Here is a 55,111-nt window from a genome sequence, read left to right as displayed (position 1 = left end):
TGTCTCCTGTGGGATTTCCGGGGTCTGGCAAAAGGATAGCCACCCCCGTGGCCGGTGCAAGCAGTTCCCTGCGGATCAGGCTTTGACAGGTGGCAGTTTATGGCTCATCAGCTGGCCTCATGAGATTTGCCACGCCCCTGATCCCCGCGACACTGATCAAACGCTACAAACGCTTTCTGGCCGATTGCCGGCTGGAGGACGGGCGCGAGGTGACGGCCCATTGCGCCAATCCGGGCTCGATGATGGGGCTGGCGGAGCCTGGGATGCGGATCTGGCTGGAGCCCAATGACGACCCGAAGAAAAAGCTGAAGTTCGGCTGGCGCCTGGTGGAACATGACAGCGGCGATTTCACCGGCGTTGATACCTCTGTGCCGAACCGGGCGCTGAAGGCGGCGCTGGAGGCAGGTCAGATCGCCGCACTTGCGGACTATTCCACCGTGCGGGCAGAGGTGAAATACGGCCAGAACAGCCGCATCGATTTCCTGCTGACGGGCGAGGGCCTGCCTGATTGCTATGTCGAGGTCAAAAGCGTGACCCTGTCGCGCCAGCCCGGTCTGGCCGAGTTCCCCGACAGCGTCACCGCACGCGGCGCGAAACATCTGCGGGAACTGGGCGACATGGCGGCGGCGGGGCACCGGGCGGTGATGCTCTATCTCGTGCAGCGCACGGATTGCGACCGCTTCGCTCTGGCTGATGATATCGACCCGACCTATGCCGCCGCTTTTGAGGAGGCGCGCGGGCGCGGCGTCGAGCGGTTGGTGATCGGAACCCGCATCACACCCAAAGGCGTGGACGTCGGCCAGCCCTTCGCGGGCTGACCACCTCTCTCAGGCCGCATCCTGCTGCGGCTCCCGCTCCGGTGCCGTGGGCTGGATGAGGGTGCGGGTCGGGAAGGGGATATCCACACCTTCGGCATCCAGTGCTTCCTTCACCTTGCGGGTCATGTCGGCCTTGTACTGAAAATAGTCACCGGCATCGACCCAGACCCGCACCAGGAAATCCACCGAACTGTCATTGAGGGTGCTGACCTGAATGAACGGCTCCGGGTCGCTGTGCGAGCGCGCGTCCGCCTTGATGGTGTCGCGGATGGTGCGCTCGGCCACCGCGAGGTTCGCGCCATAGCCGACACCAAAGCTCCATTCGGCGCGCCGGGTGGGGTATTCGGAATAGTTGGAGATGGTATTGCCCCAGACCTCGGCATTGGGAATGATGACCTTCACGTTCGACAGGTCGGCGAGGACGGTGTTGTTGAGGGTAATTTCCCTGACCGTGCCCATGGTGCCGTTGACGTCAATGAAATCACCCAGTTTGAACGGGCGGAACAGGATGATCATCACCCCTGCCGCCACATTCGACAGCGCGCCCTGCATCGCCAGACCGATCGCCAGCCCCGCAGCACCGATCGCCGCAATGATCGAGGTGGTCTGCACGCCAAAGGTGTTCAGGACAATCAGAACCGCAAAGCCGAGAATGCAGTAGCGCACCACGTTTCCGAGGAAGTGGAACAGGGTCTTGTCCAACCGCGCATGGCTGTCGCTCAGGGCCACGATCCGGCGCTTGGCCCAGGATCCCAGGATGAACCCCACAAAGAGGATGAGCGCAGCGGCGACCACGCTGCCCAACACGCTGGCAAGAAACTCCAGCGTCACCAGATCGGCGAGCGTCCTGCCGCTGTAAATTTCGGTCTGCATTACACTGTCGAGGCTTTCCATGCGGTGCTCCTTGATCCCTGCTATTCACGTCTTTTCAGCGTGAAAACGCCGGTCAGACGGGAAAGTTCCCCAAAACCCACCCGCAGACAGAAGCGCCCCCTCTGGCCCTTTGGGTCAGAAACGCTTACATAGCGGCAGAGAGACCTGTGAACACGCGACGGAGCATGCCCCGATGAGATCCAAGAACGGCCGCACCACCAAAGATGGCATCCGCATCTACGAGCAGGCCGACTTTGCCGGCATGCACGCAGCCGGTGCCCTGGCGGCGCGGATTCTGGACGACATCGCCGCGCATGTGTTTCCCGGTCAGACCACCGGCGAAATCGACCGGATCATCACCCAGATGGTGGAGGACGCCGGTGCGACCTCCGCGACCATCGGCTATAAGGGCTATCAGCACGCCAGCTGCATTTCGATCAACCATGTGGTGTGCCATGGCATCCCCGGCGACAAGAAGCTGAAGGATGGCGATATTCTGAATATCGACGTCACCGTCATCGTCGATGGCTGGTTCGGTGACACCAGCCGCATGTATGTGGCCGGCAAGCTGCCCCGCAAGGCCGAGCGTCTGATCCAGATCACCCATGACGCCCTGATGAAGGGCATCGAAGTGGTCAAACCCGGCAACACCTTTGGCGACATTGGCCACGCGATCCAGTCCTATGCCGAAAGCCAGCGCGTGAGCGTGGTGCGTGATTTCTGCGGCCATGGTCTCGGGCAGGTCTTTCACGCCCCGCCCAACGTCCTGCACTATGGTCGCCCCGGCACGGGTCCGGTTCTGGAAGAAGGCATGTTCTTCACCATCGAACCGATGCTGAACCTCGGCCGCGCCGAAACCAAGGTGCTGGCAGACGACTGGACTGCCGTCACCCGTGACAAATCCCTGTCGGCACAGTTCGAGCACTCGGTGGGGGTCACCGCAGATGGGGTCGACATCTTTACCCTGTCGCCCAGCGGCCGGTTCCATCCGACATACGACACGGACTGATCCCTGCCCCGGCGGGGTCGTGCGCAGACGACCCGTGGGTCAATCCAGCCCAAGCCGCAGCGGCAGATCGGTCATGTCGTGAAAGACCTCGGCCCCTTCGGCCACAAGCAGATCACCGGCGTCGTGGGCCGCATAGCCGAAACACTGCATGCCCGCGCGATACGCGCCCCGTGCGCCAGTCGCGCTGTCCTCGATGACCACGCACTGCCGGGCTTCCACGTCGAAATGCGCCGCCGCTGCGAGGAAGATGCCGGGGTCCGGTTTTGCAACCTTCATCGTATGGGCGGAAAACAACGCGTTCGGATGAAACCGATCCCAAAGCCCATGTGGACCGAGGGTGATCCGCATCTTCTCCTCGCTGCCGTTTGACACCACACAGGTCGGAATGCCGGCAGCATCCAGACGGTGCAGGACCGTCATGACGCCCGGGATCAGCGGCACGCCCTGCCGCAGGGTCGCATAGGCGGTTTCGTAAACCTCCGCGATCCAGGTCTCCGGCAGGGTTGCCCCCATCTCGGTTGCCTTCTTTGCAACTTCCGGCATGGCCAGCCCCGCAAAGGTGGGCAGGCTGACCTCGGTGGTCATCGCCAGTCCGCGCGACGTGAGATCCTCGGCCAATACCGCGTTGAACACCCGCTCGCTGTCGACCAGGACCCCGTCACAGTCAAAGATCACGAGATCGGGGCGCGGATAGGTCTTGGGCATCGGCGGGCTCTTTCCGGGGGGCTGACTGGATCAGTGCGGTGACACGGGCGCGGCGGCCCAGAGGAGTGTAATATGGGTGTCGCCATATTTGCGACTGTCTTCAAGCTCATAACCTTCGGGAGGCTGCATCGGAGTGTTTTCCTCCCAGACGATCAATGCGTCCTCGGCCAGCCAGCCGCCGGCCCGCGCCACGTCGATCGCCGCCTCGCCCAGCGCCTTGCCGTAAGGCGGATCCAGAAAGATCAGACTGTAGGGGGCATCCGGGTTTTCGCCCAGTTTCAACGCGGAACGACGGATAAGCCGCGCGCGATCGCGGGCGCGGCAGAGGTCGATATTCTTGGTGATGAGCCCCTGCGCAACCCGCCCGTCATCGACGAAGGTGACGGACTCGGCGCCGCGCGACAGCGCCTCCAGCCCCAGCGCACCGGTGCCCGCAAAAAGGTCAAGCACCCGCGCGCCCGCGAAGTCGATCTTGTGCATGAGGACGTTGAACAGGCTTTCCCGCACCCGATCCGTCGTGGGCCGCAGATGCGCCCCCGCATCCCCCTTGCCGACGCTCGCCAGGGCCCTGCCGCGAAAGTCGCCCGCGATGATCCTCACGCCTTCAGGAGCGGCTTCAGATCCGCCTCCGGGTTGGACACCGTCGCCTTGTCCGCGGTCTTGCCCGCCTCGATCAAGCGTTTGGCCACCATATAGGCGCGCGGATCGTTCATCGCATCCACCGCCACCAGCTGGTCACCCTGATAATACCAGAACGAGACCTGGCGGCCCTCGCCCTGCCGCGTGACGACGGTGTCGTACCCTGAATTCAGCCCGGCGATTTGCAGTTTCACGTCATATTGGTCGGACCAGAACCACGGCGTCGCCACATAGGTTTTCTCCGCGCCAAGCATGTTCTGCGCCACCACTTCGGCCTGGTCGATCGCATTGGGCACGCTTTCCAGCCGAATGCGCTGACCCTTGTAAGGAAAGGAGGCGCAATCCCCCGCCGCCCAGACGGACGGATCAGAGGTGCGCCCGAATTCATCGGTGCGGATACCGTTCTCGATCTCGATCCCCGCAGCCTCCGCCAGCTCGGCGGCAGGCGCGATCCCAACCCCGACTACGACAAAATCCACATCCAACGTGCTGCCATCGCTCAGCACCGCGCGGGTGACCTTGCCCGCCTCGCCTTCCAGATGGTTGAGGCCGATACCTTCGCGGATTGCCACACCGTGATCGCCATGGAGCTGGCGGAAATATTCCGAGGTCTCCGGTGCGGCCACCCGCTGGAGAATTCGATCCGCCATCTCCACCAGCGTCACGGAGACCCCGCGCTTGGCGCAGACCGCCGCCGCTTCGAGGCCGATGTAGCCCCCGCCGACGATCAGCGCCCGCGCCCCTTCCCGGACATGCGGCGCCATGGCATCGACATCCTTGAGGTCGCGCACAACAAAAACACCGTCGAGATCCCCGCCGATCGAGGCTGGCAGACGACGCGGATGCGATCCGGTGGTCAGCGCCAGCTGATCATAGGCGATGACCTCGTCACCGATGTGGATTTCTTTGCTTGCCGTGTCGATCCCATCCACCCGCGTGCCCAGACGCAGGGTGATGTTCTGCTCGGCGTAGAAACTTTCGGGACGCAGAAACAGCCGTTCCAGCTCCATCTCACCCAGCAGATACGCCTTGGACAGAGGTGGGCGCTGATACGGCAGGGCCTCCTCGGCGCCAATCAGGGTGATGTCACCGTCAAACCCGCTATTGCGCAGCTTGGCCACCAAAGATGCGCCTGCCTGCCCTGCGCCAATCACTGCGATATGCGTCATCTGCCCTCTTGTCTCCTGATGCAGTTCCAGTACCGTCTGCGCAGGACCCTACATGCAGGGCCGGTTGCGACGCAATTGCGCAAAGACGTCGTGACGTATTTGAAATGAGCACAGAGGATGGACCTGATGATTGCCGTTGGAGACAAGCTGCCCGCCGCCACCCTGACCCGGTTGGGGGATAACGGTCCCGAACAGGTCGAGATCGCCGACCTCGCCAAAGGACGCACCCTGGCGATCTTTGCGGTCCCCGGCGCCTTTACCCCCACCTGTCACTCGGCCCATGTGCCGAGCTTCATCCGCACCAAGGATCAATTCGCCACCAAAGGCGTCGACGAGATCATCTGCGTCGCGGGCAACGATCCCTTCGTGATGCAGGCCTGGGGCGAGGCCACCGGCGCGACCGCTGCGGGAATCACCATGCTGGCCGATGCCGAGTGCAGCCTGACCGAAGCGCTTGGCATGCGGTTTGACGCGCCGCCCGCCGGGTTGATCGCCAGATCGAAGCGCTATGCCATGATCGTCACCGATGGTGAGGTAAAAATCCTGCACCTCGAAGAAAGTCCGGGCACTTGTGAAGTGTCTGCTGGCGAAGCACTGCTGGATGCGTTGTAATCACATCAGATCACGAATACGCCAGCAGACCTAAGGCCTTGAACGAAGACGAATGACCGACGCGCAAAAGCCTGCGATCCACCCCGCCACAATCATGGCGGAGGTTATGGATGAGATCGACGCCGCCCGCGCCTTCGTGGCGCACGATGATTCCTTTGACAGTGCGCAGGCGCTGCGGGTGGCGTTGCGACGCCTGCGCAGCGGGCTGACCCTGTTCCGTCCGCTGCTCCCGCCCGATCACAACAAGGCACTTCTGGAGGAGGCGAGATGGTTGGCGGCCGAGGTCACCCGGCTGCGGGACCTCTATCTGCTCTGGCAGGACACCCTGACCCCGGCGCGGGTTGCGTTGCCCGACAACAGCGCCCTGCAGGCTCTGGAAGAACGGGTGCTCGGCCGGATCGACGCGGAACGCACGGCCTTGCGCGCCTTGCTCGACGAGAGCCGCGTGCGTGACCTGATCGCCCGCGGCAGCGACATGCGCGATCCCGCCTTCTGGCGCCCGGCGGCGGAGAGCCGTGAGAAACTGGAGACCCTGTGCCTGGAAACGCTGGAGTTGCGGCTCAATCAGGCCATGAAGCACGGCGAAACGCTGAAACGTCTGGACAGCCAGGCCCGTGACAGCTTTCGCAAGAGCCTGCGCAAACTGCGCGCTACGGCAGAGTTTACCCAGGCGCTGTTTGCCTCGAAGAAAACAAAGGCGTTCCTGAAACAACTGAAGAAACTTCTGGACTCCATGGTGGCAGCCCGCGATGCCAGTGCAGTTCGGGATCGGCTTGAAGAACTGATGGACGATATGGACGAGGGCTCTGGCGAACGCCATATCGCACAGGAGCTGATCAAGGCGAAAGAAGCAGGTGTTGGTCTCGACCACAAACGCCTGCAAAAGATGTGGCGCGCAACGGTGGGGCTCCCGCTTCACTAGCACTGTCGGGGCTGTACGCGCCATGGCACGAGATCTGCTCGCGCATGCCGCTGCGGGTATAGGCCCTCCTGCGAGGCGCCACAAAAAGCAGCGAGGGGCGCGCTCCCGCCCCTTTCCTCATCAGCCGGAGGCTGCTGCAAAAGCGTTGGGCCCGGCGGGGGCCGCGCCAAAGGCGCGGCCCCCGCCCCCTCGCGATGCGCAAGGCGCAGCGCAATACCTCTTGCCGCGTCCTGACACCGCTGATTGGGATGCGGCCAGCGCCATTTGTCTCAGACCAGACCATCCATCTTGCGGGCAAGTTTCGCGTCCAGCGCGCTGAGCCCCTCGACGTCATGTGTCGTCAACACCACCGTGACGCGGTTGTAGACATTGCTCCATTCCGGGTGGTGGTTCCATTTCTCTGCCCAGATTGCAGCTTTTGTCATGAATGCAAATGCATCGACAAAATCGTCGAACTTGAAAGTCTTGCGGATCGCATCCCGTCCGTCTTCCAGTTGCCAGCCGGTATCAAACAGCGGCTTTAGCAAGGGGCCTCGGGTCTCCTCGGAGAGTTTCTCGGTCATTCCTGTTCCTCCACATATGTTCTTTTGAACGGACCATACCGGGTGAGGATCTCGATCTCCTCGTCCACTGCTGCCCGTTCCGCCTCGAGATATTGTTCGACCGCAGCCCGAAAGCCCGGATCCGCAACCCAGTGCAGGCTGTGCGTCTCTGCAGGAAGGTAGCCCCGCGCCAGTTTGTGTTCGCCCTGCGCGCCTGCTTCGACCCGCGCCAGCCCCATCTCGATGGCGAGATCGATGGCCTGATAGTAACACAGTTCGAAATGCAGACAGGGATGATGCTCGGCGCAGCCCCAGTAGCGGCCATACAGCACGTCCGACCCGATGAAGTTCAGCGCCCCCGCAACCGGCACCCCGTCCCGTTCGGCCAGCACCAGCGCCATATCATCCGCCATCGTCTCATGCACGATGTCGAAGAAGGCGCGCGTCAGATAAGGGCTGCCCCATTTGCGGCTGCCGGTATCCTGATAGAATTCCCAGAAGGCGTCCCAGTGCTCCGGTCGCAAATCAGCGCCCGTGTAGGTCTCGATGATACCGCCAAACCCTTGCGCCTGCCGCCGTTCCTTGCGGATGTTCTTGCGTTTGCGGGAGGACAATGCGGCAAGGAAATCGTCAAACGTCTCATACCCGTTGTTCAGCCAATGAAATTGCTGGGTGCTGCGACTCATCAGCCCGATATCGGATCCATTTTTGACTTCGCGCTCGGTGCAAAAGGTCACATGCAGCGACGACAGCTGATTGTCAGAGGCAAGCTGCACCGCCCCCTGCACCAGCGCGGAGGTTCCGATCTCCTCATACTCCGGACGCACGAGAAACCGCCGCCCCGTCGCGGGCGTGAACGGCACTGCAATCTGCAACTTCGGATAATATCGACCACCGGCCTGCTCGTAGGCATGTGCCCAATTGTGATCGAAGACATATTCGCCCTGACTATGCCCCTTGGCATAGAGCGGCGCGCAGGCGATCAGGTCACCTTCGAGATAACAGGCCAGATACTGCGGCTGCCACCCGGTTCCCCGACCGACAGAGCCACTCTGTTCCAGCGCACTCAGGAAACGGTGGGTTGTGAACGGATCATAAGGCCGGCCACCGCGCGCGGCTTCGGGGCAGGCGCAGGCGTCCCAGTCTGACGCATCGATCTGCGACAGGCTGCTCAATACCTGAATTTCGACGCGCGCCTGATCCATTCCGCCTCACACTGCCTCTCCCCTATTTGGGCGCAGGATCGAGCTGATCAAGCACCGAAAGCAGAAAGATAATTTTCAAACGTCACGTTGTCCACGTACCCTGATACCTCTGCCTCCTGCACGGGCGCGCCAATTGTCCAGCACAGCACCGGCACGCCCGACGCCCGCAGCTCCTGCACCCGGGGGCGGCGAACATCTTTGGCCTCATGGCTGACGAAGCATGCGCCCACGCGGTCAAAATCGGGAATGCCCCGCAACTCCAGACATCGGGCGGGCGCCAGGGGGGCCCAGTCCGTCGGATCAAAGGCGCTGGTGGTGAGACCGCGCGGCATATCCGGCGCCAGGCGCGCCACTTCAGCCATGCTGTGCGGGTTGAAGGACATCAGCGCCACGGGCCCGGGGTAGTCCCGGAGATCCGCGATCGCAGCCGCCTCGAGCTCTCCGACATCGGGTCCCGTCTCACCGCCGACGTCCTTCACCTCGACAAGCAGCGGCACCCGCCCCGAAACCAGCTGCAACACTTCGGCAAAGGTCGGAATGGTCTCGTCACGACTGTGGTTCAGCCTGATCCTGGACAGGGCTTGTGCGCTGCGGTCTCTCACCGGGCCATCCTCGGCGGTCAGGCGGTTGAGCATATGGTCGTGAAAGACCATTGCCCGCCCGTCCGATGACACTTGCAGGTCGATTTCAATTCCATATCCAGCCGCGATGGCCGCGCAGATTGCTGCGCGGCTGTTCTCGGGACAGTGGTCTTGCAGCCCATGCAAGGCGCGGTGGGCGATCGGCTGGCGCAAAAAGGCCGCAGGCAGGCATGGGGCAGACATGACCGGGGTCAGAGCTCGATTTCGAATACGCCGTCGATTTCGACCGCCACACCAAGGGGAAGCGACGGCGAGCTGACCGCAGAGCGCGCATGCCGCCCGGCGTCGCCGAGGATTTCGACCAGCAGGTCAGAGGCGCCATTCACGACCTGCGGCTGTTGGGTGAAATCGGCGGTGGAGTTCACAAAGGCCCCCAGCTTGACCACACGTTTCAGCTTTCCCAGATCGCCACCACACGCCGCTTTGACCTGCGCCAGCAGCGACAGCGCGCAGCGCTTGGCAGCCGCCTGCCCTGCGGCAACATCGAGGTCATCCCCGAGGGTACCGGTGATCAGCCCATTTTCGTCGGCAGAGATCTGGCCGGAAACATAGACCATGTTGCCGGACACCACGAAGGGCACATAGTTGGCCGCCGGCGCCGGGGCATCGGGCAGGGTCAGACCAAGAGATTGGATTTTGGCGTCAACGCTCATGGGGCGGGCTCCTTTATCAGAATTCAGCAGTCATTGGCGCGGACGCTACAGCGGAAGGCAGCACCGGGAAAGGGACAAATGCGACCCCTTCATTCAGCTTTCCGCGAACCGCTCAACTCTCGCGGAAGGCCTTCACAAAATAGTCTGCGAGGGGCTTCACCAGATAGGCCAATGGCGAGCGATCCGCCGTGCGAATAAAGCTCTCAACCGGCATGCCGGGGATGAGGACCGTGCCGTCTGGCAAACGATCCATCTCGCCGTCGTCCAGCTCGATCTCGGCGCGGTAGTAGGACATCCCGGTGGTGTCATCCTGAAACGCATCGGCCGAGAACAGCGTTACGGTCCCAAAGAGCTCTGGCGTCTGGCGTTGATCCAGGGCGGGCAGTCGAATCGACACCGCCTGCCCGACATGGATCTGGTCGATGTCGGTGGGCGCAACCCGTGCCGCAATCACCAGCGGGCGATCCTGTGGTACCAGGTAGAGCACCGGATCCGCCGGTCGGATCACCGAGCGGGGGGTACGCACGCTCATCCCATAGACAACGCCGGAGACGGGCGCCGTGATGTCCAGTCGTCCGAGCCGGTCAATCAACGACCGTCGCGTCTCGATCAGTTCCAGTTCCTGATACCGCAGGTCACGCAGACGGCTGATCGCCTGCTCCCGACGCTGCGTGCGCAGCTTCAGGGTTTCGATTTCCAGTTCGGTGATCCGGCCCCGGGCCTGGGCTTCGGAAGCGATCAATTCGCCCAGCGTGCCCTGGAGGTTGGCCTGATTGCGCCGCAGGTTCAGCACAACAGATGCCTGCGCAAGCCCGCGATCCAACAGCGACTGCTGGTTGCCCAACTCTTCCTCGATCAGGACAAGCTGCTCACGCGTGGCCGCCTGCTGGGCCAGCACCCCTGTGATCTGATCCTCGGTCTGGGCGGCACGCTTTTCCAGCTGCTCCACCTCACGGCGCACGGACTCGCGCCGGGCCCTGAACAGCCGGTCCTGACCTGCGACCAGCTCAGCCACCTCGGGGCGCTCCCTGGCCAATGCCAGCAGCTCCTCATCAAAGGAGATCTCTTCTGCCTCGTCCCGCTCCGCTTCCAGACGTGCGCGCCGGGCCATCATCTCGAACAGCTGGCCTTCGGTGATCGTGAGTTGCGAGCGCAGATCCGCGGCGTCCAGTCGCAACAGGGTCTGCCCTTCGGTGACCAGATCGCCTTCGTCCACCAGAATGTCGGCCACCACGCCCCCGTCAATATGCTGGACAACCTGCCGATTGCGGTCGACCTCGATCTGTCCGGAGGCAACGACGGCCCCCGCGATGTTGGAAAACACCGCCCAAGACCCGAAGCCCCCCAACAGGACAAGAACCCCAATCACACCGGCGATCAACGACCCGCGCACGGACCAGTCATGTGCCTCGCGCCCACTCATTGCGCTCCCCCCTTGCCGGCTGCGCTGCCGCGCGGTGGGCGTGCCTGTTGAATGTCTCGGTGGTTGGAGACCATCTTGCGCAGGACTTCCTCCTTGGGCCCAAAGGCCGACATCTGCCCCTGCTCGATGACCAGGAGTTTGTCGCATTCCTGGATCGCGGCCGGCCGATGCGCCATGATGAGAACCGATTTGCCCTGCGATTTCAGATTTTTGATGGCGTTGTTCAACGCGATGGACCCGTCATTGTCGAGGTTGGAATTGGGCTCATCAAGGATGACGATCACCGGGCTCCCGTAAAGCGCACGCGCCAGGCCGATACGCTGCATCTGGCCACCGGACAGACGCCCACCGCCGGCACGGACCGGCGTGTCATAGCCTTCGGGCAGTTTTACGATCATATCATGCGCCGCAGCCGCCTTTGCGGCGGCCACCACGGCCTCTGCATCCGGTTCAGACGCCAACCGCGCAATATTCTGGGCGATCGTGCCGTCAAATAGCTGCACGCGCTGCGGCAGATAGCCGATGTGCGCCCCCAGCACCGCCGGATCATATTGGGACAACGCCGCCCCATCGAGCCGCACCGTCCCCGCTGCCGCCCGCCAGGCTCCCGTCAACACACGGGCCAAAGTGGACTTGCCGGACCCGGACGGGCCGATGACGCCGATCGCCTCGCCGGGCTCCACCCGAAAGGTCACATTGCGCAGCAGGGGCCGGGTCTCTCCCGGTGCGGTCGCGGCGATCGCTTCCACATCCAGCAGAGCACGAGGCTGCGGCAATGCGGTGCGTGCAGGCTCGGGGGGCGTTTTGCCCAGCAGGGTTTCGAGGTTCTGCCACCCTTTGCGCGCGCGCTGGACCAACGGCCATTGCCCCAGGCCAAGCTCGATCGGCGACAGGGCGCGCCCCAGAAGAATGGACCCTGCGATCATCGCCCCCGGGCTGACCTCACCCTGAAGGGTCAGATAGGCCCCCAACCCCAGCATGGCGGATTGCAGGAACAACCGCAGCGTCTTTGTCAGCGTGCCAAAGCCACCGGTTACATCCGACGCGGTGACACTGTCCGCCAGCGCCTTCCCTCGGGCCGTTTGCCAACGTCGAAACGCCGCCTCTCGCATGCCCATGGCCTGTATCATCTCGGCCTCGTTGCGAATTTCTTCGGATTGCAGCATCGCCCGATGGCCACTGGTCATTGCAGCCCGCCCCGGTGCGGTGCTCAGAAACTGATTCAGGACAGCGATCGCAATGAGCACGCCGCCTCCGCCCAGTGCCAGCAACCCAAGCCAGGGGTGAAACAGCGCAATGCCGGCCAGAAAGATCGGGGTCCACGGCAGATCAAATGCCGCCATCAGAACCGGCGAGGCGATCAGTTTCTGAATGCTTTCAAGATCGCTCAGCCCGGTCTGCGCCTCCGGATCGGTGGCAACCGCCGAGCGCCGGATCATGGCATCAAACACCCGGCGATCAAGTGCCGCCTGAAACCGCGCCGCCACCCGGCGCATCACGCGCCCGCGCACCGCATCCAGCAGCCCCATCATCCCGTAGAGAAACACCACCAGCAATGACAAGGCCACCAGCGTCGCCTCGGACCGGCTGCCCAGCACGCGGTCGTAGACCTGCATCATATAGAGCGGTCCGGTCAGCATCAGCAGGTTCACAAATGCACTCAGACCGGCGACCGCCCAAAACAGGCCCCGGCTCTGGCGGCGTGCGGCCAGAAGTTCCTCTCGCCCCGCGTTTGTAAGTGTATTGTTCATATCGTCCCAGTAGAGCGCGCGTTCATACCCGTTATAGAGTCTCGGTTTCGTTTTCAAAGAGTGACTGGTATCTGTTCCAAATCTGTCACATATAGAAGCTTTGCTGAGGTTTGGTCTGGGATCAGGCTCAGGGATCGCTAATTGACCTCTAGGACTCATGTGGCCCGGCGCCGGTCGCAACTGGAAATTGGTAGGCATGATTGCACTGTTGAAAAAACCCTTGACCGCGCTGGCCCTGTCCGCGGCGGTTCTGACCTCCGCCTGTGCCACACAGGATCCGGCAGCCAAGGCTGCGGGAGAGATATTCGATCCGTATGAAAACACCAACAGATCGATCCACCAGTTCAACAAGGGCCTGGACCGCTATGCGTTCCGCCCGGCGTCCAAGGGGTATGTGGCGGTGGTACCGCCGGATATGGTCACCGCCTTTGGCAATTTTGCCGAGAACCTGTCCAAACCCGGCGATGCGGTCAATTTCCTGCTGCAAGGCAACCTGAAAGGCGCCGGCCAGGCCCTGGGGCGTTTTGCCGTGAATACCGTCTTTGGCATCGGCGGGCTCGGCGACCCGGCCTCCGACTTCAAGATTCCCGAAGCGCGCACGGATTTCGGCGAGACCCTGCATGTCTGGGGCGCAGGCGAAGGCGCGTATGTGGAACTGCCGGCCTATGGGCCGTCAACCACGCGCGACGCCGTTGGCATTGTCGTCGATTTCTTCACCAATCCGCTCAGCCAGCTTGAGAACAATCCCGCCGAGGACCTCCAGGTCCCGGCAGAGATCGTGGACCAGCTTGGCAATCGCGGTACATATTCGGACACGATCGACTCGATTCTTTATGACAGTGCGGACAGCTACGCGCAGAGCCGCCAGATCTACCTGCAGAATCGCCGCTTCGAGCTCGGCCAAGAGGACGTCAACTCGGAAATCGATCCGTTCGAACTAGACACCGGAGGGTTCTAACCATGCTTCGCCGCCACTTCCTAGCAGCTCTCGGCGCTGCGGGTGCTGCCTTTGCTGCGCCGCAGCCCGTTCTTGCCCTGAACGAAAACTCCGCCTCGGCCCTCATCAACAGCCTGGTGGCCGACATCAACAACGTGATCGCCTCCGGCAAGTCGGAGCGGGCGATGTACGGCGATTTCGAGCGTATTTTCCAGCGCTACAGCGACACCTCCTATATCGCCGCCTACGCGATGGGTGTCGACGCCCGGCGCGCCACCAATACGCAGAAACGGGCGTTTTCCAACGCGTTCCAAGGCTATATCGCCCGCAAATACGGCAGCCGCTTTCGGGAATTCATCGGCGGCCGGCTGGAAGTTTCCGGCGTCAAGAAGGTCAAGAGGTGGTACGAGGTTTCCTGCGTGGCGTACCTGCGCGGTCAGTCCCCGTTCGAGGTCACGTTCCACGTCTCCGACCGCTCCGGCAAGGATCTGTTCTTCAACATGTTCATCGAGGGTGTGAACCTCCTGCTGACGGAACGCACCGAGATCGGCGCGATGATCGACCGTAACGGCGGCGACATCGACAAGATGATCGCGGACCTGAAGAAACTGAGCTGACCCCATCAGAATTCAAATGGCGGAGCCCCGGCAGAGAGATCTTTCGGGGCTCTTCTGCATCGGCGTCCCGGCACCGGTAGCGCCGGGTGTATCAGCCGTGGTCTTTAAGCAGGCGTTGTTTTTGCCGGGACCAGTCTCGCTTCGCTTGCGCCTCGCGTTTGTCGTGGTTCTTCTTCCCTTTGGCGATGCCGATCTTGATCTTCGCCATGCCGCGATGGTTGAAATACAGCACCAGAGGCACGAGCGTCATGCCTTTGCGCTGCGTCGCATTCCAAAGGTTCGCCATTTCCTTGCGCGATACCAACAGCTTGCGGCGGCGGCGCTCGTCATGCTTGAAGACTTTCGCCTGCTCATAGGGTGCAATGTAGGAGTTCACCAGCCACAGCTCTCCCTCCTCTACCGCAGCATAGGACTCCGCGATATTGGAGCCACCTGCACGCAGGGATTTGACCTCGGACCCTTCGAGCACGATGCCGCATTCGAGATCCTGCTCGATGGCATAGTCGAACCGCGCGCGACGGTTTTCCGCTATGACTTTGTAGTTCGGGTCTGTCTTTTGCTTCGCCATGGGGCGCAGATGTAAGTCGCCCTGTCGTCACACGCAAGATCAACTGAGGCACAAAGCAGGCCCGCGGTGCCGCAAAGAGCGGCCTGAGCCCGCGGTCACGGTTGCTTATGACTTCTCAGCAACGTGAAAACACCACTCGCCACAACGACGACAGAGCCAAGGATCGTCATCAGATCCGGACGCTCGCCAAAGACCATGACGCCCAGCGCCATGGCAAACACCAGACGTGTGTAGCGAAACGGCGCTACCACGGAAATTTCCCCCGTCCGCATCGCGCCAGTGAGCGCCATATAGGCCAACACGCCCACACTCACCGCCGCGGCAAGCGCGCCGCTCTGCCCCACGGTGGGCCAGACCGCGCCACCGGTCCAGATCAACAGGATCGCCCCGGCAATCACCAGCATTGCAAAGCCAAAAATACCCAGCTGTGCATTGCTCATGGTCTTGGGTGCTGCGCGTGTCGCCAGATCACGGCCCGCAAACCCAAGCATCCCCGCGACCGCCAACAGCGACGTCGCTTCAAAGCCGCTCATTCCCGGACGCAGAATCATCAACACACCGACAAACCCAAGACAGATCGCAAGCCAGCGCCGCCAGCCCACCGTCTCGCCAAAAAAGACAACCGCGCCGGCGGTGACCACAAGTGGCGTGGCCTGCAAAATGGCCGAGGCCAACGACAACGGTGCGAGCACGATCGCCAGCGTAAAAAACAGCCGTCCCGAAACCTCGGCCACACAGCGCCACAACAGCGGGCGCGAGCAAAAGCCCGGGTGCCACAAGGAAGCCCCCTGCGCACGCGCCACGACGGCAAAGATCGCCATGCCGCCGAGACCAAAGACAATCAGCACCTGCCCCGTGGGCATCGCGCCTGCTACCGATTTGATGATCATATCCTCGACTGCAAAAGCCGCCATCGCCAGCGCCATCAAAAGGCTGCCACGCAGGGTGTCCCGATCCATAAAAAAATCCCGAAAATGAATGACCTTATCAACAGTGGTACGCGCTGGAGCAGGCAAAGAACAAGCCCGCGGCGTCAATCTGCCGCGCGGAACAGACCCGCGTTCCGGTAGTGATGCATGTTCAGGAAGGCCGCACCGGTCTCAAGGCTGCGGTACCCATGCGGTTGGTCAGCGGCAAACCTCAGCCCCTGCCCCGGCTCCAACGCGACCCAATCGCCGCCCCGCAGCACCTCCATCCTGCCCTCCAGCACAAAAACCTCTTCGGTGACGCCGCTGTCGTGGGGCTGCGAGTCATGGCTTTGGCCGGGTTTCAGGCTGACATGAAACGTCTCCGCCCCTAACTGTGGATCAAAGGGAAAGACAATCTTGACCGCGATACTGCCGGGAAACTGAACCGTGCGATAGACCTCGCCGCTCATTCCCGAGGGGCGCGTACTCTCTTCGATCAGGGCCGTCAGTGGCAGGTGAAATCCTTTGGCGATTTTCCAAAGCGTGGCGATCGTCGGGCTCGATTCGCCACGCTCGATCTGCCCCAACATGGCCTTGCTGACGCCGGTGATCTCGGCGGCACGTGACAGGCTCAACCCCGCGGATGCGCGAATATCCCGCAAGTTCAACGTGATGCTTTCGTCGCTCATGCCACTCCCTCTGGTTCGAGTGGCCAATATTCCACCGCTCGAAAGCCACTCCAAAAAAGACTTGTGCGTTATAGCGCACGGATTGTATTGTGCGCTATAACGCACAATACCTACCCCAGCCACCGCCCGAGGAAAACCCGCATGCTGAGCAGATTGAAACTCTCCCATCTCGCTGCGGGGGCGATCGTGGTGCTGGTGGGCTATACGAGTTCCGTCGCAATCATCTTTCAGGCCATCGAGGCGGTGGGCGCGACACAGGCACAGGCCAATAGCTGGCTGGTGGTTCTGGGGCTCGGGATGGGGCTGACCAGCCTGATCCTGTCGCTGTGGTTTCGGATGCCGATCCTCACCGCCTGGTCGACACCCGGTGCCGCCCTCTTGGCCACTGGCTTAAACGGCGTTCCGATCTCCGAAGCGGTGGGAGCGTTTCTGTTTTGCGGCGCGTTGCTGACACTCACTGGCCTCACCGGTTGGTTCGAGCGTTTGGCTCGGCTGATCCCGGATGCGCTGGCCAATGCCCTTCTGGCCGGGATCCTGTTCCAATTTGGGCTTTCGGCCTTTGCTGCGCTTGGCGATGATGCGGCACTGGTGGGCATCATGGGGATCACCTTCCTCGCTGGCCGGGTCATGTTTCCCCGCTACACCATTCCCGCCGTGCTGGTGGCTGGCTGCCTCTGGGCCGGTTTCTCGGGGTCGTTTGGCGATCTGGAGGCCCTTGATCTCAGCATCAGCATGCCGGAATTCGTCGCACCAGCGTTCTCGCTCCCTGTTCTTATCGGCGTTGGGCTGCCTCTCTATATTGTCACCATGTGCTCGCAGAACATGCCCGGCGTAGTGACCTTGCGCGGCGCAGGCTACACGCCGCCGGTGTCCGCCAGTCTGACCGTCACCGGACTGGCCTCGCTGCTCCTTGCACCCTTTGGCGGCTTTGCGTTCAACCTCGCCGCCATCACCGCTGCGATCTGCGCCGGACCGGAGGCGGATGACGACCCCAAGAGCCGCTATCTCTCCAGCGTGGTTGCAGGTGTGCTATACTGCCTCGTGGGTCTCGGCGGCGCGACGGTCATCAGCCTGTTCCTGATTGCGCCCAAAGCGTTGATCGCCACGGTGGCGGGGCTTGCGCTCTTGTCCACCATCGGCAACAGCCTCTCCGCTGCGCTGTCAGACGGCCGGGGGCGCGAGGCGGCTCTGATCACCTTCATGATGACCGTCTCGGGTGTCAGTTTCTTTGGAATTGGTGCTCCGTTCTGGGCCTTGTTGATGGGGCTTGCGGTGAATCACCTGTTCAATCCATCCAAACCTCAACCCGCACACGCCCGCCCCGCACCCTGACCATCTTTCGCAAATCCACGAAATCCCAGCCTCAAGAGCAATTTCGTGACCTCAACCCGCCCCGACATGTTGCCTTTACTGCGCGAATAGTGTCCCTGTGGGCAAAAATATAGGGAACCAGCATTATGCCGATGTACCGATCAAGAACCTCCACTCACGGTCGCAATATGGCGGGCGCACGCGGCCTCTGGCGCGCCACCGGCATGACCGAAAGCGACTTTGGCAAGCCGATCATCGCGATCGTGAACTCCTTCACCCAGTTCGTGCCCGGCCACGTGCACCTCAAGGACCTCGGCCAGATGGTGGCACGTGAAGTCGAATCCGCAGGTGGTGTGGCCAAGGAATTCAACACCATCGCGGTCGATGACGGCATCGCCATGGGCCACGATGGGATGCTCTACTCCTTGCCCTCCCGCGAGGTGATTGCCGACAGCGTGGAGTATATGGTCAACGCCCATTGCGCCGACGCCATGGTCTGCATCTCCAACTGCGACAAGATCACGCCGGGCATGATGATGGCGGCCATGCGCCTCAACATTCCGGTGATCTTCGTCTCCGGTGGCCCGATGGAAGCAGGCAAGATCGACATCGAATCCCTTGATGCGAAAAAGGTCGACCTCGTCGATGCGATGGTGGCCGCCGCCAGCGACAAGCTCACCGACGAAGAGGTGCTGCATATCGAGGAAAACGCCTGCCCCACCTGCGGCTCCTGCTCGGGCATGTTCACCGCGAACTCGATGAACTGTCTGGCTGAGGCTCTGGGTCTGGCGCTGCCGGGCAATGGCTCCACACTGGCAACCCACGCGGACCGCAAGCATTTGTTCCTTGAGGCCGGGCGCAAGATCGTCGAGATCACCAAACGCCACTATGAGCAGGACGAAAAGGGCTTGCTGCCACGCGAGATCGCGACCTTTGAGGCCTTCGAGAACGCCATGAGCCTCGATATCGCCATGGGTGGTTCCACCAATACGGTGCTGCATCTCCTCGCGATTGCCCACGAGGGCAAGGTGGACTTCACAATGCAGGACATCGACCGCCTCAGCCGCAAGGTGCCGTGCCTGTGCAAGGTCGCGCCCAATACTGAAAACGTCCATATGGAGGACGTTCACCGCGCCGGTGGGATCTTCTCGATCCTTGGCGAATTGAGCCGCGCCGATTTGCTGCACAACGACGTCTCGACCGTGCACAGCCCCACCATGGGCAGCGCCATCGCCAAATGGGACATTGCCGTCGCCAACAACGCCGAGGCAGAAGAGCTGTTCAAGGCCGCTCCCGGTGGTGTACGCACCACGCAAGCCTTCAGTCAGGCCAACCGGTTCAAGGATCTCGACACCGACCGTAAGGGCGGCGTCATCCGCGCCAAAGAACATGCCTTCAGTCAGGACGGTGGTCTTGCCGTGCTGTTCGGCAACATCGCGCTGGATGGCTGCATCGTGAAAACCGCCGGTGTGGATGCCTCAATCCTGAAATTCACCGGCACCGCCTATGTTTGCGAAAGTCAGGATCAGGCGGTCAATGACATTCTGACCGGCAAGGTCAGCGCCGGCGACGTGGTGGTGATCCGCTACGAGGGGCCGCGCGGCGGACCGGGCATGCAGGAAATGCTCTACCCGACCTCCTACCTGAAATCCAAAGGGCTCGGCAAAGAATGCGCGTTGCTGACGGACGGGCGTTTCTCAGGCGGCACCTCCGGCCTCTCGATCGGACATGTCTCGCCAGAAGCTGCCGAAGGGGGCACCATCGGTCTGGTCGAGCATGGCGACACCATTGAAATCGACATCCCCAACCGTTCGATCCATCTGGCGGTGGATGAGGCCACTCTGGCCGCGCGTCGTGCCGCGCAGGATGAAAAAGGCTGGAAGCCCGCAGCAAAGCGCAAGCGCAAGGTTTCCACCGCGCTCAAAGCCTATGCGATGCTTGCCACCTCAGCCGCCAAAGGTGCGGTACGCCAAGTGCCCGAAGACGAGTAAGGCGCCCCTTTGATACGACACCAAAGGCCCCTCGCGATCTGCGTGTAGGGGCCTTTTTGATTGGACTGCCGCCCCTGCGCTGCCCGTGCGAGATCAGCACCCCGCTTGATCTGCGAAAGCGTCGCGTTGCTACAAAGCGCACGCCGGGCGTCAGCCCGGCGCTGGGCCCAACGGGACCAGATCATTTCAATGATCGCAGGACAGGCGGGAGAACACCCGCCTCTGAGGCTTTAATCAATCGCCCAGTTTGGCGTGCAGCTCATCAAGGTCGATCTCACCGATGGGCATTTTATTGGCCGGGTTCTCAAAATCATATTTGAAAACCTCAAAGTCGCGCTTGTAGATCTCGTAAACCAGATGCATCGACAGGTCGTCGAAGTACTCCTCGACCGGATGAGCGCGCTTGGGGCCGTGACCTTCACTCTCGTTGAAGCGCGGGATCGACGCCAGATCCACCGCATGCGGTGTCTCCACCGCGTCGAGCACATCCTGCATGCCGTCGTTGAACCTCTCAGTCCAGATCACCTTGTCGTAGCGCCCGCCATTCACGATGAAGGTGGACACATGACCCGACGCCGCTGACCAGTGGATGTCCGGATCCATCGGACGGCGCCAGCGGATGGTATCGCGCGCAAACAGCAGAAAGCGCCGAAAGCTCTTGATCTGGTCGAACTCCTCTTTGCCGTCCTCGCCACCGACCTCGATGCCGTATTCGAACATCAGTTTCGGCACCAGATTTCCCCGATAGCGTTTGCCATTGCGCTGGATGCCACAGATCTTGTCGAAGAAAGAACTCAGTATGCGGGTGTAGGGATTGCGCACGCAGGTGAAGGCATAAGTTGCGTGCCCCTTCACATTCGTCTCGATCCGCGGCTTGCTGGCGTCCTGCGCCCATTTGTGCAGCCCGGCGGTCGCGTCATGGATGTCCCCGTCAAAGAACCGACCGTGATCGGAGTAGAACATGATCTGACCGATCGTGGAACACGCACATTTCGGCACCACGCGGTACACCACGCTTTCGCTTTCTGTCATCCAGGTGCCTGGAAATCCCATCTTTCAGTCGCTCCCCGCGTCACTCTTCCGGCAAGAATGCCCCAGGTGATCGCATTTGCAAAACAATCTGGTTTATTCAGCCCTTGTTCCTCTTTATCAAGGAAACAATCCGACAAAACAGGGTATTGCGTCCCGGACATGGCAAAAATCGCCTATATTCTGCTCTGCCACAAGGATCCGGAGGCTATCATTCAGCAGGCCGAGCGGCTCACCGCGACCGGAGACTGCATGGCGATCCACTTTGATGCGCGGGCAAAGGCACGGGACTATCGCGCCCTGCGTGACGCGCTGGACGACAATCCCAATGTGACCTTCGCCAAGCGGCGGGTGAAATGCGGTTGGGGCGAGTGGTCTTTGGTCCGTGCAACCCTGAACACGCTTCAGACCGCCGTCGCGGAGTTTCGCCGCGCCACCCATTTCTACATGTTGTCCGGCGATTGCATGGCGATCAAAACCGCCGAATATGCCCATGCCTTCCTCGACCGGCAGGACAAGGACTATATCGAAAGCTTCGATTTCTTCGACAGCAACTGGATCAAGACCGGCATGAAGGACGACCGGCTGATCTACCGGCACTACTTCAATGAACGCACGCAGAAGCGACTGTTCTACGGCTCTTATCAGGTCCAGAAATCTCTGGGTCTGACACGAGCCATTCCCGCCGACATCCAGGTCCAGATCGGCAGCCAGTGGTGGTGTCTGCGCCGGCGCACGGTCGAGGCGATCCTGACCATGTCCCGCCAACGGCGCGACGTAATGCGTTTTTTCGCATCGACCTGGATCCCGGATGAGACGTTTTTTCAGACCCTCGTGCGGCACTTGATCCCGGAAGAGGAAATCGAATGCCGGACTTTGACCTTTCTGCTGTTCAGCGACTACGGCATGCCCGTGACGTTCTACAACGATCACTATGATCTGCTGCTGAGCCAGGATTTCCTGTTCGCCCGCAAGATCAGCCCCGATGCGCGGGAGCTCAAGACCCGCCTGGGCCGGCTTTATGCCGCGCATGACGTGGAGTTTCAGATCTCCAACGAGGGGCGCAATCTCTACACCTTCCTGACGGAACGCGGTCGCACCGGGCAGCGGTTTGCGCCCCGGTTCTGGGAAACCGAAAGCAGCCTCGGACGGGAACGGGAATTGCTGATTCTGACCTGCAAGAAGTGGCACGTCGCCAAGCGGATGCTGGACCAGATGCGTGCGCTGACCAACACGCCTGTGATCGAATACCTGTTCAATGAAGAAGGTACGCCACTGCCGGATCTTGGCGGCATTCAACGCACCCTCGAAAAACGCACACGCCATCGGCGGGCGTTGATGCGGATGCTGTTCGACTATTACGAAACCGACCGGCTGATGATCTGCCTCGATCCATCAGCACTCGACCTGATGCACGACTTCTTTTCCGATCGGTCGCATACCCGCCTGTTGCGGATTGATTGCGAGTTTTCAGATGAATACCTGATCGGCCATGCGCATCGGGTCGGACTGGCAGGCGAGCATACCCCGCACGCAACCCTGGAACGTCTGCTGCCCACGATCCGCAACGACATCGCCAGCGAGGTCGACCAGATCCGCGACGCTGGGTTTGAACGCCACTGGGCGGTGCAGGAGCGCGCCACGGAACTGGACAATGCCCGCGCCATTGCCCAGTTCCTCGACGTGACGCAGGACACGGCCCTGGAAGTGGCGCGCGCACCCTATCTGTTCGCCGACTGATTTATTCGCCGACTGGTCGCTCCGGCCATTTGCGCAAAGCCCGGCGCTGGCCTCAAATCAGACGCCACCGCGACCATGTGGGCGCCAAGCCCGGATCAGAGCCCGTGTTTGGCCTTCAACGCGGCGATCACATCCGGATTTGCTGCCATCCAAGCATCGAATTTTTCCACCACATCCGGATGCGTAGCGGACGAAACGTGATAGTTGGACACGGAATGTGGCAAGCCTTCGTCAAAAACCAGGGCGTCCGCATCCTTGCCCAGATCTGTCAGAACGCGGCGCACAACATCCTGGTTGGCATATGCCCCGTCGATACGACCGGCCAGCGCCTGACGGACCATGCCCGAGAAGTTGGAATTCTCGGTCAATGCAACCGCGCCGCTTTCGATCCGGTCCATCCAGGCAAACGCGGTGAAACCCAACACCGTGCCCAGACGCTTGATTGTGTCCACCGGCTGACCCAGATTTTCGGGCAGCACCATCACACCGTCGATCGCCTCAACCACAGGCTCGGAATAGGTCACGCTCTTGCCCTCCTTGAGGTCGGCAGACCAAAAGGAATTGTCCGGATATTTCAGGTCCACGTCGCCGTTCACCAGCGCCTGCATGAGCCTAGAGATCGGCAGCGCCCGAAAGGTCAGCGTATAGCCTTCGTCCTCGGCAAACCGGTTGAGCACATCGGCCCCAAACCCGGAATAGTTGTCCCCATCCCAGTGATAATGCGGGAGGTATTCGATGTTTTCCACACCGACGACCAGGGTCTCTGCGGAATGCGCCATGGGAGCCCAGGACAGGGTCGCAAGGCCGAGCGTCGCGAGCAGCGTTTTCATGATATCTCTCCGTGATGAGGTCTAAGTCACATCAGCAGGGAGTAGCAGTCCGTCGTTACCATCGACTTATGCGCGCCCGGGGGCGAGCCGTAAATTCGGCAATAAAACCAAATAGGACTTTCAAATCAAACCGACAAACGCGCTGCAGCCGGGCCGCCCCTCAGGGCTTGCGGCGGAACCAGCGGCGCAGGCCTCTTGTACGGTCATCAATGGCGTCACCCGCGGCGTAGAAGCCGTCTTCGACGTCATCGAACAACGGGTCCAGGCGACGGCGCTTGAACCGACGCAACCGCACGAAAATTGCCCAGAAGACAGCGGCGAGCAGCACCAGGATGGAAATAGAAATCCAGTTCACCGGCTTGTCATCCGGCCCGGCAGCGGCCGAGATCGAAACCGCGTTCGGAAACGCCGAGAGGAATTCGTTGCGCCAGCCATAGTGCAGGATACGCACCCATTCGGGATTGTCCTTGGTCGAGACCGAGTCGTTGGCTTCGGTATAGAGGTTCGCAGTGTCGAACTTGAAATACGGCGGCCAGCTCCAGCCGGTATCCTCGTTGCGATAGACGATCGCTTTGCCATTCGGACGCACGGCCTGGATGAACTGGACATCGCGATTGTCCAGCGTCGCGCTTTGGGTGTCGGGCTTGGACCAGAAGACACGGGTCCAGTCGCCAAGCTCACGACGCTCCTCATAGGTGTTGACGATGCGCACCACGTCGTATTGCGGCAACGTATAGTGCAGGAAGCCTCCGAGCAGGAGCCAGAAGGTCAGAATGAATATCCACTTCACATAGGCCATATCGCCCCTCTCGCAATCCGAACCGCTCTGCGCATTGTCGGGCGAATTGCGCCGCGAAACAATGTCATGGGCCACATATAGCCGGAGTGACTGGCAGGCTTGGTCCAGGTCAGCACCGGCACACGCTGGATGCAGGTCTCGCGCGTGCCGGTCAAGGTCTTTCAGAGGAATGCCGTGTCACCCAACGACATTGAACTCAGGCCCATAGGGGTATTGGGTGATGTTCTCATTGCCTTCATCGGTGATGATGAGGATGTCGTGCTCGCGGTATCCACCGGCACCGGGCTGCCCCTCTGCGAGGGTCAGCATCGGCTCCATCGAGATCACCATGCCGGGCTCCAGCACCGTGTCGATGTCCTCGCGCAGCTCCAACCCGGCTTCACGACCATAGTAATGCGACAGCACCCCAAAGGAATGCCCGTACCCAAAGGTCCGATATTGCAGCAGGTCGCGCTCCTCGAAGAAGCGATTGATCTTCTGGGTGATCTCGGCGCAGCTGGCGCCCGGTTCCAGCAGTGACATTCCATATTCATGAGCGGCAACGTTGGCCTCCCAGATCCGCAGACTGTCCGCGTCAACTTCCCGGACAAACATCGTGCGCTCCAGCGCCGTGTAGTAGCCGGAGATCATCGGAAAGGTATTGAGCGACAGGATATCGCCGTGCTGAAGCTGCCGTGCGGTGACGGGATTATGCGCGCCATCGGTGTTGATCCCGGACTGGAACCAGACCCAGGTGTCGCGGTACTCGGCATCCGGGAAGCGCCGGGCGATTTCCAGCTCCATCGCGTCACGCCCGGCCATCGCAACGTCGATCTCGCGCGCGCCGACCCGGACCGCATCCCGAATGGCGTAGCCGCCCACATCCGCCACCGCAGCACCGGCACGGATCATCTCCAACTCCGCCGGGGATTTGTGCATGCGCTGCATCATGGTCGCCTCATAGAGGTCCACCACCTGCGTCGGCGCGAGGAAATGATCCAGCTTACCCCGCTGCAACAACGTCAGGTGATCGCTCTCACACCCCACCACGCGTGCGGGACCGGTCACAGAAAGGATCGCGCGCCAGAAGTTGTCCCGTTGCCAATCCGTATAGGTGATGTTGTCGCAGAACGAACGCCGCCAGGGCTGCCCCGCATCGATGCCGGCGCTGATGGTCACCGCCTGATCCGCCGTCACCACCAGACCATAGGGCCGCCCGAAGGCACAGTAGGTAAAGCCGGAGTAATAAGAGATGTTGTGCATCGAGGTGAAGACGGCCGCCTCGACCCCAAGCTCTGCCATGGTGCTGCGCAGTTCGGCGACTCTGGTTTCATACTCCGCCACAGGGAACTGCAACGGCGCTTTCTCACCATTGTGAAAGCGATACATTTCAGGACGAGCAGTCATGCTGGACTCTCCTTTTGACAAGAAGATCCCGGCGTACAGGATGTGTTTTGGGAATGTGGAACCCGTGGTGCTTCCACGCGCGACGCCATCGCCGGTTCCGCGTGGATACTGTTCGAGAATGTTCCACGCGGCAAGGTTTTTTTCGGTGCCCGCAGCCCGGTCCGCTCAGGCCGTCAGCACCGCAACCAGATCGCTCTCCGGGTCCGCCAGCGGCTCGATCACGTTGAAATGGTGCTTTTCAAAGGCGATGACGTGGTCCGCGTCCCAGGCCTCCACCAGCCAGATCGCCTGATCGAGAAAGGCCGGGCGCTCGGCCCCACCGACCCAGACCGTCACATCCGCATCATAGCGGTTCTGCATCTCGACGGGGCTTTCGGCCGTGGCGTCCTCTGCGGTCATGTTGAACTTTTGATTCATGCTGGTCCGCAACAAGGGGCGCAGATCGGACAGCGGCGAAATCGGCACGACGGTTCGAATGCGCTTGCCCACCTCGGCCGGCAACACGGCCTTGTCGAGCATGCGCGCGACCAGATGGCCCCCCGCCGAATGCCCCGCGAGCGCGATCGGGCCATCGACTTCGCCGGCGATCGCCTGCACCGCCTGCGCCACCTGCTGCGTGATGTCCGCAATCGTCACCGCAGGGCAAAGATCATAGGAGGGCATCGCCACGGCCCAGCCCCTGGCCAGAGCGCCCACCGCAAGATGTGACCACGTGGATTTGTCGAAGTTCAGCCAGTAGCCGCCATGGACAAAGACAAGCACCCCCAAGGGCGCGGTTTCGGGCAGGAACAGATCATACCGATGACGCGTTCCTGCCCCATAAGGGATGTCGAGACGGGCACGATCATGCAGGCTGTTACGGAAATCTTCGGCCGAGGCCATCCAGCGCGGCGGATAGTCTGCGGCGCCCTCGATATAGGCTCCGTTGGCATAGGCGTCGTCAAGTTCCATCTTATTCCCTTAATGTGTTAAGCATCTGGACTTATCGCTGTCACTGGACAACATTAGGCCCAACTGCTTTTGATTTGCGAGACTCGAATTTGCGGAGGACACCATGCTAGACGCGACAACCGACCTGAAATCCCTTCTGAAGGATCCCAGCCTTCTGGAGGAGCGCGCCTATATCGGCGGGGCCTTTGTGACGGGCGAAGGCACCTTCGAGGTGACCAACCCGGCGCGCGGTGACGTCATTGCCAATGTGGCCGACGTCAGCCGGATGCAGGCGCGCGACGCCATTGCCGCGGCCAACACCGCGCAAAAAGACTGGGCGAAGTGGACCGGCAAGGAACGCGCGGGCGTGCTGCGCAAATGGTTCGACCTGATGATGGAACACCAGGAAGACCTCGCTGTGATCCTGACCGCGGAAATGGGCAAGCCGCTGGCAGAAGCGCGCGGCGAGATTGCCTATGGCGCGTCCTTCATCGAGTTCTTTGCCGAAGAGGCCAAGCGCGTCTACGGGGAAACCATCCCCGGCCACCAGCGTGACAAGCGCATCACGGTCATCAAGCAGCCCATCGGCGTCGCGGCCTCGATTACGCCGTGGAACTTTCCCAACGCGATGATTACCCGCAAGGCCGGCCCGGCGCTGGCTGCGGGCTGCGCCTTTGTCGCCCGCCCGGCCTCTGAAACGCCGCTGTCGGCGACCGCGCTGGCTGTACTGGCAGAGCGCGCGGGCCTCCCCGCCGGCGTGTTCAGTGTCATTCCCGCCGCGGATGCTGCGGGCATCGGCAAGGAATTCTGCGAAAACCCGATCGTCAAAAAGCTCACCTTTACCGGGTCCACCAACGTCGGTCGCATCCTGCTGCGCCAGGCCGCGGATCAAGTGATGAAATGCTCCATGGAGCTTGGCGGCAACGCCCCCTTCATCGTCTTTGACGATGCCGATCTCGACGCCGCCGTCGACGGCGCGATCATGTGCAAGTTCCGCAACAATGGCCAGACCTGCGTCTGCGCCAACCGGATCTACGTGCAGGCAGGGATCTATGATGCCTTTGCCGCCAAGCTGAAAGAGAAAGTCGAGGCCATGAAGGTCGGCGATGGCCTCGAAGATGGCATCCACTTCGGTCCGTTGATCTCAGACGCCGCCGTGAAGAAGGTCGAGGACCATATCGCGGACGCACGCGACAAGGGCGCCGAGGTGATCCTGGGCGGCAACCCGTCGGAACTGGGTGGCACGTTCTTCCAGCCCACGATCGTCACCGGAGCAACGCCGGATATGGCCTTTGCCCAGGATGAAACCTTCGGGCCGCTGGCGCCATTGTTCAAGTTCGAGAGCGAAGACGAGGTGATCGAGATGGCCAATGACACCATCTTTGGTCTTGCCTCGTATTTCTATGCCAAGGACCTGAGCCGGGTCTACAAAGTGGCCGAAGCGCTGGAGTACGGCATCGTCGGGATCAACACCGGCATCATTTCAACCGAGCTGGCCCCCTTCGGCGGCGTCAAGCAATCGGGCCTCGGTCGGGAAGGCAGCCACCATGGCATCGAAGACTATCTGGAGATGAAATATCTCTGCATGTCGGTGTAACACCTCGGCAGATCAGGTGGCGGTGGACTCGATCCCCGCCGCCAGACTCTGACACACGCGACGCAGTGCGTCATTCCAGGCGGAGGCCTCGGCCGCTGTCAGATCGTCCCGCAAGACCTCATCAAAGGCCAACAATAACGCGCGCTGCGCCACATACATATGCATCGCGGTCAAACCCAGATGCTGATGCTGGAGCAGAATACGCTCCACCAATGCAGCCAGCTGACCCTCTTGACCAAGGCTTTTCACACCGCTGACCAGGACCTGGGCAAACATCTCTTTCTGATGCGAGAAGTCCTGCGTGAACAGGTCACGCGTTTCGGGCAGCTCCAGGAACAGGTAGTCATAAAACCTGTCCGTCAGAGCGGCCTTGCGCGCAAACACCTTGCCGATACTGCCCCGCACAAGTCGGGCATCAATCTCATGCAGAATGGCCATGCCCATTCCTGCACCCCCTTATCAGCACAACGATAACGTGATCCGTAGGCTCAAGAGTAGTCAGAATTGGTGAATGCGGCCTTACCCTGGCATCACCAAATCTACAAAAAGTTGTCACAATTGTTTTGCGTCCCGTCGGCAATGCCAAGGCACTGATATTCAATCAACAGGAGCTGCCGATGTCCTTGCGCCTTGTGTGCCTGACTTCCGCCCTCGCGCTGACCGCTGGTTTTGCGCAGGCTGAGAAATCCTTTAACCGGATCGCGTCCTTCCCCGTCATCAAGAACATGGCCGAAGGCGAAGACCAAACCCGTGAAAGCTCGCCAGAGATCATCGACGTCACCGCCGATGGCATGACACTGGTCTACACCGACAGCCCGCTCGGGGTACTCGGCATGATCGACATTACCGACGCCGCCAACCCGGCCCCAAAGGGCAACATCGCACTGCCGGGTGAGCCGACCTCGGTCGCCGTCATCGGCACCATCGCCTACGTCGGCGTCAATACTTCCGAGAGCTATACCCAGCCCTCCGGCCAGTTCATGGCCTTTGACACGACCACTGGCGAAGAGCTTGCCTCCTGCGACCTCGGCGGGCAGCCGGACTCTGTTGCCAAGGCCAAAGACGGGTCCTTCCTGTCCATCGCGATCGAGAATGAGCGCGACGAGGACCTGAACGACGGCGTCATCCCGCAGATGCCGGCGGGCAATCTGGTCATGGTCAACACCACCGAGAACGGCCTTGATTGCGCCAGCATGAAGATGGTCGACCTGACCGGGCTGGCCGACATCGCCGGCTCCGACCCCGAACCCGAGTATGTGTCGATCAACGGCCTTGGCGAAACCGTTGTGACCTTGCAGGAAAACAACCACATGGTTGTCGTCTCCAAGGACGGCGAGGTAGTCAACCATTTCTCCGCCGGGTCCGTTGACCTCGACGGGATCGACGCCACGGATGAGCGCGGCGCGCTGATCTTCACCGAGAGCCAGCAGGGCCGCCTGCGCGAGCCTGACGCCGTGACGTGGATTGATGACACTCACTTCGCCACCGCCAACGAAGGCGACTACAATGGTGGCTCGCGCGGTTGGACGATCTTCAACAAAGACGGAACCGTGGTTTACGATTCCGGCGTCGATTTTGAACATGCCATCATCCAGATCGGCCACTACCCGGACAAACGGTCCGATGCCAAAGGCGTGGAACCTGAATCCGTGACCTTCGCCGAATTCGACGGCACGCCCTATGTCTTTGTCGGGGCGGAGCGGGCCTCGGTCGTGGGGGTCTATGATGTGACCGACCCGGCCAAACCGGTTCTGACCCAGCTGCTGCCGTCGGGCACCGGTCCCGAGGGCTATGTCACCATTCCGGAGCGCGGCCTGCTGGTCTCCGCCAACGAGGCAGACCTGATCGAGGACGGCGGCGCGCGGGCGCATGTGATGCTGTTCGAACAGCAGGATGGCGCGCCGGTCTATCCGCATCTGACCTCTGCGGGCGCGGATGACCTGATCGGCTGGGGTGCAATCTCCGGCATGGTCGCCGATGAAGACGGGATGATCTGGGCTGTCAACGACAGCTTCTATGGCTTCCAGCCCTCCATCTTCAAAATCGACCCGTCGCAGACCCCGGCGCGCATCACCGATGTGATCCGCATCCACCGCGCCAATGGCGATGCGGCTCAAAAGCTCGACCTCGAAGGCATCACACTGGACGGCAAGGGCGGCTTCTACGTGGCCTCCGAAGGCCGCACCGAACGTGCCATTCCGCACGCGATCTATCACGTCACCGCTGATGGTCTGATCAAGACCAACAAGGGCGAGATCACCATCCCGTCGGAACTGCAAGCGGTGGAAAAGCGCTTTGGCTTTGAAGGCATCACCAAGGTCGGCGACACCCTGTGGATGGCGGTGCAGCGCGAGTGGAAAGACGACCCCAAAAGCCTAGTAAAACTGGTGTCGTACAACCTGGAGACCAAGGAATGGGGCGCCGTGCACTATCCCAAGGCAGAGCCTGCAACCGGCTGGGTCGGCCTGTCCGAGATCGTGGCCCATGGCGACCATGTCTATGTCATCGAGCGTGACAACCAGCACGATGATCGCGCGGTCACCAAGAAGATCTACCGCATCGCCCTGTCTGAAATGACCCCGGCCCCGCTTGGTGGCGAGTTGCCAGTCGTGACCAAGGAAGAGGTCCGCGACCTGCTGCCCGATCTGAAATCCACCGGCGGTTATGTCCTCGATAAAGTCGAAGGGCTGGCCATCATGGCGGATGGCACTGCATGGGTGTCCACCGACAACGACGGCGTCGATGACAGCTCCGGCGAGACCATGTTCTGGTCCTTCAAGGTCGAGTAACCCGCTCGCCCATTCAGCCGACATTCCGACCACGCAAAGAGGCCTCCCAACCGGGGGCCTCTTTCACGTTGTGCACAGGGCGCTTTTCTTTGCCGGTCAGCTTGGCTATGTCTTTGTCACCTCATGAAAGTGAGGTGATATTCTCAGGGCAGGGTGAAAGTCCCTACCGGTGGTCACAGCCCACGAGCGGCCTTTGCCTGCGCAAAGGTGTCAGCAGACCCGGCGCAATTCCGGGGCCGACGGTCATAGTCCGGATGGAAGAGAATGGAGAGCCCCGCACCGCCCCCAATCCGGAGGCGGTACCGGGTCTGTTCGTCTGCCTTGGGTCACATGCGTACCGAGGAAAGGACGACACGCAGATGGCTCAAACGCTCCCCACCCCGCTCAAGGCGGCTGGCCTCATGGTCATCGCCGGAGCCTGTTTCGCGCTGGTCAACACCGCGCTGCAATCGGCCACCATGCTCCATGGGGCTTCTGCTCCGACGGTGACCTTCTGGCAGTATCTGATCGCGCTTTTGTTTTATATTCCATGGATCTGGCGCAACCGGTCGGCTGTGCTGTCGACCCGACAGATCGTCTCCCATGTGCTGCGTGTCGCGCTGGCCGTGGCTGGCGTGCAGCTCTGGACGCTGGGACTTGCCCATGTGCCGATCTGGCAGGCGATCGCGCTGATCCTGTTGTCGCCCTTCTTTGTCACCATCGGGGCGGGGCTGTGCCTGCGCGAAGAGGTCTCCTTGCATCGCTGGGGCGCGGTTGTCGTGGGCATCATCGGCGGCATGGTGATCCTTGCGCCGTGGTCGGACCGGTTTCAACTGGCAGCACTGCTCCCGGTGGCTGCTGCTGCCTTCTGGGCAGCCAGTTCCGTAGTGACCAAACAGCTCACGCGCCGCGACAACACCGAGACCGTCACCATTTACCTGCTGCTGTTGCTGAGCCCCGCCAATGCGTTGCTTACGGTCAGCACCGGTTTTGCCTTGCCTCAAGCCACGCTTTGGCTGGTGATCGGGGCCGGGCTTTTGACCGCGCTGGCCCAACATACATTGGTGCGCGCCTATACGCTTGCGGATGCGGCGTTCCTGCAGCCCTTTGACCACCTTAAACTGGTGTTCAACGTCGGTCTTGGCGCGATGGTCTTTGGCTTTTTGCCCGATGGGAATATGTGGCTCGGCACCCTGCTGATCCTTGTGGCCAGCGTCTATCTGTTGAACCGGGAGGCCCGCGCCCGCCCGACCTCACCGCCGCAACAGGCCTGAGACCAACTCGGCAGAAATCGCTGCGCACTGAGATCGAGCCGTCTCCACGGTTGCACCGCCAAATCGTGCGTGCAGCGTCGCTTCAGCAGATGGCGGGAGTGACGCTGCGCCAATGAGTTGCGTCACCACGCCCAGCGCCCCGGCAGCGCCAGCCCCCTGCCAGCGCTCGGTTGCCTGCACTGTTGCGACCAGGCTTTCCAGCAAGGTGGCAAAAGCGCCCCCCACCTGTGTGGTCAGCGCATTATCCAGCAGTTCACGCAACACGAGCTGCCCGGCGGCGGGCCTTGCACTCAAGAGCTGTTGATAGGAGGCAAAGAAGGCCTCCAGTTGGTCTTCGGGGGAATGATCGTCATCCATCGCATCAAACAGCAATTGCAGCACCGCTGCCGCCGCCTGCTCGACCGCCAATGAATAGAGCGCGCCTTTGCTGCCAAAATGGTGCAACAGCGCCTGCTTGCTCAGGCCCAACTCTCTGGCGATGCTTGAGATCGAAGCCCCGGCATAGCCATGCGCCGCAAACAGGCGGCACGCGCTTTCAACGAGTTGGGTGCGGGTATTGGATGGCGCAACACGTAATGTCATTGCGCCATTAACACAGGTGATCGCGTGGCCGGCAACCTACCGATTGGTAGGGATGCGCAAATCCACAAATAAAATCGCCCCCGGCCGCAAGACCGGGGGCGCTGCAAACAGGATGCGGATGCACCCCGGGGAGGGATCAGTTCACGGTCGAGCCCGCGATTTCCTTGGGATTCGATCCTGCGGCGGATGCGATTTCAATCCGGCGCGGTTTCAGCGCTTCGGGCACTTCGCGCACCAAGTCGATATGGAGCATACCGTCGGCGTGGCTTGCTCCTTCGACCCGCACGTGATCCGCCAGCGTAAAGCGGCGCTCAAACGCGCGGGTGGCAATACCGCGATGCAGGTAGGTGCGTTCGCCGGCATCCTCGGCCTTGCGCGCGGACACGACCAGCGCGTGTTCCTTCACCTCGACGTTCAGCTCATCTTCGGAGAATCCGGCAACGGCGATCGAAATGCGATAGGCATCGTCCGAGGTTTTTTCGATGTTGTAAGGGGGGTAGCTGGGCTGCTGGATATCCGAGCTCATGACCCGGTCCATCAGGTCTGCAATCTGGTCGAAACCGACAGTTGCACGGTGCAGCGGAGCAAAATCAAACGTACGCATGGTTCACCCTCATCTTTGAGCGATAACTGCTATGAAGCCCTCCCAACGCGGGACGGGCGGTTTTCGCTCAGAGCCCAATCATTGGCGCCCTGAACACCCTCCGATTTATGAAGGGTCATCGCAGTTTCAAGAGGTTCATGCTCAGTTGGAGATGAATTTTGCGCCGAGATCATTGCGCCGCGGCTCACCGACCTGCACCCGGCTCACGCCTTGCGGCATGCGGCTGCCGACGTGGGCACCGGTCAGTTGGGCTTCCAAGAGCGCCAGCTCTTCTGCAAGTGACGCGCCAAGCGACACCGCAGATCCCTCCACCCGCGCCTTGGCCGATACCACGGAAACAATCCGAGGACGCTCCCCCTCAAAGGAAAACACCGGCGCGCCGGACGCGCCGAAATCCACATCGCAGGACATCACCAGCACGCCATCCTGACGGGCAATTACCATGCAGACTTCCTGTAGCGACGGGGCCTCGGACCGATCCTGCGCGTAGGACACCACACCGACCCGTGCCCCCTTGCGCGGGCGGGCGTCCGTTTCAAACGGTGTGACGGTGGTATTGCGAATGGGGCGTTGCAATTGCAGCAAGGCAATGTCGTTGCGCACCCGTTTTGCCGATAGCGTGCCATCGTAGACATAAGACGGATGCAGCACCGCACGTTTCACCGCGCGATAGGCCGAGGCACGTCCATTGCGCCATCCCGCCAGAAACTCGATGGAGGTCGGGTCGATCTGCTCCATCGTGTCACGATCATAAAGGCAATGCGCGGCCGTCAGAACAATGTCGGGCGCAATCAACGCACCTGTGCAAAACCCCTCGCCCTTACGATCCAGACGACCAACCGCCTCCCAATCGCGCCCCGCGTCGGTGGTCTCCAGACTCTTGAGCCGGGTATTCTCCCCGCCCAGGGTCGTGCCCGCCATCGCGGCAGCAGACAAGACGCATAAAATACCGCTCAAAATCAAACGCTTCATCGGCAGCACAGACACTCTCCACATCCCTCATGCGGCAGCCTAGCCAACGCTTCGGGCAAAAATTGGGCGCGCGTGGGCGATTCCGCGCATCCCTTGGTGATGCCGTTTGCGCAGGGTCAACGCAAGATGGGAACGTCGGATCGGCTGCGCTCCGCCTCCAGCGCAGGCGGTTTGGGACCTCCGGTTGCCCAGTCCAACAGCTCAACCGTATGCACGATAGGGATGTCGGTTCCTGACCCGATCTGCATCATGCACCCAATGTTGCCTGCCGCAATAATATCCGGGTTCTTTGCCTCCAGCGTGCGCAGTTTTCGCGCTTTCAGTTGCGCAGAAATTTCCGGCTGCAACAGATTATAAGTCCCGGCAGAGCCGCAACACAAATGGCTGTCCGCTGGCTCAACCACTTTAAACCCGGCACGTTTCAGCAAGGTCTTTGGGTGGGTCTTGATCTGTTGTCCGTGCTGCAAGGAACAGGCGGCATGATAGGCGATGGTCAGTCCCTTGTCCGCGCCCTCAGGCAGGTCAAGCTGCATCAGCAACTCAGAGACATCCATCGCAAGGCCAGAGACCGTTGCCGCATCCTCCGCCAAGGCATCGTTGCGAAACATGTGACCGTAGTCCTTGACGGTGGTGCCGCAGCCGGATGTGTTGATGACAATCGCGTCCAGCCCTTTGCCATTCTTCTCTGCCATCCAGGCGCGGATATTCTTTGCCGCCGTCGCGTGGCTCTCATCCTCGCGTCCCATATGGTGCGTAAGCGCACCGCAACAGCCCGCGCCTTCGGCCACCACGACCTCGCAACCCAAACGCCGCAGCAGGCGAATGGTGGCGTCATTGATATCGGTGTTCAGCGCCTTTTGCGCACACCCGGTCATCAACGCGACGCGCTTTACCTGCGTAGCTTCCGGCGCAAAGCTTTGCGGGTCGTCATTTCGGCTCACCGGAGGGATCACTTTGGGTGCCATCTCCAGCATCGCCCGCAGCCGCGCATCCGGCATCCATCCCCGGAAGGGCCGCGCAATCTTCGCCCCCAGAAGCGCCAGCCGGAAACGGGTCGGATAGGGCAACACACGCGCCAGAATCCAGCGCAGTGCGCGGTCGCCAAAGGGCCGTTTGTAGTGCTTGTCGATATACGCGCGCGCATGATCCACCAGATGCATGTAATGCACACCAGACGGGCAAGTGGTCATGCAGGCCAGACAAGACAGGCAGCGGTCGATATGTTTGACGGTTTTCTCATCCGGAATGCGCTCGTTTTCCAGCATGTCCTTGATCAGGTAGATCCGCCCGCGCGGGCTGTCGAGCTCATCCCCCAGCACCTGATAGGTCGGACAGGTGGCGGTGCAGAAACCGCAATGCACGCATGTGCGAAGGATCTCATTCGCGCGTTGCGTTCCGGGGTTCTGAAGTTGTTCATCGGTAAAACTGGTCTGCATCGTCCTACACCAACGCCTCTGCCACGATCCAAGCTCCCATCATCCCGCCGGGCAAGCTCAACAGGAGGAACACAATGTACCGGAGGATATTGAGCGCGGGCTCGGGAAAGCTCGGGATATACATGCGGGTCAGATGATAGAGCGCGGCAACCCCTGCCCCACCGGCCGCCGAGATATGCAATATCCCCCGATAGCCATTGGACATCGCATTCCCCGCCGGATCGCTGCCTGTGATCGGCGCCAGACCAAAGCTGTAGGCAATGATCCCGGCCCCGACGATGAAGCTGGCGGCGAGGCCCAGTCGCGCCACCGGAATCACCGACAGCACCACAAAGACAGGAACGCCCGCCACAAAGATAAAGATCACATCCATCGTTACCCCATCAATCCTGCATTCAAAATGTGTCGCGGATCAAATTGCCGACGCAATCCCGCGGAGATCGCCGCCAGTGGTGCGGGCTCCGGATGGTGGCGCGGCACCGATGTGCCCGCGCGGGACCGGATCAATGTTGCATGACCGGGCACCGTCATGCGCTGCCGCAAGTCCACGCCTTCGGGCATCAAGGCCCAGACCAGACCGCCCCCCCAATCACAGAGACATCTCGTTGCCCCCAATGTCGGGATCAACTCAACCGCGTCCGACGGTTTGACAGACACCCGCCAGATATCGCCCTCCAGCCCCGCAAAATCATGCAGATCGCGGAGACCGCGCCACAGCTCACCCGAGCCAGACACCTCTGTCACCGCGCCATAGCGCCCAAGCTGATCTCGCAATGCCTTGACGCGATAGGCCACAGAAGCCTCAAACCCCTCGAGCCGCACATAGGCCCGTTGCGCATCCGGGTCATATGCGGCCCCGGTCACATCAAACGGCGAGCCTAGGGCTGCCGACAAACAGGCAATCCCGGCGGCAAGATCAATCTCTTCAACCGCCAGAGTGGCCTCGGTCTCAGAACGTGGCAGCACCTTGAGGGCGACCTCCGTCAAAACCCCAAGCGTGCCATGTGATCCCGCCATCAGCTTGACCAGATCATAGCCGGTGACGTTTTTCATCACCCGGCCACCATTGCGCAGCACCTCGCCGCGCCCATCGACAAACCGCACGCCAAGCAGAAAGTCCCGCGCCGCGCCCCCCTGAATGCGCCGCGGGCCGGAGGCATTGGTGGCAACAACGCCACCGATTGTCGGCTCCCCTTCTGTCCCCAGCGAGCTCCGAAAATCCACGGGCTCGAACGCCAGACGCTGGTTTTCCGTCGCCAGCAGCGCCTCGATCTCGGCCACCGGCGTGCCCGCCTGTACCACCAGCGTCAGAGCCCCTGGTTCATAGAGCGTCACGCCTGACAGACCGCTTGTACTCAGCCGCTCACCGGGCACCTCAATACCCCGCGTCCCGCCGCCCTCGATGCAAAGAGGCCTATTTGCCCCGGCAATGATATCGGCCAGTTCAGCCTCACTTTGCGGTGTCATCATTTCATCTTCTTCCAAATATCCTTGGGGGTCTGGGGGCAAAGCCCCCATGGCGTGTCACTCTGCGGCAAGACAAACGGTGCGGCGGCTCACTGTGCTCGACAGCGGAAAAACCTTCGCCGGGTTGAGCAGCCACTTCGGATCGAACACATCCTTCACACGCAACTGCGCCTCGATGTCCGCAGCCTCATACTGGTGCAGCATCAGATCGCGTTTCTCGATCCCCACGCCGTGCTCTCCGGTCAGGCAGCCGCCCACCTCGACACACAGCTTCAGAATTTCGGCCCCAAAAGCCTCGCAACGTTCCAGATCGCCGGGTTTGTTGGCGTCGAACAGGATGAGTGGGTGCATATTGCCATCCCCCGCATGAAAGACATTTGCGACTTTCAGGCCAAATTCTGCACTCATCTCCTCGATCCGGCGCAAAACCTGCGGCAGGGCGGACACCGGGATGGTTCCGTCAAGACACATGTAGTCGTTGATTTGCCCCATAGCCCCAAAGGCCGATTTTCGCCCCAGCCAGATCCGCGCGGCCTCATCCGCATCGCCCGCTTCGCGCAGTTCCACCGGGTTATGCTTTTGCGCGATCTCCACGATCAGCCCCAACTGATGCGCGATTTCCGCCTCCGCCCCCTCGACCTCGATGATGAGCAGCGCCTCGCACATCGGATACCCCGCCTTGGCAAAGGCTTCGCAGGCCTCGATACAGGGACGGTCCATGAACTCGATCGCAACCGGCAACACGCCGGCCTTGATAATGTCCGACACGCAGGCCCCCGCCACCTCATTGCTGTCAAAGGCGATGAGCACGGGGCGTGCGCCTTCGGGTTTGCGCAGGATACGCAAGGTCGCCTCGGTCACCACGCCCAGCTGGCCCTCGCTGCCACAGATCACACCCAGCAGATCCAGCCCAGCTGCGTCCAGATGCGCGCCACCAATCTCGACCACAGTGCCATCCATCATCACCATCGTCACCCCAAGGAGGTTGTTGGTGGTCACACCGTATTTGAGACAATGCGCCCCGCCAGAGTTCATGGCGATATTGCCAGCGATCGCACAGGCCAACTGCGAGGATGGGTCGGGCGCGTAAAAGAAATCCTCTTCTTCCACCGCGCCAGAGACCGAGAGGTTCGTGCGTCCGGTCTGCACCCGGATGATGCGATTGGCGTAATCGGTTTCCAGAACCTCGTTCATGCGTGCCACACCAAGGATCACACAATCGGCGGTTGGCAGTGCCCCACCCGCAAGAGACGTCCCAGCCCCCCGAGGTACCACCGGCACATTCATGTCGTGACAGATCCGCAGCACATCCGACACCTCTTGGGTCGAGCGTGGCAACACAGCCAGCATCGGCGGGCATTTGTAGGCCGTCAGCGCATCACACTCATAAGCGCGCGTCTCCGCCGCATCCGAGATCAGCGCATCATCGGGCAACACCTGCTGCAATCGTTTCAGCAACTCGGCCTTTCGGGCCAGGATGGCGGCATTGGGGGGTGGCATCTCCATGCGGGCTCTCCTCTTTGGTAAAATAATATTACCAATTTATCCCTACTGGCAAGGGTGAACTGACTGGGCTAGGGTCGGGCCATGATGTGGATTGACCGACTGACCCTGTTTTCTACGTGGGATTTCATAAGCCTGGCCTGTTACATACTGGGCTGGCTATGGATCGGCTGGCGCATTGAGAACCCCAGCAAATCACGCCCCTCGGTCTCGCTTCTGATGGCGGATTTCAGGCGCGAGTGGATGAAAGAGATGGTGACCCGGTCTCCGCGCATCTTTGATTCGCAGGTGATTTCCTCATTGCGGCAGGCCACCGCCTTTTTTGCATCGGCCACCATGCTGGCGCTTGGGGCCGGGCTGGCGCTGATCGGCAACACAGAACAACTCGCTGGCGTGGCGCAAGATCTGGCGCTGGGGCAAACCCCGGATTTTGTCTGGGAGATCAAGATCCTGTTGGTGTTGGCCGCGCTCACCAACGCGTTTCTTGCCTTTGTCTGGTCGCACCGGCTATTTGGCTACTGCTCGGTTCTGATGGCCGCGGTCCCGAATGAGCCCAGCGATCCCCGCGCCTATCCGCGGGCGCAGCAGGCCGCTGAAATCAACATCACGGCGGCACGCAGTTTCAATCGCGGTCTGCGGGCCACCTATTTCTCGCTTGCCGGGCTGGCGTGGCTGGTGGGCGCCGAGGCGCTCATCCTCGCCACCGTGATCACCCTTGCGGTGCTGTATCGTCGCGAGTTCATCTCGCGGTCCCGCCGCATCCTGATGCAGTCAGAACCCAAAATTGTCGCCCCCACCAAAATGTGACCGCACGCCCCGGGGGAATTGGATAGCTTGATCGCATGTCGAAACATGTCCTCCTATCGCTGCTATTTCTCGTCGCACCGCAGATGGCCCTGGCGGCGGATCCCGTTGTCGAAAGCGCGACCGTAGTGCAGCGTGGCGATAGCTGGAGCTTTACCGTCACGCTGTCCCACCCGGACACAGGCTGGGATCACTATGCCGACGGATGGCGGGTTCTGGATATGGAGGGCAACGAACTCGGTCTGCGCGTGTTGGCGCATCCGCATGTGAATGAACAGCCCTTCACACGTTCGCTCGGTGGCGTTCAGGTGCCAGAAGGCGTCAGAAAAGTGCAGATACAGGCACGGTGCAGTGTCGACGGCTGGGCGCAGGACACCACGGTGATCGACCTGCCCTGAAGCCCCTCAGACCCGGTGATAAGGGCTTCCGGACAGGATGGTCGCGGCCCGATAGATCTGCTCTGCCAGCATCAGGCGCACCATCATATGCGGCCAGACCATTTTCCCAAATGAAATCGAAAAATCCGCCTCAGCCCGCAGTGAGGGGTCGATCCCGTCTGCTCCGCCGATAATCAGCGCCAGATCCTGTCGCCCCATGTCGCGCCACCCCGCAAGCCGATCCGCAAAATCCGGCGAAGAGATCACCTTGCCACGTTCATCCAGCGTGCAGATCAAGGCCCCCTTGGGCAGCGCCTTGCGCAACAGATCCGCCTCCGCTCCCATGCCGGCGTTTTTCTTGTCTTCGACCTCAATCACCTTGGCCGGGCCAAGACCGAGTGCCCGCCCGCTGCGATCAAACCGCTGTAAGTAGTCATCAATCAATGTCTTTTCCGGCCCGGCGCGCAACCGCCCGACCGCGCAGATATGCACGCGCATGAAGGATTCCTGATGTCAGAAGCGAAGGCCCGGCGGTTGCATGCGTGCTTGGCAGGACCAAGACTGCAATGCCGGGATATAACAAAGGCCTTTCGGGTCAGGCAACGCCCGACCCGCGACGGGCCTCGGGTACAACCGTCTTTTAGCTGGCGACTGCGCCTGCGGGCAGCCACATCTTCTCGATCTGGTAGAACTCGCGCACTTCGGGACGGAAGATATGCACGATCACATCACCGGTATCGATCAGAACCCAGTCACCTGCGTCCTTGCCTTCGACTTTGCAAGAAATGCCGAATTCATGCTTCAGCTTCTCGGTCAGTTTCTCGGACATCGCCGCGACCTGACGGGTCGAACGGCCAGAGGCCACGACCATATAGTCGCCAATGGACGTCTTGCCGCGCAGATCGATCCGCGTGACATCTTCGGCCTTGTCGTCATCGAGAGAAGAAAGGATGCGCTCCAGCAGGTCCTCGCTGGAGAATTGCGGTGCAGAAGCGGCCATCACGGCTGCTCCGGACGGGGCGGCAATCGCCGCCTGAGGTTGGGGTGCCAGGACATTGTCCTCCTTGCTGCGCGCCGACGGACCCCCGGCGCTGGGGATACCTCAAATGTAGCAACAGAACGCCCCCTTTTCAATCAAGCTGCGCCGCACCGCCGCGTGACTGTGACCCAAGGTCATCGCCGTCCTCCGGCGCGCTCTGCCCCTCTGCCATCTGCACAGCCAGTCGATCATTCAAAAGGCGCAACTCCCGCTGCGGGAAGGGAATGGAAATCCCCTCGGCCTTGAACGCATCCCAGAGCGCCAGAAATACATTGCCGCGGATGTTCGTCAGCCCCCCCGTCGGGTCGGTGATCCAGAAGCGCAGGATATAGTCCACGCTGCTGTCGCCAAACCCGACGATATGGCACACGGGCTTCATCCCCTCGCGCTCCAGCACCCGGTCGACGGTCATGGTCGCCGCAATCGCCACCTTGCGGACCAGATGCGGGTCGTCGTCATAGCTGGTGCCGAAATTGATATCGAGCCGGACAAACCGGTTGGAATGCGACCAGTTCACCACCTGCGAGGTGATCAGGTCCTCGTTCGGGATCAGGTATTCCTTGCCGTCCCGCGTCACCACCGACACGTAGCGCGCGCCCAGCGCATTGATCCAGCCGAAGGTCTCGCCAAGGGAGATCACATCGCCCGGCTTGATGGACCGGTCCATCAGGATGATGATGCCCGACACAAGGTTCGAGACCACCTTTTGCAGGCCAAAACCGATCCCAACGCCGACGGCACCGGACAACACTGCAAGCCCGGTCAGGTCGAACCCGATGGAGCGGATCACGATCACAAAGGCGATCCCGTACAGGAGGACCTGCACCGCCTTGCCCGCCAGCACCTTCATCGAGGGCGAGAGGTCCTCGTTTCCCTTCAGCCCCCGCTCTGCAAGGCCCGACCCCATGCGCGCCAGCGTCAACATGGCCGACGCCAGCACCACCGCCTTCAGCACCACAAGCAGCGACAGATGCAGTGACCCGATGTCAAAGGCAATGGAATCAAGGATCTGCGCCGCGTCGTCAACGAGGTTGAACACCGCGAGCGTCGCATAGATCCACAACAGCCAGGCGGCGAGCTTGCGCAGGGTCGGGTTGGCGATGAACCGGGAGATCAGCGCGATCGCCAGCCACGCCGCCGCCAGTTTCGCCACCGCCCCGATCAGGTAGCTGCGCGAGGGCCAGGTGACCTCTCGCATGATGGCATAGACTGTCCAGGTAAACACCGTGAAGTAGATCAGCGACAACCGCCTCAGCACCTGCACCAACAGACGCAGGCGCCATTTCGGCCAGCCCTCCCGGGCGCGGGCCCAATGCTCCCACCGGGCATGCGTGATGTGTCGCATCAGGATCGAGACCGCAATCAAGGCCAGCACGATCAGCACCTGATACTGTCGCCAGCCGGGCGTCAGTGCCATATCCCAGTAGATCTGCGCCTGCGCCATCAGATAGTGCAGGGTGCCCTGTACCGCCTCGGGCAGAATGTCTTGCTCCATTCCGGTCCTCCTTCCCGCCAGCATGTCCTGCGCCGGGGGACCAAGGCAAGGGAAACACCGGGGCGGGCGTGATCACATGCCAGAGAACGAATCTTGATTGTCGGGAGGTGTGGATATATGCCACAGGGCATGACTCACGTATTGGCTCAGACGATTGCCCTTCAGGACCGCGCGCGCTTGCGTGAACGGTTCTTTGGTGCCGCCCGCACGGTTCTCGCACGCCTATAAGGTCGTGCCGCCAGACCAGTTACGCCAGCACTTTTACCCATATACGGGAGAGGACCGATGTCCCCCAAAACACTCTATGACAAGATCTGGGATGCCCATGTCGCCCATGAGGCGGAGGATGGCACTTGCCTTCTGTACATTGATCGCCACCTCGTTCACGAGGTGACCAGCCCGCAGGCGTTCGAGGGCCTGCGCATGGCCGGTCGCAAGGTCCACGCACCGGACAAGACGATCGCGGTGCCCGATCACAACGTGCCGACCACCGCCGGACGCGACGATCCCGAACAGATGCCCGAGGACAGCCGCATCCAGGTGGCCGCGCTGGACACCAACGCCCGCGAGTTCGGCGTGCATTACTACCCGGTCAGCGACATCCGCCAGGGCATCGTGCACATCGTCGGCCCTGAAAACGGCTGGACCCTGCCCGGCATGACCGTGGTCTGTGGCGACAGCCACACCGCGACCCATGGCGCATTCGGCTCGCTGGCCCATGGCATCGGCACCTCCGAGGTGGAGCATGTTCTGGCGACCCAGACGCTGATCCAGAAGAAATCCAAGAACATGAAGGTGGAAATCACCGGCACGCTTGCGCCCGGTGTCACCGCCAAAGACGTGGTACTGACCATCATCGGCGAGACCGGCACCGGCGGCGGCACCGGCTATGTCATCGAATATTGCGGTGAGGCGATCCGCAACCTGTCGATGGAAGGTCGCATGACCATCTGCAACATGGCGATCGAAGGCGGCGCACGCGCGGGCCTGATCGCACCGGATGAGACCACCTTCGACTACGTCAAGGGCCGCACCCACGCCCCCAAGGGCGCGCAGTGGGAAGCCGCCGTGAACTGGTGGAAGACGCTCTATTCCGATGACGACGCGCATTGGGACAAGGTTGTCACCATCCGTGGCGAGGACATCGCCCCCACCGTCACCTGGGGCACCTCGCCGGAGGACGCATTGCCGATCACCGCGACCGTCCCCGCACCGGAAGACTTCTCCGGCGGCAAGGTCGAGGCCGCAAAACGCGCGCTGGACTACATGGGCCTCACCCCGGGCATGAAGCTGACCGACATCGAGATCGACACGGTCTTTATCGGCTCCTGCACCAACGGGCGGATCGAAGACCTGCGCGCCGCTGCCGAGGTGGTCAAAGGCAAGAAAATCAAGGATGGCATGCGCGCCATGGTGGTTCCGGGCTCCGGCCTTGTCCGCGCACAGGCCGAAGAGGAAGGACTCGCCGAGATCTTTACCTCGGCCGGTTTCGAATGGCGTCTGGCGGGCTGCTCCATGTGCCTGGCGATGAACCCCGACCAGCTGAGCGAAGGCGAACGCTGCGCCTCGACCTCCAACCGGAACTTCGAGGGCCGCCAGGGCTTCAAGGGGCGCACCCACCTTGTCTCTCCTGCCATGGCTGCCGCTGCCGCCGTCACCGGCCGGCTGACCGACGTCCGCGAGCTCTGAAGGAAGAAACCCATGAACAAGTTCGAAACCTTCACCGGGATTGCGGCGCCGATGCCGCTGGTCAATATCGACACCGATATGATCATCCCCAAGCAGTTCCTGAAGACCATCAAGCGTTCCGGCCTCGGCGTGCACGCCTTTGACGAGATGCGCTATGATCGGCAGGGCAACGAAGTCCCCGACTTCGTGCTGAACAAGCCGCAGTATCGGGATACCTCGATCCTGATTGCGGGCGACAACTTCGGCTGTGGCTCCTCGCGCGAACACGCGCCCTGGGCGCTAGCGGATTTCGGCATCAAGGTGGTGGTCTCCACCTCCTTTGCCGACATCTTCTTCAACAACTGCTTCAAGAATGGCATGCTGCCCATCGTGCTGCCGCAGGAGCAGGTCGATCTGCTTATGTCGGATGCGGAAAAGGGCGAAAACGCCCGCATGACCGTCGATCTGGAAACCCAGCAAATCACCACCTCCGATGGCGAGGTCATCACCTTCGACGTGGACCCGTTCCGCAAGCATTGCCTGCTGAACGGCCTTGATGACATCGGCCTGACCCTGGAAAAGGCGGACTCGATCCAGTCTTTTGAGGCCAAGGCCGCACAGGAACGTCCCTGGGTATAAAAGCCTTGACCATGATCGCGAAGAAGGCCGCCCCCGGGCGGCCTTTTTTCATATCACCTGTCGCGATCCGCACAATTCTGCCCCAATACCTAACGCCGCCCTGTCCCGGCGCGTTGCGCGTGCCCGGACCACGGGAGACAGGCAAACGGGCGATAAGATGATGATTTGACGGATTAAGATTGATGCATGTCAGCACCACTTACCTGCCAGTCCATCAAATTTGACGCATTTCCTTAACCCGATACTTGAGAAATCTGATGCCCCCGTGCAGGATTGGGGCAAAAATGAGGCAGCGCAGTCTGGGCAAACCCGGGGTGCATCATACCGGGTCATTCCACCAAAAAAACCGGAAGACCCCAGGGCAAAGGGAACAGAGAGTGCTTGCACGCATGACAAGCGCGGCAATTCGCGGGCTATTGGTGGCACTGTTGGTGGTGCTGCCATCGCTATTGTTGCCAGTCGCGGCGACGCAATCCCCAGAGATCGTGGCCTTCACCGCCCTTCTGGCCGGCGGGTTGATCTTTGCCGAGTACTTTACGCATTTCCCAAGCTTCGTCGAATTCCGGGACGCTCCCCCTCTCAATCGCAGCCGCTTTGTTTTTGCCTCCCTGTGCATGATCCTGCTCAGCCTGCTGGCGGGCCATCCCTTCCAGCCGACCGGCTTTTCCGCCTTGGTTCACAAACTGGCCTATACCATCGGCGATACACTGGATTTTGCCTACTCGCCCGTGCAGTTGAGCCGCCTCATGATGCCCGAGCATGTGCCGCAGTATACGGTGGATCTGGTGCGTGCGGCGGCGGGACTTGCCTATTTGCTCTCGCTCATGTCCATCGCCTATTTCGCGCTCCTGATCCGGCTGCGCAACTGGCCGCTGGCCAATGGCGCGTTCAACGTCTGGGTCAACCTTCCCCTGTTTGATCCGACCACCGGCGGGGATGTGGTGGCGCGCCTTCAGCGCGATGCCAAGCTTCATATCATTGCCGGTGTCCTGCTGCCCTTCCTGCTGCCGGCGCTGGTCCAGATGGGGGGCAGCCTGTTCGATCCGGCGCTGCTGGGCAGCCCGCAATTGCTGATCTGGTGTGTCACCGGCTGGGCCATGGTGCCCGCCAGCATGATCATGCGCGGCATGGCGCGCCTGCGCGTCGCGGATCTGATCGCGCAAAAACGCCGCGCCTTTGCCCACGACCTGCAAACGGTATGAGGGGCGTAACAGCCGTTCTTGTTTTCCTGTTGCTGGCCAGCACCCTCCGGGCCGAACCCCTGCGGATCGCAACCTTCAACACCGAACTCAGCCGCAAGGGGCCGGGACTGCTGTTGCGCGACCTGCGCCGGGACAATGCTCAGGTGGCGGCCGTGGTCGACACGATCCGGCGCGCCGAGGCAGATATCCTCGCAGTGCAGAGCCTGGATTGGGACCACGATCAGGAAACGCTGCGCGCCTTCCAGGCCCTGCTCTCCGAGGCGGGAATGACCTACCCGCATGCCTTTGCCCTGAAACCCAACGCCGGGATCGCATCCGGCCTCGACCTGGACGGGGACCAGCGCCTGGGCGAGCCAGAGGATGCCTGGGGCTGGGGGCGTTTTACCGGACAAAGTGGCATCGCGCTCCTGTCGAGATACCCGATCCTTGCAGATCGCGCCCGGAATTTCACCGACCTGTTGTGGCAGGATCTGCCGGATCACCGCATGCCGCGGACCCAGGACGGAGACCCCTTTCCGGATGCCGATGTCGCTGCCCAGCTGCGCCTGTCATCCACCAACCACTGGATCGTGCCCGTGCGTCTGCCCGATGGCACCCTTCTACGGGTCATGAGTTTTCACGCCGCGCCGCCGGTCTTTGATGGCCCCGAAGACCGCAACGGCCGCCGCAACGCGGATGAAATCCTGCTCTGGCTGCATCTTCTGGACGGCGCTCTCGGACCGGCTCCGGCCCCGCCTTTTGTGCTGCTTGGGGATGCAAACAATGATCCGCATCGCGGTGAGGGGCACAAGGACGCCATCACCCGGCTGCTGCGCGATCCACGTCTCCAGGACCCGCTGCCAAAAGACGCCAACGCGGCCAGCCACACCGTCACCTGGGAGAGCACCGGCCCGATGCGGGTGGACTACGTGCTCCCCTCCGCAGGGCTTCAGGTCACCGCGTCCGGCATCCTGCGCAGCGACGGCAGCCGCCACGGGCTTGTCTGGGTCGACATTCGGCGCTGAAAGCACCACCAGCGCAGCATAACTGCGCCGCCATTATTGACCCCGCGACAGCAGCCCGCTACGCCCTTTTCCAACACGTCAAAGGAGTTTGCGAGATGTCCAATCCATCGATTCTGATTTTGCCTGGCGACGGGATCGGCCCCGAGGTCATGGCCGAAGTCAAAAAAGTCATTTCCTGGTTCGGCGACAAGCGTGACCTGCAGTTCGATGTGAGCGAGGACCTCGTCGGCGGCGCCGCCTATGATGCCCATGGCACACCGCTGCACGACGACACCATGGCGCGCGCGCAAGAGGTGGACGCGGTTCTGCTTGGCGCCGTCGGCGGGCCCAAATACGACAGCCTCGATTTCTCGGTGAAACCCGAACGCGGCTTGCTGCGCCTGCGCAAGGAAATGGATCTCTACTCCAACCTGCGCCCCGCGCAGTGCTTTGACGCGCTCGCGGATTTCTCGTCGCTGAAGAAAGACGTCGTTGCCGGCCTCGACATCATGATCGTGCGCGAGCTGACCTCCGGCATCTACTTCGGCGAGCCTCGCGGCATCATCGAAGAAGGCAATGAGCGCGTCGGTATCAACACCCAGCGCTACACCGAAAGCGAGATCGACCGCGTTGCGCGCTCGGCGTTCGAGCTGGCCATGCGCCGCGGCAAGAAGCTCTGCTCCATGGAAAAGGCAAACGTTATGGAGAGCGGCATCCTGTGGCGCGAAGTCGTGACCGAAGTTGCCAAGGACTACCCCGAGGTGGAGTTGTCGCATATGTATGCCGACGCTGGCGCCATGCAGCTGTGCCGCTGGCCCAAGCAGTTCGACGTCATCGTCACCGACAACCTCTTTGGCGACCTGCTGTCGGATGCGGCCGCCATGCTGACCGGCTCCCTTGGCATGCTGCCCTCCGCGTCGCTCGGTGCGCCCATGAACAATGGCCGCCCCAAGGCGCTCTACGAGCCCGTCCATGGCTCCGCTCCGGATATCGCCGGTCAGGGCAAAGCCAACCCGATCGCCTGCGTGCTGTCCTTTGCCATGGCCCTGCGCTACAGCTTTGACATGGGCGCAGAGGCGGACCGGCTCGAACAGGCCGTCGAGAAAGTGCTTGCCGACGGGGTGCGGACCGCTGACCTCCTGGGCGAAGAAGGCGTCACTCCGGTCACCACGTCTGAAATGGGGGATGCGATTCTGGGCGCGCTTGACGCCAGCCTCTGAGTCAGAACTCATCTGTTGTATCGATGACAGGCCGGGGGATCCCTCGGCCTGTTTGCTTTTGGGCCACCGCAAAAGCGGGGCAACATCACCATTCCCCCCTTGCAAGTCGCCCCCCGGCAGCGTTAGCGCTATAGGGGAGGCGCCAGGTGTCGCCGCTTACAGACAGTTCGGTGACCGCATGAATATCAAAGCAGCCCTGTTGGCCCTGCTGGCCTATGTGATTTTTTCCACCCACGACGTGGTGGTGAAATATGTCAGCGCCGAGGTCTCGGCCTTTCAGATCGTGTTCTTTTCCAGCCTGCTCTCCTTTCCGTTGCTGACGATGATGATGGTGCGGGATTCGACCCCCGGCACGCTGCGGCCACAGCACCCCGGCTGGATGGCGCTCAGATCGTTGTCGATGTCGGTGGTCCCCGCCAGCGCATTTTATGCGTTTTCGGTGCTGCCATTGGCGCAGACCTATGCGCTCCTGTTTGCCACACCGCTGCTGATTACGCTTCTGTCCATCCCGATCCTGGGAGAGAAGGTCGGCCTGCCCCGCATGGCGGCTGTGCTCCTGGGCTTTGTGGGGGTTCTGGTGGTCCTGCGCCCTGGTCAGACCACATTGGGCCCCGGCCACGCTGCCGCCTTGCTTGCCGCCTTTGGCAATGCGTTTCAGTCCGTCATTCTCCGCAAGCTGAGCCATGTCGAGCGGCGCGTCGTCCTCATGCTGTTTCCGATGCTGACCACCGTCGTGGTCATGGGGCTGACCCTCCCCTTTGTCTATGTTCCGCTGACCGGGCCGGAGCTGGGCGGGCTTGCCATTATCGCCGCCTTCGGGTTCTGCGCCACGCTTCTTTTGGTCACGGCCTACTCCTTTGGTGAAGCCGCCGTCGTGGCACCAATGCAGTATTCGCAGATCATCTGGGCGACCATCTTTGGCGCTCTGCTATTTGACGAAAGCGTCGATCTCCTGACGCTGGTGGGCGCGGCGATCATCATCGCAAGCGGTGTCTTCATCGTTCTGAGAGAGGCCCGCGGAGGCCGCTCCTCCAACACCCCGGTGCTGCAAACACGCAGCCGAGCGGTTACCACAGGTGGCTTGAACGTATCGTTCTTTCTTAAGCGAAATTCCTCGGATGATCGTAACGAATAGTGCTTGCAAACTCCCGGATCTGGGTATACTTCACGCGCCACGGTCGGAGCGTAGCTCAGCCTGGTAGAGCACTGTCTTCGGGAGGCAGGGGCCGGAGGTTCGAATCCTCTCGCTCCGACCAATAAAACAAGGTGTCGATTGCAGAGTTGTTCTGCCTGTCGGGCACATAATTTACCTTTATGCAGTGATGTTGACCCATCTAAGGTGTCCGATGAAGCCGTCGAGAGCGCTGAGATCCTGTATGACGTAGTTTGAATGGCCCACTCCTGCCGTTCATCAAAGATGCCTTTGCTGCGGTGCAGCTTCAGCAGACCGGCTGTTCGCCGTGGTTGCAAGACCGAGGCACTGGCAAACTTGCGCTTGGAATTTCTGGACGTTCGTCGTTAGCGCCCCAAAGCAAACCGTTGCTCAGGGCCCGACCTTGGAGCGCCGGACCTCGGCCTTGCAGCCATCGCCGCGCGGCCACCACAACAGGCGGCAATGCGATTGCCTTCAGCCAGTGTAGTCCGCGTCGGAGACCTTTTCCAGCCAGGTCACCGGCGTGCCGTCGATGCTCTCCTGAATGGCGATATGTGACATGGCGGTCTCGGGGGCGGCGCCGTGCCAATGCTTTTCGTCCGCGGGGAAGAAGACCACGTCGCCTGTCGACACCTCTTCGATCAGGCCACCTTCGCGTTGCACCCTGCCGCGGCCGAAGGTGATGATGATGGTTTGTCCCGCCGGATGGGTGTGCCAGGCGGTGCGGGCGCCGGGTTCGAAGGTCACATGGGCACCGCTGGTGCGGCCGGGGGCGTCGGCTTGGAACAGGGGGTCGATCCGCACGGTTCCGGTGAAATAGTCTTCGGGACCGGGGGCGGAGGGCGTGCTGCCAGCTCGGGTGATCTTCATGGAATGTCTCCGTTGGTGAGGCGGCGGGGCCGTGGCCGCGCCGCAGGATATCAGTCTGCGCGGCTCTCGAACACCTGCCGCGCCACGGGCATCGCCGAGAACACCTTGGGCCAGCCCGCATAAAAGGCAAGATGCGAGAGCATCGCGCCTGCCTCTTCCTGCGTCAGCCCGTTGTCCATTGCGCGGTTCAGGTGAAAGGTCATCTGCTCGGGCTGGCCGGCGGTGATCAGCGCCGCAACGGTGACCAGGCTGCGGTCGCGGGGCGCAAGGGCCGGGCGCAGCCAGAGGTCGTGGAACAGCAGTTCGCGCGTGGCGTCGACGACGCCGGGACTGACATTGGCGAAATTGGACTGAACCGCCTTTTCCCGCGCGGCTTCGGCCTCTTCGTCCAGCGGCAGGAGATCGGGTGCGAGAGCGGGCAGGTCTTCGGCGGTCACGCCGCGCGCGTCATAGACCGGGGCCATGGCCTCGGCCGCTGCAGTGGCGTTGCCCCAACCGGTGTAAAACGCGAGATGCGTGATGGTTTCCGACAGTTCCGCCGGGGTCACGCCCGCGTCAAGCGCCAGTTCGGTGTGACGTCCAAGCGTATCTGCCTCGTGGCGTGTGACCAGCGCCGCAAAGGTGACAAGCGCGCGGTCGCGTATCGAGAGCGTCTCGTCGGTCCAGACCGAGCCGAAGAGGTCTTCGGTGGCATAGGCGGCGAGGGCCGGAGCCACCGCATCGGCGGCGGCAGGAAGGGTCCGGGCCACGTCGTGTGCCGAGGCGGCGGTACTGGCGAGAGCGAAGGCGGAGGCAATGATCTGGGTCTTCATGGGAGCATCCTTAATATCGGTGACTTGGCGATCAGGCGGGGACCGGTCACACCGGTCTCCAGTTGCAGGCGTTCGGATTCAGCTTCCGTAGTCCTCGCCGGAAACCAACTCCCCCCAGGTTACGGCAGAGCCGTCCTGAACCGCCTGAATCGCGTAATGGGTGACCGAGGTGCTTTTCGTCGCGCCATGCCAGTGGTTTACGCCCGCCGGGGCGAACACCACATCGCCGGTGCGCATCACCTGTTTGGCGTGACCTTCTTCCTGATACCATCCGGTTCCCGCCGTCACGACGAGGTATTGGCCCACCGGATGCGTGTGCCAGGCCGAACGCGCACCGGGCAGGAAGGTCACTTCACCCGCGCTGACATCGTTCATATCGGGGGCGAACACCGGTGCGACAAAAACTGTTCCGGTGAAGGTGTCCGGACTGCCCATCTGGCCGCCTCGCTCCAGGGCCGTGGTCTGTGTCATCTGCTGGGCGAGGACCGCGGGCGCGGCAAGGCTCAGGGCAAGTGCTGCAAATGTCGTCTTCATTGGGGTGTCTCCATAATCGGTCAAAATACAAAGAGACCTGCCCCCGCGCTCGAGGGTAGGTCCGGGGCCTTAGGCGAGGTGACCTTCGAAGAACGCCTGAAGGCGGTCGAAGGGGATGATGTCCTTCTGGTCGTAGAGATCGCAGTGATCCGCGCCGTCGATGATCACCAGCTCTTTGGGGTCGCGCGCCGCCGCGTAGGCGTCTTCGCTAAAGTAGCGGGAATGCGCCTCGGACCCGGCGATGATCAGTGCCGGGCGCGGCGAGATCTCATGGATGTAGGTGAGCTGCGGCATGTTCATGAAGGACATGGCCGAGGTGACGTTCCAGCCGCCGTTCGAATTCAGGGAACGCGCGTGATAGCCGCGGTCCGTCTTGTAATAGGCGTGATACATGGCGATCACCGGGTTATCGATGCCGTCCAGCGTGTCCGGCAGACCACCGGCCAGCTTCGGCGCCCCCTCCGAGGCGGCGTCTTCCCAGCGTTGCAGGCTCATGGCCGTCAGCGCCTCGGTGCGATCTTCCTCGGTCATCGCATCGAAATAGCCGCGGGCGTTCACCCGGCTCATGTCGTACATCGAGGTCACTGCCACCGCCCTGACCCGCTTGTCGGGGGCGGCTGCGTTCAGCGCCATGCCGCCAAAGCCACAGATGCCGATCATACCGATGCGGTCGCGGTCCACCACGTCCTGCAACCCGAGGAAATCGACTGCCGCCATGAAGTCCTCGGTGTTGATGTCGGGCGATGCGACGTAGCGCGGGGCTCCGCCGCTTTCGCCGATGTAGGAGGGATCGAACGCCACGGCGGCAAAGCCGCGCTCGGCCATTTCCTGGGCATAGAGGCCCGCGGCCTGCTCCTTGACGGCGCCAAAGGGGCCGGCGACAGCAAGCGCGGGAAGGGGCGCCTCGCCACGGTCTTTCGGCAGATAGAGATCGCCCACAAGCGCGATGCCGTAGCGGTTGGTGAAGCTCACTTTGCGGTGGTCGACGCGGTCGCTCTGCGGGAAAGTTTTATCCCACTCGGCGCTCGCCTGCGCCAGTGCGGCCTCGGCGCTCAGCGATGCCATGCCAAGCGCGGCAGCGCCTGCTCCGGCAGTCAGCAGCAGCTCTCGGCGTGCGGGGTCTTGGGGATCGGTCGGGGAGATTGGGGTGGTCATGTCGGAAACTCCGGTTCGAATGTGTCGTCTGCCCCCAATCTGGACCTGCACCCGGAGCTGGATAAGGTCACCCTGCCTTATCGGCTCCATGAACTGAATTCATGCTAGAGCGGTGTTTTTCCTTTGCACCGCGCTATTCTTTGCCCCAGACAACTGAGAACTACAGCAGGAGCGCGCCATGGACCGTGAAATGCTCGGCGATCTGTCGACTCTTCTCGCCGTCACCGAAGAGGGCAATTTCACCCGCGCCGGACACCGCCTCGGCGTGTCCCAATCCGCCGTCAGTCACACGATCCGGCGGCTGGAGGACAAGATCGGCGTGCGATTGCTGAACCGCAGCGCGCGCAAGGTGACCCCCACCGATGCGGGCGAACAGCTTCTTGCGGCGTTGCGCCCTAGCTTCCAGCACCTTGGCAACCGCATCGAGGAAATCCGCACCTTGGGCGAGCGCCCCTCGGGGCTGGTGCGGGTGACCTCCAGCGTGCCCGCCACGCGCGATATCCTTTGGCCGGTGACCTCGCAGCTGGTGCGCGACTATCCCGACGTCCGCATCGAGATCAGCAGCGAGGGGCGCCTTTCTGACCTTGCCGAAGACCGTTTTGACTGCGCGATCCGGCTCGGAGAGCATCTCAGCCCGGACATGATCGCGGTCCCCGTCGGGCCACAGTTGGAAATGGCGGCGGTTGCCAGTATCGACTACCTCGCGCGGCGCGGCACCCCACGCCACCCCGACGATCTAGACGCCCATGACTGCATTCTGATGCGGCACCGCTCCGACGGGCCAGTCTATGACTGGGAATTCGAGCTCGCGGGCGTCGAGATGGTGAAAAAGTTGACCGGTCCTTTCATCCTGAACGATCCCGGCCTCGTGATGGAAGCGGTGCGGGCGGGTCACGGGGTTGGCTACCTGCCGCTGCCGGAAGTCCGCCCTGACCTTGACACCGGACGTGTCCACCGTGTCCTCGCCAACTTCTGCCCGCCCTTCGACGGCTACCACCTGTGCTACATGGGGCGGCGAAATCTTAGCTCGGCTCTACGGCTTTTGATCGACCGGCTGCGCTCGGCAAGATCATGACATGCGTTCATGGAGGTGTGCTTCGGGTCACCAGAAGATGACGCCGTCGCTTGACTTAATCCGAGGCTGCGCCGCCGATGCGCTGCTCGCTGGCCGCACTGGCACTTAAGGGACATTCTTGCAAATCAAGCCGCCTGATCTGTCAACTGATCGTAAAAAAAGGGCTTGGAGGGGCCTTGCGGCGGCGCAGAAAATCCCAGCTTAGGTCCGCTCCTAATGCCGGCTTTTTACCCTCGTTGGATGGACGGATTGTCGTCCCAGCTAAAATCCGTATTCAGCGCGTTGGCCTACTCCTCTCACCCTCAAGCGTGACGCAAACCGGACCTTCCCATGACCTTTCCCCGAGGTTAGGGCCGGTTTGATCTGGAATCTTCCGGTTGGGTTTGAGTGTTTAGCGGCAGCGTGGAGACCGCAAGAGTCTCAAGCGCTGGCTCGGCGGTTTTCATCAGGAACTCCGTCGGGGATAGGTATCCGAGCGCCGAATGTGGGTGCTTGGTGTTGTATTGATTTCGCCATTGTCCGATTTCATCGCGGGCATGGCGCAGGGATCGGAACCATGCAAGTTCAGGCACTCATCTCGGAACGTGCCGTTGAAACTCTCCACGAAGGCGTTCTGCACCGGCTTCAGGGCGCTTCCTCCTTCATCCATTCAAAGGTGGAAATCTCCAGTTCGCAATGGCCCGGATACCGGGGGGAAGGTCAGCCGCACTGAAGTGGACCTCCGCTGGACGTGTCGCGGTGTGATGCTGCTCCTTCGATTGCATTTATAGCAGTCAAGGAGACGAGCGATGGGAACGAAACGGACGGGCGCATTCCGCGTTGATGCGGTGCGGATCGCGTTGGCAAGCGGGCTAACAAGCAAGCAGGTTGCATCTGAATTAGGTGTTGGTCTACCGAATCTACAGCGAAGAGGGGCTGACTGTGCGCAAGCGAGGCGGCCGAAAACGCGCGACTGGAACGAGGACCCCCATGACGATCTCGAAAGGGTCCGATCAACGATGGTCGCTGTGTTTTGGAGTTTGAGGCTGTTGCGAACTAAAGAAGCCGCCCATTTGGCGGCTGTAACGTCTTTATATTTATATGTAATTTGGTTGCGGGAGTAGGATTTGAACCTACGACCTTCAGGTTATGAGCCTGACGAGCTACCTGGCTGCTCCATCCCGCGGTGTTTGTTTTTGTGTTTTG

At 61.6% G+C, this 55,111-nt stretch carries 54 protein-coding genes, 2 tRNA genes, 3 pseudogenes and 1 riboswitch; of the genes and pseudogenes, 24 read left to right on the top strand and 35 right to left on the bottom strand.

The genetic code is table 11. The features are described 5' to 3' along the window. Positions 1–119 precede the first annotated feature (119 nt). Positions 120–818, top strand: coding sequence for a DNA/RNA nuclease SfsA (sfsA, locus tag MHM88_RS12720; RefSeq protein WP_239365581.1), 699 nt, complete (start codon positions 120–122; stop codon positions 816–818). 9 nt (positions 819–827) lie between these two features. Here the strand turns inward: sfsA and MHM88_RS12715 are convergent, their stop codons facing one another. Then, on the bottom strand, positions 828–1,712 hold the full coding sequence (locus MHM88_RS12715) for a mechanosensitive ion channel family protein (RefSeq protein ID WP_239365578.1): 885 nt from the start codon (positions 1,710–1,712) through the stop codon (positions 828–830). A gap of 172 nt (positions 1,713–1,884) precedes the next feature. Here MHM88_RS12715 and map point away from each other — a divergent pair, with 172 nt between their 5' ends. Further along, positions 1,885–2,700, top strand: coding sequence for a type I methionyl aminopeptidase (gene map / locus MHM88_RS12710; protein ID WP_239365575.1), 816 nt, complete (start codon positions 1,885–1,887; stop codon positions 2,698–2,700). 39 nt (positions 2,701–2,739) lie between these two features. Here the strand turns inward: map and MHM88_RS12705 are convergent, their stop codons facing one another. From MHM88_RS12705 to MHM88_RS12695, 3 genes are read right to left on the bottom strand one after another with little or no spacing between them, the layout of a single operon-like run. Further along, positions 2,740–3,405, bottom strand: a complete 666-nt coding sequence (locus tag MHM88_RS12705) for an HAD family phosphatase (protein ID WP_239365562.1) — start codon at positions 3,403–3,405, stop codon at positions 2,740–2,742. A 30-nt stretch (positions 3,406–3,435) separates the two neighbouring features. After that, positions 3,436–4,005 (bottom strand): 16S rRNA (guanine(966)-N(2))-methyltransferase RsmD, encoded by a 570-nt coding sequence (gene rsmD / locus MHM88_RS12700; RefSeq protein WP_239365559.1) that lies wholly within the window; start codon positions 4,003–4,005, stop codon positions 3,436–3,438. Then, positions 4,002–5,213, bottom strand: a complete 1,212-nt coding sequence (locus MHM88_RS12695) for an NAD(P)/FAD-dependent oxidoreductase (protein ID WP_239365549.1) — start codon at positions 5,211–5,213, stop codon at positions 4,002–4,004. The genes rsmD and MHM88_RS12695 overlap by 4 nt, the downstream gene beginning before the upstream one ends. 126 nt (positions 5,214–5,339) lie before the next feature. Between MHM88_RS12695 and MHM88_RS12690 the strand changes: the two genes are divergently transcribed. Together MHM88_RS12690 and MHM88_RS12685 are read left to right on the top strand one after the other, a co-directional pair. Continuing rightward, complete coding sequence (locus tag MHM88_RS12690) at positions 5,340–5,825, top strand: peroxiredoxin (protein WP_239366010.1); 486 nt, start codon at positions 5,340–5,342, stop codon at positions 5,823–5,825. 52 nt (positions 5,826–5,877) lie between these two features. After that, positions 5,878–6,747, top strand: coding sequence for a CHAD domain-containing protein (locus MHM88_RS12685; RefSeq protein ID WP_239365545.1), 870 nt, complete (start codon positions 5,878–5,880; stop codon positions 6,745–6,747). 269 nt (positions 6,748–7,016) lie between these two features. On the opposite strand, the gene MHM88_RS12680 is transcribed toward MHM88_RS12685, so the two are convergent. From MHM88_RS12680 to MHM88_RS12655, 6 genes are all read right to left on the bottom strand, one after another. Then, the gene (locus MHM88_RS12680; RefSeq protein ID WP_239322441.1) at positions 7,017–7,310 is read right to left on the bottom strand and encodes a 4a-hydroxytetrahydrobiopterin dehydratase; all 294 of its coding nucleotides are present in this window, start codon (positions 7,308–7,310) and stop codon (positions 7,017–7,019) included. Then, on the bottom strand, positions 7,307–8,494 hold the full coding sequence (locus tag MHM88_RS12675) for a GNAT family N-acetyltransferase (protein ID WP_239365543.1): 1,188 nt from the start codon (positions 8,492–8,494) through the stop codon (positions 7,307–7,309). Before MHM88_RS12675 ends, MHM88_RS12680 begins: the two co-directional genes overlap by 4 nt. Before the next feature lie 47 nt (positions 8,495–8,541). Continuing rightward, the gene (locus MHM88_RS12670; protein ID WP_239365541.1) at positions 8,542–9,318 is read right to left on the bottom strand and encodes a glycerophosphodiester phosphodiesterase family protein; all 777 of its coding nucleotides are present in this window, start codon (positions 9,316–9,318) and stop codon (positions 8,542–8,544) included. 8 nt (positions 9,319–9,326) lie between these two features. Then, complete coding sequence (locus MHM88_RS12665; protein ID WP_239365539.1) at positions 9,327–9,788, bottom strand: RidA family protein; 462 nt, start codon at positions 9,786–9,788, stop codon at positions 9,327–9,329. Between the two features lie 112 nt (positions 9,789–9,900). Continuing rightward, a complete protein-coding gene (locus MHM88_RS12660) occupies positions 9,901–11,211 on the bottom strand; it encodes an HlyD family type I secretion periplasmic adaptor subunit (protein ID WP_239365536.1) in 1,311 nt (436 codons plus the stop codon). Beyond that, positions 11,208–12,962, bottom strand: a complete 1,755-nt coding sequence (locus tag MHM88_RS12655; protein WP_239365533.1) for a type I secretion system permease/ATPase — start codon at positions 12,960–12,962, stop codon at positions 11,208–11,210. Before MHM88_RS12655 ends, MHM88_RS12660 begins: the two co-directional genes overlap by 4 nt. A 196-nt stretch (positions 12,963–13,158) precedes the next feature. Here MHM88_RS12655 and MHM88_RS12650 point away from each other — a divergent pair, with 196 nt between their 5' ends. Continuing rightward, positions 13,159–13,920 carry a VacJ family lipoprotein gene (locus tag MHM88_RS12650; RefSeq protein ID WP_239365531.1) on the top strand — a complete coding sequence of 254 codons (762 nt, stop codon included), beginning with the start codon at positions 13,159–13,161 and terminating at the stop codon, positions 13,918–13,920. Positions 13,921–13,922: 2 nt separating this feature from the next. Continuing rightward, positions 13,923–14,516 carry a phospholipid-binding protein MlaC gene (locus tag MHM88_RS12645; protein WP_239365528.1) on the top strand — a complete coding sequence of 198 codons (594 nt, stop codon included), beginning with the start codon at positions 13,923–13,925 and terminating at the stop codon, positions 14,514–14,516. 91 nt (positions 14,517–14,607) lie between these two features. Here the strand turns inward: MHM88_RS12645 and smpB are convergent, their stop codons facing one another. The 3 genes from smpB to MHM88_RS12630 form a co-directional block, all read right to left on the bottom strand. After that, complete coding sequence (gene smpB, locus MHM88_RS12640) at positions 14,608–15,084, bottom strand: SsrA-binding protein SmpB (protein ID WP_239322433.1); 477 nt, start codon at positions 15,082–15,084, stop codon at positions 14,608–14,610. 95 nt (positions 15,085–15,179) lie between these two features. Next, positions 15,180–16,043 carry a DMT family transporter gene (locus tag MHM88_RS12635; RefSeq protein ID WP_239365525.1) on the bottom strand — a complete coding sequence of 288 codons (864 nt, stop codon included), beginning with the start codon at positions 16,041–16,043 and terminating at the stop codon, positions 15,180–15,182. Positions 16,044–16,117: 74 nt separating this feature from the next. Then, entirely contained in the window at positions 16,118–16,681 is a 564-nt protein-coding gene (locus MHM88_RS12630) for a helix-turn-helix domain-containing protein (RefSeq protein WP_239365522.1), read from the bottom strand. Positions 16,682–16,822: 141 nt separating this feature from the next. On the opposite strand from MHM88_RS12630, the gene MHM88_RS12625 reads away from it, so the two are divergent. Together MHM88_RS12625 and ilvD are read left to right on the top strand one after the other, a co-directional pair. Next, on the top strand, positions 16,823–18,013 hold the full coding sequence (locus MHM88_RS12625) for a benzoate/H(+) symporter BenE family transporter (protein ID WP_239365519.1): 1,191 nt from the start codon (positions 16,823–16,825) through the stop codon (positions 18,011–18,013). Positions 18,014–18,138: 125 nt separating this feature from the next. Continuing rightward, positions 18,139–19,983: a dihydroxy-acid dehydratase gene (gene ilvD / locus MHM88_RS12620; RefSeq protein ID WP_239322429.1), complete on the top strand. Its 1,845-nt coding sequence runs from the start codon at positions 18,139–18,141 to the stop codon at positions 19,981–19,983. Positions 19,984–20,217: 234 nt separating this feature from the next. On the opposite strand, the gene MHM88_RS12615 is transcribed toward ilvD, so the two are convergent. Next, the gene (locus MHM88_RS12615; protein ID WP_239365513.1) at positions 20,218–21,036 is read right to left on the bottom strand and encodes a sulfotransferase family protein; all 819 of its coding nucleotides are present in this window, start codon (positions 21,034–21,036) and stop codon (positions 20,218–20,220) included. A 138-nt stretch (positions 21,037–21,174) separates the two neighbouring features. Here MHM88_RS12615 and MHM88_RS12610 point away from each other — a divergent pair, with 138 nt between their 5' ends. Further along, on the top strand, positions 21,175–22,752 hold the full coding sequence (locus MHM88_RS12610) for a DUF5928 domain-containing protein (protein ID WP_239365510.1): 1,578 nt from the start codon (positions 21,175–21,177) through the stop codon (positions 22,750–22,752). Between the two features lie 95 nt (positions 22,753–22,847). On the opposite strand, the gene MHM88_RS12605 is transcribed toward MHM88_RS12610, so the two are convergent. The 4 genes from MHM88_RS12605 to MHM88_RS12590 form a co-directional block, all read right to left on the bottom strand. Further along, positions 22,848–23,582, bottom strand: a complete 735-nt coding sequence (locus MHM88_RS12605) for an ABC transporter substrate-binding protein (protein ID WP_239365507.1) — start codon at positions 23,580–23,582, stop codon at positions 22,848–22,850. A gap of 160 nt (positions 23,583–23,742) precedes the next feature. Further along, a complete protein-coding gene (locus MHM88_RS12600; protein ID WP_239322425.1) occupies positions 23,743–24,381 on the bottom strand; it encodes a DUF1523 family protein in 639 nt (212 codons plus the stop codon). Positions 24,382–24,558: 177 nt separating this feature from the next. Next, positions 24,559–25,767, bottom strand: a complete 1,209-nt coding sequence (locus tag MHM88_RS12595; RefSeq protein WP_239365505.1) for an aminopeptidase P family protein — start codon at positions 25,765–25,767, stop codon at positions 24,559–24,561. A gap of 165 nt (positions 25,768–25,932) precedes the next feature. After that, positions 25,933–26,718 (bottom strand): alpha/beta hydrolase, encoded by a 786-nt coding sequence (locus MHM88_RS12590; RefSeq protein ID WP_239365503.1) that lies wholly within the window; start codon positions 26,716–26,718, stop codon positions 25,933–25,935. A gap of 103 nt (positions 26,719–26,821) precedes the next feature. Here MHM88_RS12590 and MHM88_RS12585 point away from each other — a divergent pair, with 103 nt between their 5' ends. Further along, positions 26,822–28,294, top strand: a complete 1,473-nt coding sequence (locus tag MHM88_RS12585) for an NAD-dependent succinate-semialdehyde dehydrogenase (RefSeq protein ID WP_239365501.1) — start codon at positions 26,822–26,824, stop codon at positions 28,292–28,294. 12 nt (positions 28,295–28,306) lie between these two features. Here the strand turns inward: MHM88_RS12585 and MHM88_RS12580 are convergent, their stop codons facing one another. Continuing rightward, a complete protein-coding gene (locus MHM88_RS12580) occupies positions 28,307–28,732 on the bottom strand; it encodes a globin (RefSeq protein WP_239365498.1) in 426 nt (141 codons plus the stop codon). A 179-nt stretch (positions 28,733–28,911) separates the two neighbouring features. On the opposite strand from MHM88_RS12580, the gene MHM88_RS12575 reads away from it, so the two are divergent. Both MHM88_RS12575 and MHM88_RS12570 read left to right on the top strand, forming a co-directional pair. Then, positions 28,912–31,083 (top strand): esterase-like activity of phytase family protein, encoded by a 2,172-nt coding sequence (locus tag MHM88_RS12575; RefSeq protein WP_239365495.1) that lies wholly within the window; start codon positions 28,912–28,914, stop codon positions 31,081–31,083. A 135-nt stretch (positions 31,084–31,218) separates the two neighbouring features. Then, a riboswitch (FMN riboswitch) is annotated at positions 31,219–31,353 on the top strand. Between the two features lie 89 nt (positions 31,354–31,442). Continuing rightward, positions 31,443–32,336, top strand: coding sequence for a DMT family transporter (locus MHM88_RS12570; protein WP_239365493.1), 894 nt, complete (start codon positions 31,443–31,445; stop codon positions 32,334–32,336). On the opposite strand, the gene MHM88_RS12565 is transcribed toward MHM88_RS12570, so the two are convergent. The 7 genes from MHM88_RS12565 to MHM88_RS12535 form a co-directional block, all read right to left on the bottom strand. After that, positions 32,316–32,918 carry a TetR/AcrR family transcriptional regulator gene (locus MHM88_RS12565; RefSeq protein ID WP_239365491.1) on the bottom strand — a complete coding sequence of 201 codons (603 nt, stop codon included), beginning with the start codon at positions 32,916–32,918 and terminating at the stop codon, positions 32,316–32,318. The two genes, MHM88_RS12570 and MHM88_RS12565, sit on opposite strands and share 21 nt — an antisense overlap. A gap of 136 nt (positions 32,919–33,054) precedes the next feature. Beyond that, a complete protein-coding gene (locus MHM88_RS12560; protein WP_239365489.1) occupies positions 33,055–33,522 on the bottom strand; it encodes an Hsp20 family protein in 468 nt (155 codons plus the stop codon). A gap of 141 nt (positions 33,523–33,663) precedes the next feature. Further along, the gene (locus tag MHM88_RS12555) at positions 33,664–34,518 is read right to left on the bottom strand and encodes a serine protease (RefSeq protein ID WP_239365486.1); all 855 of its coding nucleotides are present in this window, start codon (positions 34,516–34,518) and stop codon (positions 33,664–33,666) included. Between the two features lie 92 nt (positions 34,519–34,610). Next, a complete protein-coding gene (glcF, locus tag MHM88_RS12550) occupies positions 34,611–35,930 on the bottom strand; it encodes a glycolate oxidase subunit GlcF (protein WP_239365483.1) in 1,320 nt (439 codons plus the stop codon). A 4-nt stretch (positions 35,931–35,934) separates the two neighbouring features. Beyond that, complete coding sequence (locus MHM88_RS12545; protein ID WP_239365481.1) at positions 35,935–36,303, bottom strand: hypothetical protein; 369 nt, start codon at positions 36,301–36,303, stop codon at positions 35,935–35,937. Between the two features lie 2 nt (positions 36,304–36,305). Then, the gene (locus tag MHM88_RS12540) at positions 36,306–37,397 is read right to left on the bottom strand and encodes an FAD-binding protein (protein WP_239366008.1); all 1,092 of its coding nucleotides are present in this window, start codon (positions 37,395–37,397) and stop codon (positions 36,306–36,308) included. 57 nt (positions 37,398–37,454) lie between these two features. Next, positions 37,455–38,903, bottom strand: coding sequence for an FAD-linked oxidase C-terminal domain-containing protein (locus tag MHM88_RS12535; protein WP_239365479.1), 1,449 nt, complete (start codon positions 38,901–38,903; stop codon positions 37,455–37,457). 81 nt (positions 38,904–38,984) lie between these two features. Here MHM88_RS12535 and MHM88_RS12530 point away from each other — a divergent pair, with 81 nt between their 5' ends. Continuing rightward, positions 38,985–39,707, top strand: a complete 723-nt coding sequence (locus MHM88_RS12530; protein ID WP_239365462.1) for a DUF599 domain-containing protein — start codon at positions 38,985–38,987, stop codon at positions 39,705–39,707. 35 nt (positions 39,708–39,742) lie between these two features. After that, a complete protein-coding gene (locus tag MHM88_RS12525) occupies positions 39,743–40,102 on the top strand; it encodes a hypothetical protein (protein ID WP_239365460.1) in 360 nt (119 codons plus the stop codon). 6 nt (positions 40,103–40,108) lie between these two features. Here the strand turns inward: MHM88_RS12525 and rlmH are convergent, their stop codons facing one another. From rlmH to MHM88_RS12510, 3 genes are all read right to left on the bottom strand, one after another. Then, positions 40,109–40,579 carry a 23S rRNA (pseudouridine(1915)-N(3))-methyltransferase RlmH gene (rlmH, locus tag MHM88_RS12520; RefSeq protein WP_065324195.1) on the bottom strand — a complete coding sequence of 157 codons (471 nt, stop codon included), beginning with the start codon at positions 40,577–40,579 and terminating at the stop codon, positions 40,109–40,111. A 142-nt stretch (positions 40,580–40,721) separates the two neighbouring features. Beyond that, positions 40,722–41,081 (bottom strand): ribosome silencing factor, encoded by a 360-nt coding sequence (gene rsfS / locus MHM88_RS12515; protein ID WP_239322409.1) that lies wholly within the window; start codon positions 41,079–41,081, stop codon positions 40,722–40,724. Between the two features lie 130 nt (positions 41,082–41,211). Beyond that, entirely contained in the window at positions 41,212–42,615 is a 1,404-nt protein-coding gene (locus tag MHM88_RS12510; protein WP_239365457.1) for a mechanosensitive ion channel family protein, read from the bottom strand. 285 nt (positions 42,616–42,900) lie between these two features. On the opposite strand from MHM88_RS12510, the gene leuC reads away from it, so the two are divergent. The 7 genes from leuC (at position 42,901) to MHM88_RS12475 (ending at position 49,583) form a co-directional block, all read left to right on the top strand. Beyond that, positions 42,901–44,304 (top strand): 3-isopropylmalate dehydratase large subunit, encoded by a 1,404-nt coding sequence (leuC, locus tag MHM88_RS12505; RefSeq protein ID WP_239365447.1) that lies wholly within the window; start codon positions 42,901–42,903, stop codon positions 44,302–44,304. Positions 44,305–44,316: 12 nt separating this feature from the next. Beyond that, positions 44,317–44,922 carry a 3-isopropylmalate dehydratase small subunit gene (leuD, locus tag MHM88_RS12500; RefSeq protein ID WP_239322406.1) on the top strand — a complete coding sequence of 202 codons (606 nt, stop codon included), beginning with the start codon at positions 44,317–44,319 and terminating at the stop codon, positions 44,920–44,922. 377 nt (positions 44,923–45,299) lie between these two features. Further along, positions 45,300–46,124, top strand: a complete 825-nt coding sequence (locus tag MHM88_RS12495; RefSeq protein ID WP_239322405.1) for a hypothetical protein — start codon at positions 45,300–45,302, stop codon at positions 46,122–46,124. Then, on the top strand, positions 46,121–47,128 hold the full coding sequence (locus MHM88_RS12490; protein ID WP_239365444.1) for an endonuclease/exonuclease/phosphatase family protein: 1,008 nt from the start codon (positions 46,121–46,123) through the stop codon (positions 47,126–47,128). Before MHM88_RS12495 ends, MHM88_RS12490 begins: the two co-directional genes overlap by 4 nt. Positions 47,129–47,223: 95 nt before the next feature. After that, positions 47,224–48,327 carry a 3-isopropylmalate dehydrogenase gene (gene leuB / locus MHM88_RS12485; protein ID WP_239322403.1) on the top strand — a complete coding sequence of 368 codons (1,104 nt, stop codon included), beginning with the start codon at positions 47,224–47,226 and terminating at the stop codon, positions 48,325–48,327. A 178-nt stretch (positions 48,328–48,505) separates the two neighbouring features. After that, positions 48,506–49,462 carry a DMT family transporter gene (locus MHM88_RS12480; RefSeq protein ID WP_239365429.1) on the top strand — a complete coding sequence of 319 codons (957 nt, stop codon included), beginning with the start codon at positions 48,506–48,508 and terminating at the stop codon, positions 49,460–49,462. A 44-nt stretch (positions 49,463–49,506) separates the two neighbouring features. Then, a tRNA-Pro gene (locus tag MHM88_RS12475) sits at positions 49,507–49,583 on the top strand. Positions 49,584–49,954: 371 nt separating this feature from the next. Here the strand turns inward: MHM88_RS12475 and MHM88_RS12470 are convergent. From MHM88_RS12470 to MHM88_RS12455, 4 genes are all read right to left on the bottom strand, one after another. After that, positions 49,955–50,350, bottom strand: a complete 396-nt coding sequence (locus MHM88_RS12470) for a cupin domain-containing protein (protein WP_239365426.1) — start codon at positions 50,348–50,350, stop codon at positions 49,955–49,957. 50 nt (positions 50,351–50,400) lie between these two features. Next, positions 50,401–51,162, bottom strand: a complete 762-nt coding sequence (locus MHM88_RS12465) for a carboxymuconolactone decarboxylase family protein (RefSeq protein WP_239365424.1) — start codon at positions 51,160–51,162, stop codon at positions 50,401–50,403. Between the two features lie 78 nt (positions 51,163–51,240). Then, positions 51,241–51,696 carry a cupin domain-containing protein gene (locus MHM88_RS12460; protein WP_239365414.1) on the bottom strand — a complete coding sequence of 152 codons (456 nt, stop codon included), beginning with the start codon at positions 51,694–51,696 and terminating at the stop codon, positions 51,241–51,243. A 69-nt stretch (positions 51,697–51,765) separates the two neighbouring features. Continuing rightward, positions 51,766–52,851, bottom strand: coding sequence for an alpha/beta hydrolase (locus MHM88_RS12455; RefSeq protein WP_239365411.1), 1,086 nt, complete (start codon positions 52,849–52,851; stop codon positions 51,766–51,768). A gap of 178 nt (positions 52,852–53,029) precedes the next feature. On the opposite strand from MHM88_RS12455, the gene MHM88_RS12450 reads away from it, so the two are divergent. Further along, the gene (locus MHM88_RS12450) at positions 53,030–53,926 is read left to right on the top strand and encodes a LysR family transcriptional regulator (RefSeq protein WP_239365408.1); all 897 of its coding nucleotides are present in this window, start codon (positions 53,030–53,032) and stop codon (positions 53,924–53,926) included. A gap of 347 nt (positions 53,927–54,273) precedes the next feature. On the opposite strand, the pseudogene MHM88_RS12445 reads toward MHM88_RS12450, so the two are convergent. Next, positions 54,274–54,551: pseudogene (locus MHM88_RS12445) on the bottom strand (transposase); the annotation flags it as partial. Between the two features lie 163 nt (positions 54,552–54,714). Here MHM88_RS12445 and MHM88_RS23200 point away from each other — a divergent pair. Next, a pseudogene (locus MHM88_RS23200) lies at positions 54,715–54,834 on the top strand (IS3 family transposase); the annotation flags it as partial. Then, a pseudogene (locus tag MHM88_RS12440) lies at positions 54,815–54,940 on the top strand (IS3 family transposase); the annotation flags it as partial. The pseudogenes MHM88_RS23200 and MHM88_RS12440, both read left to right, overlap by 20 nt. A 74-nt stretch (positions 54,941–55,014) precedes the next feature. Here the strand turns inward: MHM88_RS12440 and MHM88_RS12435 are convergent. After that, a tRNA-Met gene (locus tag MHM88_RS12435) sits at positions 55,015–55,091 on the bottom strand. Positions 55,092–55,111: the final 20 nt, after the last annotated feature.

It is taken from the genome of Epibacterium sp. MM17-32 (assembly GCF_022348205.1).
Lineage (GTDB): Bacteria > Pseudomonadota > Alphaproteobacteria > Rhodobacterales > Rhodobacteraceae > Epibacterium.
This window is presented reverse-complemented; position numbering and strand designations above follow the sequence as displayed.

What these genes read in the sequence shown, in the direction of transcription:
- sfsA (WP_239365581.1), top strand. Translation starts at nt 120, where the DNA reads ATGAGATTTGCCACGCCCCTGATCCCCGCGACACTGATCAAACGCTAC.
- MHM88_RS12715 (WP_239365578.1), bottom strand. Translation starts at nt 1,712, where the DNA reads ATGGAAAGCCTCGACAGTGTAATGCAGACCGAAATTTACAGCGGCAGG.
- map (WP_239365575.1), top strand. Translation starts at nt 1,885, where the DNA reads ATGAGATCCAAGAACGGCCGCACCACCAAAGATGGCATCCGCATCTAC.
- MHM88_RS12705 (WP_239365562.1), bottom strand. Translation starts at nt 3,405, where the DNA reads ATGCCCAAGACCTATCCGCGCCCCGATCTCGTGATCTTTGACTGTGAC.
- MHM88_RS12695 (WP_239365549.1), bottom strand. Translation starts at nt 5,213, where the DNA reads ATGACGCATATCGCAGTGATTGGCGCAGGGCAGGCAGGCGCATCTTTG.
- MHM88_RS12690 (WP_239366010.1), top strand. Translation starts at nt 5,340, where the DNA reads ATGATTGCCGTTGGAGACAAGCTGCCCGCCGCCACCCTGACCCGGTTG.
- MHM88_RS12685 (WP_239365545.1), top strand. Translation starts at nt 5,878, where the DNA reads ATGACCGACGCGCAAAAGCCTGCGATCCACCCCGCCACAATCATGGCG.
- MHM88_RS12680 (WP_239322441.1), bottom strand. Translation starts at nt 7,310, where the DNA reads ATGACCGAGAAACTCTCCGAGGAGACCCGAGGCCCCTTGCTAAAGCCG.
- MHM88_RS12675 (WP_239365543.1), bottom strand. Translation starts at nt 8,494, where the DNA reads ATGGATCAGGCGCGCGTCGAAATTCAGGTATTGAGCAGCCTGTCGCAG.
- MHM88_RS12670 (WP_239365541.1), bottom strand. Translation starts at nt 9,318, where the DNA reads ATGTCTGCCCCATGCCTGCCTGCGGCCTTTTTGCGCCAGCCGATCGCC.
- MHM88_RS12665 (WP_239365539.1), bottom strand. Translation starts at nt 9,788, where the DNA reads ATGAGCGTTGACGCCAAAATCCAATCTCTTGGTCTGACCCTGCCCGAT.
- MHM88_RS12660 (WP_239365536.1), bottom strand. Translation starts at nt 11,211, where the DNA reads ATGAGTGGGCGCGAGGCACATGACTGGTCCGTGCGCGGGTCGTTGATC.
- MHM88_RS12655 (WP_239365533.1), bottom strand. Translation starts at nt 12,962, where the DNA reads ATGAACAATACACTTACAAACGCGGGGCGAGAGGAACTTCTGGCCGCA.
- MHM88_RS12650 (WP_239365531.1), top strand. Translation starts at nt 13,159, where the DNA reads ATGATTGCACTGTTGAAAAAACCCTTGACCGCGCTGGCCCTGTCCGCG.
- MHM88_RS12645 (WP_239365528.1), top strand. Translation starts at nt 13,923, where the DNA reads ATGCTTCGCCGCCACTTCCTAGCAGCTCTCGGCGCTGCGGGTGCTGCC.
- smpB (WP_239322433.1), bottom strand. Translation starts at nt 15,084, where the DNA reads ATGGCGAAGCAAAAGACAGACCCGAACTACAAAGTCATAGCGGAAAAC.
- MHM88_RS12635 (WP_239365525.1), bottom strand. Translation starts at nt 16,043, where the DNA reads ATGGATCGGGACACCCTGCGTGGCAGCCTTTTGATGGCGCTGGCGATG.
- MHM88_RS12630 (WP_239365522.1), bottom strand. Translation starts at nt 16,681, where the DNA reads ATGAGCGACGAAAGCATCACGTTGAACTTGCGGGATATTCGCGCATCC.
- MHM88_RS12625 (WP_239365519.1), top strand. Translation starts at nt 16,823, where the DNA reads ATGCTGAGCAGATTGAAACTCTCCCATCTCGCTGCGGGGGCGATCGTG.
- ilvD (WP_239322429.1), top strand. Translation starts at nt 18,139, where the DNA reads ATGCCGATGTACCGATCAAGAACCTCCACTCACGGTCGCAATATGGCG.
- MHM88_RS12615 (WP_239365513.1), bottom strand. Translation starts at nt 21,036, where the DNA reads ATGGGATTTCCAGGCACCTGGATGACAGAAAGCGAAAGCGTGGTGTAC.
- MHM88_RS12610 (WP_239365510.1), top strand. Translation starts at nt 21,175, where the DNA reads ATGGCAAAAATCGCCTATATTCTGCTCTGCCACAAGGATCCGGAGGCT.
- MHM88_RS12605 (WP_239365507.1), bottom strand. Translation starts at nt 23,582, where the DNA reads ATGAAAACGCTGCTCGCGACGCTCGGCCTTGCGACCCTGTCCTGGGCT.
- MHM88_RS12600 (WP_239322425.1), bottom strand. Translation starts at nt 24,381, where the DNA reads ATGGCCTATGTGAAGTGGATATTCATTCTGACCTTCTGGCTCCTGCTC.
- MHM88_RS12595 (WP_239365505.1), bottom strand. Translation starts at nt 25,767, where the DNA reads ATGACTGCTCGTCCTGAAATGTATCGCTTTCACAATGGTGAGAAAGCG.
- MHM88_RS12590 (WP_239365503.1), bottom strand. Translation starts at nt 26,718, where the DNA reads ATGGAACTTGACGACGCCTATGCCAACGGAGCCTATATCGAGGGCGCC.
- MHM88_RS12585 (WP_239365501.1), top strand. Translation starts at nt 26,822, where the DNA reads ATGCTAGACGCGACAACCGACCTGAAATCCCTTCTGAAGGATCCCAGC.
- MHM88_RS12580 (WP_239365498.1), bottom strand. Translation starts at nt 28,732, where the DNA reads ATGGCCATTCTGCATGAGATTGATGCCCGACTTGTGCGGGGCAGTATC.
- MHM88_RS12575 (WP_239365495.1), top strand. Translation starts at nt 28,912, where the DNA reads ATGTCCTTGCGCCTTGTGTGCCTGACTTCCGCCCTCGCGCTGACCGCT.
- MHM88_RS12570 (WP_239365493.1), top strand. Translation starts at nt 31,443, where the DNA reads ATGGCTCAAACGCTCCCCACCCCGCTCAAGGCGGCTGGCCTCATGGTC.
- MHM88_RS12565 (WP_239365491.1), bottom strand. Translation starts at nt 32,918, where the DNA reads ATGACATTACGTGTTGCGCCATCCAATACCCGCACCCAACTCGTTGAA.
- MHM88_RS12560 (WP_239365489.1), bottom strand. Translation starts at nt 33,522, where the DNA reads ATGCGTACGTTTGATTTTGCTCCGCTGCACCGTGCAACTGTCGGTTTC.
- MHM88_RS12555 (WP_239365486.1), bottom strand. Translation starts at nt 34,518, where the DNA reads ATGTGGAGAGTGTCTGTGCTGCCGATGAAGCGTTTGATTTTGAGCGGT.
- glcF (WP_239365483.1), bottom strand. Translation starts at nt 35,930, where the DNA reads ATGCAGACCAGTTTTACCGATGAACAACTTCAGAACCCCGGAACGCAA.
- MHM88_RS12545 (WP_239365481.1), bottom strand. Translation starts at nt 36,303, where the DNA reads ATGGATGTGATCTTTATCTTTGTGGCGGGCGTTCCTGTCTTTGTGGTG.
- MHM88_RS12540 (WP_239366008.1), bottom strand. Translation starts at nt 37,397, where the DNA reads ATGACACCGCAAAGTGAGGCTGAACTGGCCGATATCATTGCCGGGGCA.
- MHM88_RS12535 (WP_239365479.1), bottom strand. Translation starts at nt 38,903, where the DNA reads ATGGAGATGCCACCCCCCAATGCCGCCATCCTGGCCCGAAAGGCCGAG.
- MHM88_RS12530 (WP_239365462.1), top strand. Translation starts at nt 38,985, where the DNA reads ATGATGTGGATTGACCGACTGACCCTGTTTTCTACGTGGGATTTCATA.
- MHM88_RS12525 (WP_239365460.1), top strand. Translation starts at nt 39,743, where the DNA reads ATGTCGAAACATGTCCTCCTATCGCTGCTATTTCTCGTCGCACCGCAG.
- rlmH (WP_065324195.1), bottom strand. Translation starts at nt 40,579, where the DNA reads ATGCGCGTGCATATCTGCGCGGTCGGGCGGTTGCGCGCCGGGCCGGAA.
- rsfS (WP_239322409.1), bottom strand. Translation starts at nt 41,081, where the DNA reads ATGGCCGCTTCTGCACCGCAATTCTCCAGCGAGGACCTGCTGGAGCGC.
- MHM88_RS12510 (WP_239365457.1), bottom strand. Translation starts at nt 42,615, where the DNA reads ATGGAGCAAGACATTCTGCCCGAGGCGGTACAGGGCACCCTGCACTAT.
- leuC (WP_239365447.1), top strand. Translation starts at nt 42,901, where the DNA reads ATGTCCCCCAAAACACTCTATGACAAGATCTGGGATGCCCATGTCGCC.
- leuD (WP_239322406.1), top strand. Translation starts at nt 44,317, where the DNA reads ATGAACAAGTTCGAAACCTTCACCGGGATTGCGGCGCCGATGCCGCTG.
- MHM88_RS12490 (WP_239365444.1), top strand. Translation starts at nt 46,121, where the DNA reads ATGAGGGGCGTAACAGCCGTTCTTGTTTTCCTGTTGCTGGCCAGCACC.
- leuB (WP_239322403.1), top strand. Translation starts at nt 47,224, where the DNA reads ATGTCCAATCCATCGATTCTGATTTTGCCTGGCGACGGGATCGGCCCC.
- MHM88_RS12480 (WP_239365429.1), top strand. Translation starts at nt 48,506, where the DNA reads ATGAATATCAAAGCAGCCCTGTTGGCCCTGCTGGCCTATGTGATTTTT.
- MHM88_RS12470 (WP_239365426.1), bottom strand. Translation starts at nt 50,350, where the DNA reads ATGAAGATCACCCGAGCTGGCAGCACGCCCTCCGCCCCCGGTCCCGAA.
- MHM88_RS12465 (WP_239365424.1), bottom strand. Translation starts at nt 51,162, where the DNA reads ATGAAGACCCAGATCATTGCCTCCGCCTTCGCTCTCGCCAGTACCGCC.
- MHM88_RS12460 (WP_239365414.1), bottom strand. Translation starts at nt 51,696, where the DNA reads ATGAAGACGACATTTGCAGCACTTGCCCTGAGCCTTGCCGCGCCCGCG.
- MHM88_RS12455 (WP_239365411.1), bottom strand. Translation starts at nt 52,851, where the DNA reads ATGACCACCCCAATCTCCCCGACCGATCCCCAAGACCCCGCACGCCGA.
- MHM88_RS12450 (WP_239365408.1), top strand. Translation starts at nt 53,030, where the DNA reads ATGGACCGTGAAATGCTCGGCGATCTGTCGACTCTTCTCGCCGTCACC.